This is a genomic window from Micromonospora sp. CNZ295 (assembly GCF_004217535.1).
Genome location: NZ_SHKZ01000001.1, coordinates 5194234 through 5250563 on the forward strand (window position 1 = coordinate 5194234; position 56330 = coordinate 5250563).

General features: G+C 70.7%; 56 protein-coding genes and 2 pseudogenes (2 of these 58 only partly in view). 22 read left to right on the forward strand and 36 right to left on the reverse strand.

Annotation, left to right across the window (positions count from 1 at the left end; translation table 11 throughout):
- On the forward strand, window positions 1-735 hold the 3' portion of the coding sequence (locus EV376_RS24280; RefSeq protein WP_130326888.1) for a class I SAM-dependent methyltransferase. The gene continues 21 nt to the left of window position 1, outside the view; 735 of the gene's 756 nt are visible here — the last part of the coding sequence; its start codon lies off the left edge, out of view; its stop codon occupies window positions 733-735.
- Window positions 736-999: 264 nt separating this feature from the next.
- Here the strand turns inward: EV376_RS24280 and wrbA are convergent.
- Window positions 1000-1606, reverse strand: a pseudogene (gene wrbA, locus EV376_RS24285) (NAD(P)H:quinone oxidoreductase).
- 241 nt (window positions 1607-1847) lie between these two features.
- Here wrbA and sigJ point away from each other — a divergent pair.
- Window positions 1848-2783 (forward strand): RNA polymerase sigma factor SigJ, encoded by a 936-nt coding sequence (gene sigJ / locus EV376_RS24290; RefSeq protein ID WP_130326890.1) that lies wholly within the window; start codon window positions 1848-1850, stop codon window positions 2781-2783.
- Window positions 2784-2998: 215 nt separating this feature from the next.
- Window positions 2999-3877, forward strand: a complete 879-nt coding sequence (locus tag EV376_RS24295; protein ID WP_486482782.1) for an MBL fold metallo-hydrolase — start codon at window positions 2999-3001, stop codon at window positions 3875-3877.
- A gap of 113 nt (window positions 3878-3990) precedes the next feature.
- On the opposite strand, the gene EV376_RS24300 is transcribed toward EV376_RS24295, so the two are convergent.
- Both EV376_RS24300 and EV376_RS24305 read right to left on the reverse strand, forming a co-directional pair.
- On the reverse strand, window positions 3991-4551 hold the full coding sequence (locus EV376_RS24300) for an alpha/beta hydrolase (protein ID WP_130326892.1): 561 nt from the start codon (window positions 4549-4551) through the stop codon (window positions 3991-3993).
- A 251-nt stretch (window positions 4552-4802) separates the two neighbouring features.
- Window positions 4803-5465, reverse strand: coding sequence for a hypothetical protein (locus EV376_RS24305; protein ID WP_207228377.1), 663 nt, complete (start codon window positions 5463-5465; stop codon window positions 4803-4805).
- A 312-nt stretch (window positions 5466-5777) separates the two neighbouring features.
- Here EV376_RS24305 and EV376_RS24310 point away from each other — a divergent pair, with 312 nt between their 5' ends.
- Window positions 5778-6431 carry a Type 1 glutamine amidotransferase-like domain-containing protein gene (locus tag EV376_RS24310; RefSeq protein WP_130326894.1) on the forward strand — a complete coding sequence of 218 codons (654 nt, stop codon included), beginning with the start codon at window positions 5778-5780 and terminating at the stop codon, window positions 6429-6431.
- Between the two features lie 63 nt (window positions 6432-6494).
- On the opposite strand, the gene EV376_RS24315 is transcribed toward EV376_RS24310, so the two are convergent.
- The 3 genes and pseudogenes from EV376_RS24315 to EV376_RS24325 form a co-directional block, all read right to left on the reverse strand.
- On the reverse strand, window positions 6495-6740 hold the full coding sequence (locus tag EV376_RS24315; protein WP_486482783.1) for a response regulator transcription factor: 246 nt from the start codon (window positions 6738-6740) through the stop codon (window positions 6495-6497).
- Window positions 6741-6868: 128 nt separating this feature from the next.
- Window positions 6869-7386 (reverse strand): annotated as a pseudogene (locus EV376_RS24320) (ATP-binding cassette domain-containing protein); the annotation flags it as partial.
- Between the two features lie 206 nt (window positions 7387-7592).
- Complete coding sequence (locus tag EV376_RS24325; RefSeq protein WP_130326898.1) at window positions 7593-7838, reverse strand: hypothetical protein; 246 nt, start codon at window positions 7836-7838, stop codon at window positions 7593-7595.
- Window positions 7839-8021: 183 nt separating this feature from the next.
- Here EV376_RS24325 and EV376_RS24330 point away from each other — a divergent pair, with 183 nt between their 5' ends.
- The gene (locus tag EV376_RS24330) at window positions 8022-9611 is read left to right on the forward strand and encodes an erythromycin esterase family protein (RefSeq protein WP_130326900.1); all 1590 of its coding nucleotides are present in this window, start codon (window positions 8022-8024) and stop codon (window positions 9609-9611) included.
- Window positions 9612-9796: 185 nt separating this feature from the next.
- Here EV376_RS24330 and EV376_RS24335 read toward each other — a convergent pair whose 3' ends face one another.
- The 3 genes from EV376_RS24335 to EV376_RS24345 form a co-directional block, all read right to left on the reverse strand.
- Window positions 9797-10258: a DUF1203 domain-containing protein gene (locus tag EV376_RS24335; protein ID WP_130326902.1), complete on the reverse strand. Its 462-nt coding sequence runs from the start codon at window positions 10256-10258 to the stop codon at window positions 9797-9799.
- 186 nt (window positions 10259-10444) lie between these two features.
- Window positions 10445-10975: an SAM-dependent methyltransferase gene (locus EV376_RS24340; protein WP_486482784.1), complete on the reverse strand. Its 531-nt coding sequence runs from the start codon at window positions 10973-10975 to the stop codon at window positions 10445-10447.
- 130 nt (window positions 10976-11105) lie between these two features.
- A complete protein-coding gene (locus tag EV376_RS24345) occupies window positions 11106-12008 on the reverse strand; it encodes an NADP-dependent oxidoreductase (RefSeq protein WP_130326904.1) in 903 nt (300 codons plus the stop codon).
- A gap of 105 nt (window positions 12009-12113) precedes the next feature.
- Here EV376_RS24345 and EV376_RS24350 point away from each other — a divergent pair, with 105 nt between their 5' ends.
- Complete coding sequence (locus tag EV376_RS24350; RefSeq protein ID WP_130326906.1) at window positions 12114-12512, forward strand: winged helix-turn-helix transcriptional regulator; 399 nt, start codon at window positions 12114-12116, stop codon at window positions 12510-12512.
- Window positions 12513-12631: 119 nt separating this feature from the next.
- Here the strand turns inward: EV376_RS24350 and EV376_RS24355 are convergent, their stop codons facing one another.
- Window positions 12632-13231 carry a dihydrofolate reductase family protein gene (locus EV376_RS24355; protein ID WP_130326908.1) on the reverse strand — a complete coding sequence of 200 codons (600 nt, stop codon included), beginning with the start codon at window positions 13229-13231 and terminating at the stop codon, window positions 12632-12634.
- A gap of 95 nt (window positions 13232-13326) precedes the next feature.
- On the opposite strand from EV376_RS24355, the gene EV376_RS24360 reads away from it, so the two are divergent.
- The 3 genes from EV376_RS24360 to EV376_RS24370 all read left to right on the forward strand — a co-directional run bounded on the left by EV376_RS24360 (window position 13327) and on the right by EV376_RS24370 (window position 16115).
- Window positions 13327-14199, forward strand: a complete 873-nt coding sequence (locus tag EV376_RS24360) for a LysR family transcriptional regulator (protein ID WP_130326910.1) — start codon at window positions 13327-13329, stop codon at window positions 14197-14199.
- A 437-nt stretch (window positions 14200-14636) separates the two neighbouring features.
- Window positions 14637-15467 carry a helix-turn-helix domain-containing protein gene (locus EV376_RS24365; protein ID WP_486482785.1) on the forward strand — a complete coding sequence of 277 codons (831 nt, stop codon included), beginning with the start codon at window positions 14637-14639 and terminating at the stop codon, window positions 15465-15467.
- A 66-nt stretch (window positions 15468-15533) separates the two neighbouring features.
- Window positions 15534-16115 carry a dihydrofolate reductase family protein gene (locus EV376_RS24370; RefSeq protein ID WP_130326912.1) on the forward strand — a complete coding sequence of 194 codons (582 nt, stop codon included), beginning with the start codon at window positions 15534-15536 and terminating at the stop codon, window positions 16113-16115.
- Window positions 16116-16239: 124 nt separating this feature from the next.
- Here EV376_RS24370 and EV376_RS24375 read toward each other — a convergent pair whose 3' ends face one another.
- The gene (locus EV376_RS24375) at window positions 16240-16971 is read right to left on the reverse strand and encodes a phosphotransferase (protein ID WP_130326914.1); all 732 of its coding nucleotides are present in this window, start codon (window positions 16969-16971) and stop codon (window positions 16240-16242) included.
- A 653-nt stretch (window positions 16972-17624) separates the two neighbouring features.
- Entirely contained in the window at window positions 17625-18254 is a 630-nt protein-coding gene (locus EV376_RS24380; protein WP_130326916.1) for a TetR/AcrR family transcriptional regulator, read from the reverse strand.
- Window positions 18255-18290: 36 nt separating this feature from the next.
- Here EV376_RS24380 and EV376_RS24385 point away from each other — a divergent pair, with 36 nt between their 5' ends.
- Window positions 18291-18851: a hypothetical protein gene (locus tag EV376_RS24385; protein ID WP_130326918.1), complete on the forward strand. Its 561-nt coding sequence runs from the start codon at window positions 18291-18293 to the stop codon at window positions 18849-18851.
- 258 nt (window positions 18852-19109) lie between these two features.
- Here EV376_RS24385 and EV376_RS24390 read toward each other — a convergent pair whose 3' ends face one another.
- The gene (locus EV376_RS24390) at window positions 19110-20537 is read right to left on the reverse strand and encodes an amidase (RefSeq protein WP_130326920.1); all 1428 of its coding nucleotides are present in this window, start codon (window positions 20535-20537) and stop codon (window positions 19110-19112) included.
- Between the two features lie 127 nt (window positions 20538-20664).
- Between EV376_RS24390 and EV376_RS24395 the strand changes: the two genes are divergently transcribed.
- Entirely contained in the window at window positions 20665-21138 is a 474-nt protein-coding gene (locus EV376_RS24395) for a hypothetical protein (RefSeq protein WP_130326922.1), read from the forward strand.
- Here the strand turns inward: EV376_RS24395 and EV376_RS24400 are convergent.
- From EV376_RS24400 to EV376_RS24445, 10 genes are all read right to left on the reverse strand, one after another.
- On the reverse strand, window positions 21122-22207 hold the full coding sequence (locus EV376_RS24400; RefSeq protein ID WP_130326924.1) for a carbon-nitrogen hydrolase family protein: 1086 nt from the start codon (window positions 22205-22207) through the stop codon (window positions 21122-21124). The two genes, EV376_RS24395 and EV376_RS24400, sit on opposite strands and share 17 nt — an antisense overlap.
- Window positions 22208-22539: 332 nt before the next feature.
- Window positions 22540-23307 (reverse strand): SRPBCC family protein, encoded by a 768-nt coding sequence (locus EV376_RS24405; protein WP_130326926.1) that lies wholly within the window; start codon window positions 23305-23307, stop codon window positions 22540-22542.
- An 18-nt stretch (window positions 23308-23325) separates the two neighbouring features.
- Entirely contained in the window at window positions 23326-25695 is a 2370-nt protein-coding gene (locus EV376_RS24410) for a xanthine dehydrogenase family protein molybdopterin-binding subunit (protein ID WP_207228381.1), read from the reverse strand.
- Entirely contained in the window at window positions 25692-26222 is a 531-nt protein-coding gene (locus tag EV376_RS24415; RefSeq protein WP_130326928.1) for a (2Fe-2S)-binding protein, read from the reverse strand. The genes EV376_RS24410 and EV376_RS24415 overlap by 4 nt, the downstream gene beginning before the upstream one ends.
- Window positions 26215-27087 (reverse strand): FAD binding domain-containing protein, encoded by an 873-nt coding sequence (locus EV376_RS24420; protein ID WP_130326930.1) that lies wholly within the window; start codon window positions 27085-27087, stop codon window positions 26215-26217. The genes EV376_RS24415 and EV376_RS24420 overlap by 8 nt, the downstream gene beginning before the upstream one ends.
- Entirely contained in the window at window positions 27084-27950 is an 867-nt protein-coding gene (locus EV376_RS24425) for an alpha/beta fold hydrolase (protein WP_207228383.1), read from the reverse strand. The genes EV376_RS24420 and EV376_RS24425 overlap by 4 nt, the downstream gene beginning before the upstream one ends.
- Window position 27951: 1 nt before the next feature.
- Window positions 27952-28965, reverse strand: coding sequence for an amidohydrolase family protein (locus EV376_RS24430; protein ID WP_165438098.1), 1014 nt, complete (start codon window positions 28963-28965; stop codon window positions 27952-27954).
- A 154-nt stretch (window positions 28966-29119) separates the two neighbouring features.
- Window positions 29120-29878, reverse strand: a complete 759-nt coding sequence (locus EV376_RS24435; protein ID WP_130326934.1) for a GntR family transcriptional regulator — start codon at window positions 29876-29878, stop codon at window positions 29120-29122.
- Window position 29879: 1 nt separating this feature from the next.
- Complete coding sequence (locus tag EV376_RS24440) at window positions 29880-31340, reverse strand: UbiD family decarboxylase (RefSeq protein ID WP_130326936.1); 1461 nt, start codon at window positions 31338-31340, stop codon at window positions 29880-29882.
- A gap of 303 nt (window positions 31341-31643) precedes the next feature.
- On the reverse strand, window positions 31644-32651 hold the full coding sequence (locus EV376_RS24445; RefSeq protein ID WP_130326938.1) for an ABC transporter substrate-binding protein: 1008 nt from the start codon (window positions 32649-32651) through the stop codon (window positions 31644-31646).
- Between the two features lie 287 nt (window positions 32652-32938).
- On the opposite strand from EV376_RS24445, the gene EV376_RS24450 reads away from it, so the two are divergent.
- On the forward strand, window positions 32939-33502 hold the full coding sequence (locus EV376_RS24450) for a UbiX family flavin prenyltransferase (protein ID WP_486482786.1): 564 nt from the start codon (window positions 32939-32941) through the stop codon (window positions 33500-33502).
- An 86-nt stretch (window positions 33503-33588) separates the two neighbouring features.
- On the opposite strand, the gene EV376_RS24455 is transcribed toward EV376_RS24450, so the two are convergent.
- The 9 genes from EV376_RS24455 to EV376_RS24495 form a co-directional block, all read right to left on the reverse strand.
- Window positions 33589-34350, reverse strand: coding sequence for an SDR family oxidoreductase (locus EV376_RS24455; RefSeq protein ID WP_130326942.1), 762 nt, complete (start codon window positions 34348-34350; stop codon window positions 33589-33591).
- A complete protein-coding gene (locus EV376_RS24460) occupies window positions 34347-35837 on the reverse strand; it encodes an aldehyde dehydrogenase family protein (protein WP_130326944.1) in 1491 nt (496 codons plus the stop codon). Before EV376_RS24460 ends, EV376_RS24455 begins: the two co-directional genes overlap by 4 nt.
- A gap of 181 nt (window positions 35838-36018) precedes the next feature.
- Entirely contained in the window at window positions 36019-37080 is a 1062-nt protein-coding gene (locus tag EV376_RS24465) for a YqiA/YcfP family alpha/beta fold hydrolase (RefSeq protein ID WP_165438099.1), read from the reverse strand.
- The gene (locus EV376_RS24470) at window positions 37077-37859 is read right to left on the reverse strand and encodes a (2Fe-2S)-binding protein (RefSeq protein ID WP_130326948.1); all 783 of its coding nucleotides are present in this window, start codon (window positions 37857-37859) and stop codon (window positions 37077-37079) included. Before EV376_RS24470 ends, EV376_RS24465 begins: the two co-directional genes overlap by 4 nt.
- Window positions 37849-38736 (reverse strand): FAD binding domain-containing protein, encoded by an 888-nt coding sequence (locus tag EV376_RS24475; RefSeq protein ID WP_130326950.1) that lies wholly within the window; start codon window positions 38734-38736, stop codon window positions 37849-37851. Before EV376_RS24475 ends, EV376_RS24470 begins: the two co-directional genes overlap by 11 nt.
- Window positions 38733-41084 carry a xanthine dehydrogenase family protein molybdopterin-binding subunit gene (locus EV376_RS24480; RefSeq protein WP_130326952.1) on the reverse strand — a complete coding sequence of 784 codons (2352 nt, stop codon included), beginning with the start codon at window positions 41082-41084 and terminating at the stop codon, window positions 38733-38735. Before EV376_RS24480 ends, EV376_RS24475 begins: the two co-directional genes overlap by 4 nt.
- Window positions 41077-41772: a GntR family transcriptional regulator gene (locus EV376_RS24485; RefSeq protein ID WP_130326954.1), complete on the reverse strand. Its 696-nt coding sequence runs from the start codon at window positions 41770-41772 to the stop codon at window positions 41077-41079. Before EV376_RS24485 ends, EV376_RS24480 begins: the two co-directional genes overlap by 8 nt.
- Before the next feature lie 114 nt (window positions 41773-41886).
- Window positions 41887-42726 carry an ABC transporter permease gene (locus EV376_RS24490; RefSeq protein ID WP_130326956.1) on the reverse strand — a complete coding sequence of 280 codons (840 nt, stop codon included), beginning with the start codon at window positions 42724-42726 and terminating at the stop codon, window positions 41887-41889.
- Window positions 42723-43520 carry an ABC transporter ATP-binding protein gene (locus EV376_RS24495; protein WP_130326958.1) on the reverse strand — a complete coding sequence of 266 codons (798 nt, stop codon included), beginning with the start codon at window positions 43518-43520 and terminating at the stop codon, window positions 42723-42725. The genes EV376_RS24490 and EV376_RS24495 overlap by 4 nt, the downstream gene beginning before the upstream one ends.
- Window positions 43521-44219: 699 nt before the next feature.
- Here EV376_RS24495 and EV376_RS24500 point away from each other — a divergent pair.
- Both EV376_RS24500 and EV376_RS24505 read left to right on the forward strand, forming a co-directional pair.
- Window positions 44220-44843 carry a nucleotidyltransferase family protein gene (locus EV376_RS24500; RefSeq protein WP_130326960.1) on the forward strand — a complete coding sequence of 208 codons (624 nt, stop codon included), beginning with the start codon at window positions 44220-44222 and terminating at the stop codon, window positions 44841-44843.
- A gap of 26 nt (window positions 44844-44869) precedes the next feature.
- Window positions 44870-45982 carry an XdhC family protein gene (locus tag EV376_RS24505; RefSeq protein ID WP_130326962.1) on the forward strand — a complete coding sequence of 371 codons (1113 nt, stop codon included), beginning with the start codon at window positions 44870-44872 and terminating at the stop codon, window positions 45980-45982.
- Between the two features lie 90 nt (window positions 45983-46072).
- Here EV376_RS24505 and EV376_RS24510 read toward each other — a convergent pair whose 3' ends face one another.
- Entirely contained in the window at window positions 46073-46735 is a 663-nt protein-coding gene (locus tag EV376_RS24510; protein ID WP_486482787.1) for a LysR family substrate-binding domain-containing protein, read from the reverse strand.
- Window positions 46732-47046: a LysR family transcriptional regulator gene (locus tag EV376_RS30560; RefSeq protein WP_207228387.1), complete on the reverse strand. Its 315-nt coding sequence runs from the start codon at window positions 47044-47046 to the stop codon at window positions 46732-46734. The genes EV376_RS24510 and EV376_RS30560 overlap by 4 nt, the downstream gene beginning before the upstream one ends.
- Window positions 47047-47069: 23 nt before the next feature.
- Between EV376_RS30560 and EV376_RS31060 the strand changes: the two genes are divergently transcribed.
- The 4 genes from EV376_RS31060 to EV376_RS24525 all read left to right on the forward strand — a co-directional run bounded on the left by EV376_RS31060 (window position 47070) and on the right by EV376_RS24525 (window position 49464).
- Complete coding sequence (locus EV376_RS31060; protein WP_486482788.1) at window positions 47070-47648, forward strand: serine hydrolase; 579 nt, start codon at window positions 47070-47072, stop codon at window positions 47646-47648.
- Complete coding sequence (locus EV376_RS31065) at window positions 47579-47947, forward strand: serine hydrolase (RefSeq protein ID WP_486482789.1); 369 nt, start codon at window positions 47579-47581, stop codon at window positions 47945-47947. The genes EV376_RS31060 and EV376_RS31065 overlap by 70 nt, the downstream gene beginning before the upstream one ends.
- 121 nt (window positions 47948-48068) lie before the next feature.
- Window positions 48069-49031 (forward strand): MBL fold metallo-hydrolase, encoded by a 963-nt coding sequence (locus EV376_RS24520; RefSeq protein WP_130326964.1) that lies wholly within the window; start codon window positions 48069-48071, stop codon window positions 49029-49031.
- Window positions 49032-49041: 10 nt separating this feature from the next.
- Window positions 49042-49464, forward strand: coding sequence for a hypothetical protein (locus EV376_RS24525; protein WP_130326966.1), 423 nt, complete (start codon window positions 49042-49044; stop codon window positions 49462-49464).
- A gap of 149 nt (window positions 49465-49613) precedes the next feature.
- Here EV376_RS24525 and EV376_RS24530 read toward each other — a convergent pair whose 3' ends face one another.
- Window positions 49614-50258: a TetR/AcrR family transcriptional regulator gene (locus EV376_RS24530; RefSeq protein ID WP_486482926.1), complete on the reverse strand. Its 645-nt coding sequence runs from the start codon at window positions 50256-50258 to the stop codon at window positions 49614-49616.
- Between EV376_RS24530 and EV376_RS24535 the strand changes: the two genes are divergently transcribed.
- Window positions 50206-50370: a hypothetical protein gene (locus EV376_RS24535; RefSeq protein WP_207228635.1), complete on the forward strand. Its 165-nt coding sequence runs from the start codon at window positions 50206-50208 to the stop codon at window positions 50368-50370. The two genes, EV376_RS24530 and EV376_RS24535, sit on opposite strands and share 53 nt — an antisense overlap.
- Window positions 50371-50635: 265 nt before the next feature.
- Here the strand turns inward: EV376_RS24535 and EV376_RS24540 are convergent, their stop codons facing one another.
- A complete protein-coding gene (locus tag EV376_RS24540; protein WP_130326968.1) occupies window positions 50636-52423 on the reverse strand; it encodes a glycoside hydrolase family 15 protein in 1788 nt (595 codons plus the stop codon).
- Window positions 52424-52539: 116 nt separating this feature from the next.
- On the opposite strand from EV376_RS24540, the gene EV376_RS24545 reads away from it, so the two are divergent.
- The 3 genes from EV376_RS24545 to EV376_RS30335 form a co-directional block, all read left to right on the forward strand.
- Window positions 52540-53118: a TetR-like C-terminal domain-containing protein gene (locus EV376_RS24545; RefSeq protein ID WP_130326970.1), complete on the forward strand. Its 579-nt coding sequence runs from the start codon at window positions 52540-52542 to the stop codon at window positions 53116-53118.
- Entirely contained in the window at window positions 53118-54257 is a 1140-nt protein-coding gene (locus EV376_RS24550) for a GDSL-type esterase/lipase family protein (RefSeq protein WP_130326972.1), read from the forward strand. Before EV376_RS24545 ends, EV376_RS24550 begins: the two co-directional genes overlap by 1 nt.
- A gap of 210 nt (window positions 54258-54467) precedes the next feature.
- A protein-coding gene (locus tag EV376_RS30335; RefSeq protein ID WP_165438100.1) for a SpvB/TcaC N-terminal domain-containing protein crosses the window boundary here: on the forward strand, window positions 54468-56330 show its beginning. The gene runs 5391 nt beyond the window's last position; only the first 1863 of its 7254 coding nucleotides appear in the window; it begins with the start codon at window positions 54468-54470; the stop codon falls past the right edge of the window.

The window sequence follows — 56330 nt, forward strand, 5'->3', positions numbered from 1 at the left end:
CGCATCCTCGACCAGCGAGCCCCGCACGATCGGGACCGCCCGTTCCTGCCCGGCGCGGGAAAGCCCTGGCTGCTCCCGTTCTACGACGCCTTCTCCCGGGTGGCCGGCGTGCGCGCACTACACGACCGTGCGGTCGAACTCGCCGACATCACGCCCGGCCAGACGGTCGTCGACGTCGGTTGCGGCACCGGCAACCTGACCTTCGCCGTGCTCGCAGCACAGCCGAGCGCGCGGGTGACCGGCCTCGACCCCGACGCAGACGCCCTGCACAGAGCAGCACGCAAGGCGCGCCGCCGCAACGTCGCTCTCACCCTCGTCCAGGGATATGCCGACCGGATCCCCGCCGACGACGCCTCGCTCGACCACGTGGTCTCGTCGCTAGCTCTGCACCACATCGACGACGACGGTCGAATCGCCTTCGCGCGCGACGCGCTGCGCGCTCTCCGGCCGGGCGGAAAGGTCACCATCGTCGACTTCGGCGGCCCGGCATCCAGCGCCGAGACCGACGATCGCCCACCACACCGCCATGACCACAGCCCGGTCCACGCCCTGCGGCACCTGACCCGCCTCCTGCGTTCCCGGGTGGCGCACAACCCGGTCCTGGCCCGCAACCACGGCAACGGCATCGTCACACTCCTGACCGACGCCGGGTTCGGCGACGCCCGGGAGGTCGCGCACGCCGACCACAGGTTCGGCCGGGTCACCTTCGTGCAGGCGACGCACCCCTCGAGTTGAACCCGATGGCGTGTCGACAGCCCCACCACCACCCGACGGCAACGGTTCGATGCCGCGGTCCGGTACCGCCACCAGCGTCCGCTCATCGGCTACTTGCTACTGATCCACGCCCGGCCGGGGCTCTGGTCGGTTGTGCGGGAACCTGTGTGGTGACCTGGCCGGTCGGCGGCGTCTGGCGGAGCCGACGCACGCTGCCGCAGCGGCGTCCCGGTCACACATGCCGGGGCCGCCGCTACGCAGGGGTCCTGCCGCGGCTGGCCTGGGTTAGGAGGCGCGGCCGGCCTTGAGTGCCGCCGCGGTGTCGACGACGCGTCGGGCCTGGTAACGGGCCGCTTCCAGAACCACATCGCCGGGCGGTCCATCGGCGGTCACGTGGGAGGTGCCGTAAGGATTGCCGGTCCGGAACTGGACAGGGTCTGTGTAGCCGGGGGGCACGATGACGCCGCCCCAGTGGTAGAAGACGTTCCCCAGCGCCAGGATGGTGGACTCCTGTCCGCCGTGAGCAGTGTTGGACGCCGTGAACGCCGAGTACACCTTGTCGGCGAGTCTGCCCTGGTACCACAGGACGCCTGTGGTGTCGATGAACGCCTTGAGTTGGCTGGCTACGTTGCCGAAGCGCGTTGGGGTGCCGAACAGTACCGCGTCGGCCCAGGCCAGATCTTCGGGGCTGGCCTCGGAGACGTCGGCAGTGTCCTGGATGCGCTGGGCCCACTCCGGCCTGGCGTTGATCGCGTCCGGTGCCGCCAGTTCGGCGACCTTGCGCAGTCGCACCTGCGCGCCGGCCTTCTCCGCGCCGTCGGCGGCGGCTCGCGCCAGGGCGTGCACGGCCGGTGGCGCTGTAGTAGATGACTGCGACCTTCACAGGTTCCATGGTCGGTCTTCTTCCTTCGCGGCTTCTGGTGATGCCCCCGGGGGCCGCGGCGGGGCTGTGTGCTGTCTGCTCACAATTGCCGGCAGGATGGCCAGCGCGGTGGCCCGCTGGATGGGGTGTTCGTCTGAGTAGTACGACGACCTGACCCGTCGGAATGTGAGGTGGCGCGCCGAGCTCACAGTTCGGCGCGATGTTTCGTCGAACTGTGAGGGCACATGCGACCAAGGGAGTCGGCGACACCATGAGCACCCGATCCGAGCCAGGAGACGGCCGGTTCGATCTGAGCTTGAGCGCGGTCATGAGCGAGCGACGTAGGCTGATCAGTCTCGCGTACCGGCTCCTCGGCTCTCTGGCCGACGCCGAGGATGTCGTCCAAGAGACCTACGTCCGCTGGTGCGCCATGTCCCCACAGCAGCAGGGAGCCATCGACTCCCCCGGCGGCTGGCTCACGACTGTCGCCACTCGCATCTGCCTCGACCTGCTGGACTCGGCGCGGGCCCGCCGGGAGCGCTACGTGGGCGAATGGATCCCGGAGCCGTTGCCCGAACGCACGGATTGGATCAACGGGGGGTCGGGCGGCGCCGCCGTCGACCCGGCCGACCGGGTCAGCCTCGATGAGTCGATCAACATGGCCTTCCTCGTCGTGCTCGAATCGATGACCCCGGCCGAGCGCGTCGCATTCATCCTGCACGACGTCTTCCGCTACTCCTTCGCCGAGGTGGCAGAGATCGTCGGCCGTACCCCTGCGGCATGTCGCCAGCTCGCCTCGTCGGCCCGCCGTCGCCTTCGCTCGTCGCAGGCCCCGCCGACCCCGGCGGCACAGCGCGCCGGCATCGTCAGGGACTTCAAACGGGCATGGGAAGCCAAGGACATCGCCGCCCTCATCGGCCTCCTCGACCCCAATGTCACCGCGATCGGCGACGGCGGCGGCCTCGTCAGCGCCGAGCTCCGCCCAATCGAAGGCGGCGAGCAGGTCGCACGCGTCTTTGTCGATGTCGCCAGCAGGGCACCACACCTGACGATCCTTGAGCGGACGGTCAACGGCCAGCCCGGCCTGGTGGCTCAGCAGGATGGCGTCACGGTGACGGTGATCGCGTTCGACATGGCAGGCGACCGGATCACGCACATCTGGGCAGTCCGCAACCCGGAGAAGCTTCGGCCGTGGACGACGGGCTGATGCCGCATCGGGTGTGGTCAGTCGGCTGACCGGAGGCGACAACTGCCAGTTCCCTGTGCCGTGTGAACGCCGATCAGGGGTTCCTGGCCTGCCGCACAACTTCGGCGTTGTCGCGTCAACCGGATCATCGGGGACGAGGAAGCCCTGGCGGGTTCGTGAGGGCTGATCCAAGCAGGTCTACGAGCGCCTGCCTGCCGGGTGGAGCGCAATGCAGTGTGACCGCGGCCGTCGGCTGCCCGACAGCCACCGAAATCCGGGCCGCAGCTGCGCCCCTCAGGGCCACGTACAGCGCGCCGTGCTCGGCCCTGCATGCTCTGCCAATGCGACAACTCACAGTTCTGGGAGGTTGCGGCGCCTACCCGGAGCCGGGTCGGGCCTGCAGCGGCTTCCTGCTCGAATGGGACGGTTTCCGCTTGGTGCTCGACCTCGGCTACGCGACCCTGCCGCGTCTGCTCACCCACTGCCCGGACGCCGACGTGGACGCGGTGGTCATCACACACGAGCACCCCGACCACTACATCGACCTGCACGGGCTGTTCCGGATCTACCTCTACGGCCCGACACGTGGTCGCCGACTTCCGCTGTACTGCCCTCCCGGCGTGCCGTCCCGGCTTGCCGCCCTGGAACCCGAGGTGAACCTGGATCGAGTGTTCGACATCCACCACCTGCCCGGAACCCATCAGGTCGGCCCGTTCACCGTGAACGGCATGCTGCTACCGCACTATGTGCCAAATGTCGGCATCCGGTTGCAGACCACCGGCTTCGCGCTCGCCTACACCGGCGACACCGGCCCGCACGAACGCCTGACCGAGCTCGGCAAAGACACCGACCTTTTCATCGTCGAGGCCACCGACCGCGCCGGGGAGACCCAGCAATCCCAGCGCAACCTCCTCACCTCCGGCGAAGCCGGCCAATGGGCAGCCCGAGCGGGCGCACGCCGCCTGATGCTCACCCACTTCTGGCCGGGCAACAACAGGAGGGCCGCCGTCGAGTCGGCCCGCGTCGGCTTCGACGGCGAGGTGCTCACCGCGGAGGAGGACCTGGTCATCCCGCTCGACACCAGTCCGCCGGCCCGATCCGCCCGGACGCCCTGAGCGGACATCAGGCGTGCCTGCGGCCGACCTGCTCATCTCGCCTGGGCAGGTCACGTCCGCGGTGCAGACCGGGTGCGTGAGGCTCGGTGCGTTGTCCAGTTTCCGGTTCGTTGTCAGTCAACCTGAGGCTGTACGGGCTGGGTCAAAGCCCGGACGAGGCGCTGGCCGTCAGGCCACGCGCCGAACCCGGTTTTGGAGTCCAGGTGCCCGACCGCGCCCGCGTCGAACAGCTCCGAGGCCCAGTCCCGCGCGTACGCTTCGAACTGCTCAAACGTGGCATGCGGGTCGTTGTGACTGGCGACCAGGATCGAGCGGAAGGGCAGTGGCTCACGTGGCACGTGACCGATGAAGACATCGACGGTCTCGCCAGGACCGGGAGTCCAGCCCGGATCCAGGTACGGTGGCGTGACCAGCAGGGCGCCACAGACGGGACCGACGTGTTGGCTGGCCCAGACGGCGACGGTCAGGCAGCCCGCGCTGTGCGCCACAAGGACCGCCGGCTCACTGTCGGCGCTTATCGCAGCATGCAGCGCCGCGACCCGTTCGGTCGCGACGTACGGTGGCCCGGGTGGTTCGGGCGCCCATCGGTACTCCGGGCGGTCCCTGACCCAGCTACGCGACCAGTGGTCGGCAAGCGGCACTCCTCGACCGGGCACGACCAGGTAACGCGTCATGCTCGGGAGAGTAGCGCGACCCTGCCCCGGCCTTGTGCAGCGCCAACGGCCATGGCTCACGTTTGACGACCGTCATGACGAATCCGAGCACGCTGAACGCCACGACGACCATTCTGCGGCCGAATGGCAGATCAGGTGCACGCTCACTGCCGCCGACCGTGCCGGCTGGAAGTCATGTGCGGTCCTCACCGACCAACGGGCGGCGATCGCGTGGAACCCGCAGCACGGCGAGCTGTTCATCGGGCCCGCGCTCAGTCCACGTCGGCCGGGATCGGGTCGAACGACGTTCCGTCCGCCGGGCCTACCTCGTGCAACCGCGCGTCCCGCACCAGGTACACGAAATTGTGCCGAATCCGAGCGGCGAAGTCGGCCCGCTGCTCGTCGGTCCAGTCGTCGCGGTGGGTGCGGGGATACCCGGCATGATCCGGCTCGGTCAGCAGCCGGACCACGTAGACGGCGTTGGCGCGCACCTCGATACGCCAGCGGTCGTCGGGCCACTCGCCCTCGGCCTCGATGACGCCGTCGACGACGTGGTCGAAGGTGAACCTGTCCAGCGCGGGCGGATACACCCGGCCGGGCACCGGGTCGACCCGCTCGCGCGCGACGGTGGCGTCCTGCTTCAGGAACGTGTGCACCAGGTACCCCATCCAGAGTTCGGCACGGTAGAACTTCTCGCGCTCGTTCCAGGCGATCGCGGTGCCGTCAGCGGTCGGCGCCCACTTGCACCAGTACCCAGGCTTGCTGGGGTCTGGATCCCTGGCGTCCTCGATCTCGTCGCCGTAGCCGAGGGCGTAGGGGCCGGTGGACCGGGGTTCGTGTCTGGTCTCGGCGAACGCCAGCAGGTAGTCGATTTCGTGCTGGTTCAGCGGAGGAGCGATCGTCACCTGGCCGGTGAACTTGGTCTCGTAACCCACGGCGGTTTCCTTCCACAAAGCGTCCGGATCCTCGGTTTCGAGGCTGAGGCCTTGCCTGTCGGCGGCGTGGCAGCGCAGGAGCCGATCGCAAGATCTGAAATCGGCGAAGGTATCCGCTTCTGCCGCGAAGAACTCGTCACGGACGCGTACCGGATCGCGGGCGCCTGCATCCGGACGTAGCCGATGTGCGTGCGGGGGGCTTGAGGGGCTGCAACGGCGATGAGTTTCGTGCTGCCGTCCCGTCTGTACTCCGTGCACCCGACCTCCCGACTCACCGGGAAGTGTCATGACCGCTACGTACAGGAGGCAAGCGTGAAACTTCTTCTCACGTCCGCAGGCGTCCAGAACCCGAGCATCCGCGATGCGCTGGTCGACCTGCTGGGCAAGCCGATCGCCGACTCCAGTGCCCTCTGCATCCCTACGGCGGCCCACGCCATGGGCGGGCCTGCCTCGGCCTGGCGCTTCATCACCGGGCAGACGCCGCTACCCATGTGCGACCTGGGCTGGAAGTCGCTGGGCGTCCTCGAGCTGACAGCGCTGCCCAGCATCGGCGAGCAGCGGTGGATCCCCTGGGTTCGGGAGGCTGACGTCCTGCTCGTGGCCGGCGGCGATGCGACATACCTGTGCCACTGGATGCGGCAGTCCGGGCTGGCGGACCTCCTGCCGTCGCTGCGGGACACCGTCTGGGTGGGGTTGAGTGCGGGGAGCATGGTGCTGACCCCCCGGATCGGTGCGGAATTCGTCGAGTGGCAGCCCGCCCCCGACGACCGCACATTGGGGGTCGTCGACTTCTCGATCTTCCCGCACCTAGGTCTCGAGCCGGACAACACCATGGCTGGTGCCGAGAAGTGGGCGGCCGAGATCACCGGTCCGGCGTACGCAATCGACGACCAGACGGCCATCAAGGTGACCGACGGCACCGTCGAGGTCGTCTCCGAGGGACACTGGAGACTGTTCCCCGCGTAGCCGCGGCCAACAGTGATCGGCGTGGCGAAGCGCCCGCTCATGCCGCGATCAGGGCGGTGGCCGTCAGGCGTCGAGATACAGGAGGATCGCCAGCACCCGGCGGTTGTAGTCGGAGTCGTGCGGCAGGTCCAGCTTGTCGGAGATGCTGTTGATGTGCTTTTCGACTGTGCTGAGCGAGACGTGCAGGCGTCTCGCGATGGCCTGGTTGGCGTAGCCGTGGGCGAGGTACTCAAGGACCTGGTGTTCGCGAGGACTCAACCGGGCCAGCGCGTCGACGTGTGTGGTGCGGGCGAGCAGTTGCCGAACCACCTCGGGATCGAAGGCGCTCCCGCCTGAGCCGACTCGCTGCATTACGTCGAGGAACTCGGCGACCTCGGAGACCCGATCCTTAAGCAGGTAGCCCAGGCCTCCGCTGGCACTGGCGAGCAGCTTTGCGGCAGCACCCGGGTGAGCTGACGGAACCAGCGCACCCCGTCGGGGTCGAGCCCATTGACCGGCTCGTCGAACATCAGGATCTCGGGATCGCCGAGCAGCGCCGCAGCGATCCCGAGCCGCTGACTCATACCGAGCGAGAGCGTGCCGGCCCGTCTGCCGGCCACGGATTCGAGGCCAACCAGCCCGATGACCTCGACCACCCGCCGCTTCGGAAGACCGTTGCTGCGAGCCTGCGCCCACAGATGCGCACGGACCCTCCGCCGGGATGAACGGCCCGGGCGTCAAGCAGCGCGCCGATGACCCGCAGCCGGTCCTTGAGGTCGGCGTAGCGCACCCCGTGCACCAACGCCGCCCCCGCGGTCGGATGGTCGAGACCCAGGACCATCCGCATCGTCGTCGACTTCCCGGCACCGTTCGGCCCAAGGAAACCGGTCACGGCTCCGGGTCTGATCGACAGCGTCAGGTCATCGACCGCGACCTTCGCGCCGTAACGCTTGGTCAGACCGTTCAGAGTGATCATGCCTGTCGACGCTAAGCTCGCTGGACGCCCGCAACCACCGGGACGGCCGTAGACCCTCATGGCGGAAACCCGTAACTGCGAGGCAACCGCACCGCGGCCGGCACGTCGATCTGACCGCGGCTGCCTAGGGGGCCCGCTCGTCGCCTACCCGCCTCGGCAGGGCAGTTGAGGGCGCCGCTCGCCTCGCGAGCCACCCGAGTGCGCGATCAAGCATGCGGATGTGGCGATCCAAGCTGCCGCAGTTTCCGGATCGTCAGCAGACCGCCCTGGTGAGTCAACACGCCGACGCCGGTGTTGGCCATGGCGAGCCCAGACGCGACGAGCAACCCCGGCTCGACACTCATCACATCGCTTGCGACCAGCAGGACTGGCCATCCCACAGCAGCGGCGATGAGAGACAACCGCCACCAGCGTCCAAACAGAAGGCCGAACACGATCAGTGCCGGGATCACGACGACCTCCTCCCCCGCTGTTCCACCCTACGCTCACCGAAACGGATGGCGGCGGGTCTGCATCCACCCATCGACCAGGTCGCCGCGACACAGGCGTACCCCAGGGTAGAGGGTTTTCTGGCCCATCACCGTGCTCCATCGCCCACAAGTCTCAACGGGCGATTCAACGATACGGTTGATGCAATGACGTCCTTTCTCGATCTGCTTGCCGCACCGCCGAGCCTGCTTGCGCTCGGTGAGCCGACCCATGGCGAGTCCGCGTTCCTCCAGATCCGCAACGAGGTCTTCATGTCGCTGGCCGAGCATGGCTACCGGTCGATCGCGCTGGAGAGCGACCGGGCCGCAGGGCTGACCGCCGACGAGTTCGTCCACGGCTCCGCCGCCGTGACGCTCGAGGGTGCGCTCGCCGAAGGGTTCAGCCACGGGTTCGGCGCCGCCCCGGCCAACCGCGACCTCCTGCTGCGGATGCGCGAGTGGAACGCCGGGCGACCGGCTTCCGAGCACCTGACGTTCCACGGCTTCGACGCACCGCTGGAAATCGATCACGCCCCAAGCCCACGGCGCCACCTCACCCGGGTCTGTGACTTCCTCGGCCTCGACCGATCAGCGGAGATCGACGACCTGATCGGGGACGAGGCTCGGTGGAGCGACACAACCGCGATCTGGGAGCCCGGCAGGTCGATCGGGCGCTCAGCGGACGCCCAGCGCCTGCGGGCAATCGCCGACGACCTGCTGACCGAGCTCTATCTGCAGGCACCCCGCCGGACCGAGGGCTGGCAGGCGGCGTTCGTCCACGCCACGTCCGCGGTCGCCGTGCTGCGCTACCACGCCGCGGCCGCCGCGCCACTGCCGCGGGAGGAACGCCTCGCCCGCCTGGCCGGGGTCCGGGACGCGCTGATGGCCGAGAACCTGCTCGCGATCCGCTCGGCCGAGGCACACCGTGGGCCCACGCTGGTCTTCGCGCACAACACCCACCTGCAGCGCCACCACAGCACGATGACGATGGCCGGAACAGACCTGTCGTGGGCCGGCGCCGGCGCGATCATCGCATCGCTGCTCGGCGACCGGTACGCCGTGATCGTCGGCAGCCTCGGCGCGAGTCCCACGCTCGGCATCGACGCGCCCGCCCCGTCGACCTACGAAGGCAGACTCCAACAAGAAGCCGGCCTTCCCCGGTACATCCGCGCATCCGAGATCGAACCGGCCGAACGCAGAACGCACGACTACCGCTACGTCCCGCTGGACCAGGCCACCATCGACAACGCCGACGCGGTGCTACACATCCCGACCGGCGTCAACGCGGCCACGCTCGCCGATCGGATCCGCACGCTGCCCGGCGTCGAGCAGCTCGTGGCGAGCAAGGAAAACGGATCACCCGAGGGATCCTGGGGCGACCGGTTCTTCTACGTCGGCCCGGACCGCCGCCAGCCGTTCGCCACCATCGTCGAACACGACGTACCCGGCTTCGACGAGGCCTCCCAACTCGACCGCCCCGGCGTCTTCCGCCTCAACCTCGACCTGGGCCGCACCGAGTTCGAGAGGCTGTTCGGCTTCCCACCCAAGGCCTTCGAGGACCACCGGCACGACTTCGACTTCGCCCGGCTGGACACCCTCGTACCGCACCCCGGCTACGCCCTGTACGGCTTCGGCAGCATCGTCATGCCCGGCCCACAGATGCTGCCCGAGATCGACCGGCTCCTCGCGATCGCTCACGCCCGAGCAGTCGACCGCGACGAGCGCGCAGCGCGCCGGGCGGCCGACCAGCAGGACTGAGACCAGCGCCGTAACGAGGGGCGAGTCCCGGCCCATCTCGGCCGCATCACCGCCCCTCGGGTCGGCTCGGCGCGTGCGCACATGTGCTCTCATCGGGCGGCCTCGGCGCCGCAAGCGGCTGCTCAGTGTGCCGCCCGGTCCGCGGCATGGGCGGATGCGGGTCAGCGCAGGACCTTCGCCCGGCGTCACTGGCGGCCGATCGCGAACATGTAACAGCCGTGGAGCACGTTGCGGCTGTGGACGGTAGCCACGCGCGGGGAGGCGAGCAGGTGCTCGATGCCAGCCTCTGCCTGGGCGCCCTCGACCAAGAGCGCCTCGGCAATACGGCCCGCCTCGTCGTACGCGCGGAAGACCTGGCGGCGGTGCCGGAATTCGGCCGGATAGGTGTCCCGCTCGGCATAGCCCTCGCACGGTTCGGCGTGCACGAACACCGGTCCGACCTCGCGGTAGGCGCCAGCGGTGCCCTCGGGACGGTATGCGATGAGGGCCAGCCACTCACCGGCGCGAGCATCGCGCAGGCAACACCGCAGCGGGGCACCGCTCTCTTCGGCGACGAACGGCTCGAAGCGGCCACCCGCATCGTCGACACCGTCGCGACGCAGGGCCACCAGCCGCTCGGCTGAAATCGGGGAGATGACGAAGCTCATGACCGTACGGTCCGGCACGCGGACGGCAAAGTCTCGCGGAAATCGGCCGCGGCGCTCGACGGGCACCGGCTGCTCTCCTCGGCCAATGGCCCGAGCGCACTTCGATCACCGCTGCGCGGCGGCCTCGGGATGTGTGGATACGAGCGGTCGAGGCGCTCGGAGTCGACTCCACCGTCAAGCCCTCGCTCACGGCTGGAAGTACTCCGACATCAGGTCACTGACCCATTCCGGCTGCTGCACGTCCACTGGCAGGAACTCGGTCATCGTCGGCTTCAGGTCGATGACGGGCGTGCCCGAGACCGCGTCGAGGCCGACCACCGTCAGTTCGCGGCCGCGCACGGATATGATCCGGCAGCACGTCACGCCGATGCGGTTGGGTCGGCGGGGACCGCGGCTGGCGAAGACGCCGACGGGCGGTAGGTCGGTGCGGCCGCGGTTCGGGCGGGGCTGGCGGTAGTCGTCGCGCTCCGGGAACTGGTCGAAGATGAACAGCACGTCGACGTGGGAGAAACCCTCCAACCCTTGCAGGCACGCGTCGCCGAAGCGCGCGTCGATGGTGATCGTGCTGCGGACCGCACCCCAGTGGTCGGTGTGCTGGACCTCCGTTCTGTCGTTTCGGACCGTGCCGATCGGGTTGATCTCGAAGCTGAGCATGGAAAACGACTGTTCCCTTCCGTGGATGCGATCGTCGTCGGAAGCGGCGCGACCCGTGCTCACGCGACGCGCAGGAGCGCCCCTGGTCGCCACCATCATCGCGGTGGCCCCCTGGATGCTGTACAGGGCCGCCGCGGCCTACTCACCCGTGGGGGCGCGCCGGTTGATCGTGACGGCGGAGGTTGGCTGAAGGTCAGGGGACGATCACCACGCCGCCGCGGACGCCGCCTTGGGCCAGCCGGTCGTGAGCCGCCGCGGCGTCGGCGAAGGGGTACACGCCGGCGACCCGGAGCGGGATGTCGCCGCTGGTAACGAGTGTGACCAGGTCACCCAGCCGTGATCCGTCCGGACGCACCTCCAGCGCGAAGGTCCGGATTCCCCGCACTGGTTCCGGGCGAAGCGGAGGCGACGCGGCCACGTAGCCGCCACCGTCGCGGACGAGGCCCAGCAGCGAAGGGCCGATCACCGCCAGATCGATGACCGCGTCGAACGTCCCCGTCGGGTCGTCGGAGCGCGACAGGAATGCCGCGCCCATCGACTCCACGAACGCACGGTCGCCGGCTCCGGCCAGTCCCGTGGCGTGCAGGCCGCCCGCGCGGGCCAGCGCCAGGACGAACCCGCCGACCTGCCCGGCGGCGCCGGTGACGAGCACGGTCGAACCCGCCGGGAGCGCGAGCAGGTCGAGGGCCTGGGCGGCGGCGAGACCGTTGGTCGGCAGGGTCGCCGCCTCGGTGGCGGGGGCGCCGGCGGGCGCGGGGGTCAGCCATGCGGCGTCGAGCACCACGTACTCCGCGTGGGCACCGACCGTGGTGTGCAGCCAGGGCGAGAAGCCGATGACCTCGTCGCCGATCGTGAACTGCTCGACTGCCGGGTCGAGCGCGTCGACGGTGCCGGCCACATCCCAGCCGGGCGTGTACGGCAGACCCGTCGGCAGCGGAGCCGGGAACCGACCGGAGCGGATCATCAGGTCGACCGGGTGGACGACGGACGCGGCGACCCTCACCCGTACCTGCCCCGGCCCCGGCTCGGGCACCGGCACGTCGACCACGTGCAGGACCTCCGGCCCGCCGAACTGTGCATAGCTGACTGCGCGCATCGCTGTCTCCTTGGTGGCTCTCGTGATCACCAAGACGGTAGGAATCAGCGGGCACTGTGAGAAAGTAGGTACCGCAAAGTGCCTAGGGCACCGATGGAGGGCAGGATGGCGACGACGACCGCGGCACAGCGCCGCGAACAGGCCAAACGCGACTACGACGCGTTCCTGGCACGGTGCCCGACCCGCGAGCTGCTAAGCAGACTCACCGACAAGTGGGTCGCACTGGTGATCCCAGCCCTCGCCGACGGCCCGCAGCGGCACAGCGAACTCGCCGGCCGCATCGCCGGCGTCAGCCAGAAGATGCTCACCCAGACCCTGCGCACGCTGGAGCGCGACGGCCTGGTCACCCGCACGGTCACGGCCTCGGTACCGGTCCGCGTGGACTACGAACTCACTCCGCTCGGTCATGAACTGCTTCCGGTCATGACCGCGATCAAGGACTGGGCGGAGACGCATATGGACCGAATCTTCGAAGCCCGCGCCCAATTCGACGCACGCCCCTAAACCTCCGCAGAGACGGCGTGACATGTCCCTCATCCGCAGATCCGGGCGTCGGCCGTACCACGTGCCGGAGAATCCCTGATCTGCTGGCACCGCCTGCACACCGTGATCGCACCGCCGGTTCAGGACAGCACACGGTAGGTCACGTGCGTGACCCCGGTCGCCGCTCGGGACGACACCTGCTCGAGCTTCAGCGGCGGCACCCCGTCGAACAACCGCGTGCCGGCACCGAGCGTGAGCGGCACGTAGTGCAGCCGCATCTCGGTGATCAGGCCGGCCGCGAGGTACTGGTTGACCGTGGTCGCGCCACCGTGGACGGAGATGGTGGCATCGTCGCCTACCGCCGTGCGGGCCTGCCGGAACGCCGACTCGATGCCGTCGGTGACGAAGTAGAACGTCGTGCCGCCGTCCATCGGCTGCGGGTCGCGCGGGTGGTGGGTGAGCACGAAGACTGGGCCGTGGTACGGCGGATTGTCGCCCCACCAGCCGGTCCACGGCCGGTCCCACTCACCGCGCACCGGGCAGAACATGTTACGACCCATGATGAACGCCTTCGCCTCAGCCATCCGGGCGATCTCGGCCCGGTTCTCCTCCTTGTTCTCGTACCACGCGTGCAACTCGCTGCCCCAGCCGTCACCGCCGTCGTCGCCGAACGGACGCTGTTCGCTCTGGTTGTGCCCCGCCGCGTACCCGTCGAGGGAGATCGTCAGGTCACAGCTCACCGTGCCGGTTCGTGTCCTATGGCGTCAGCATCGGACAGCCCGATGCATGCCGTCCAATGCCAAACCGACGCCGGAACCATAGATATCGTTGATAAGTGCTGAACCTGGTTCACCTCAAGGTCCTGGCCGCCGTCGCCCGGCACGGGTCGGTGACCGAGGCGGCGCGAGAGCTGCACTACTCCCAACCATCAGTGAGTCACCACCTGTCCCGCCTGGAGGCCGCCACCGGCGCCAAGCTCGTGCAGCGAATCGGCCGCGGAATCCGGCTGACGCCGGAAGGACTGCTGCTGGCCCACCGGGCTGCTGAGATCGTGGGCCGCGTCGACGCGGCCACCAGCGAGCTCGCCGCCCGGGTCGGCCTGCACGCAGGGCGGGTCCGGCTGGCCAACAACGCGTCCACGCTGAGCACGATCGTGCCCGCGGCGGCCGCCGCGCTCGCCCAGGCGCACCCGGGCATCGAACTGAGCCCCATCGAGCGGCACCCGGTCGAGGCGCTGCAGATGCTGCGGCACGGCCACGTCGACGTGGCGCTGGTGTTCCGGTATGCCGACGCTCCCGTCGAGGAGGAGGACATCCGCCTGCTGCACATCGGCGACGACTCGCTCAACCTGCTCAGCCGGCAACCCGACGACCGGCTCGCGAACCATCGCGACTCCGCCTGGATCGGCGGGTGCGACCGGTGCGAGGCGGAGCTGCGCGCCGCGTGCCAGCGCGAGGGCTTCACCCCGCGCATCACCGCGCACAGCGACGACATCGTCGTCGTGCAGTCCCTCGTCGCCGCCGGCATCGGTGTGGCCACCCAACCCGGCCTCGCGCTCCGCGCCCACCACCGGCCGCACGTGTACGCCACAGAGATCCCCGGCTGCCGCCGCCGCATCCACGCCGCGACATACGGCGACCCGCCCGACCCACCAGCGGTCGCCGCCGTCCTCGCAGCGCTCGCCGAAGCCGGGGCGCCACCGCCGTGATCTGTGCTCGCCCGCGCGAATGACGGCCTGCTGCCGGGCTCACCTCCGCCAGAGGGGAGCCAGGTGTGGACGCGCCCGCGGACCCCGAAGGCGTAAGCCCTCCCGACTATTCAGATCATCGTTATAGACGTGCAACACGCAAAGCCAGCGGAAAACAACAGCAGCGACCGCGCAAGTCACCACCGAAGACAACGGCGGCACCCGGCACCGCCTTGAAGGCGCATAGCCGTTGGACACCCCGGCCTTGTCGGTGGCCGCGGTCACCGGGCGACCCCTGGAGGGCCGAGAATCCTCCATGCAGTACGCGTAGCCCGCGCACATGTCCGCAGGCCGGGCGCTCGTGCGGGACCGCCGGCTCGATGCCGGCGGCAGTGCGGCTGGACCGTCCCGGCGCGCGACGCCGGCGGGGCGTCGGCGATGCTGTGGAGGTGGAGTACGTGTCCAGAGTGCCGCGACCGCCGCTGGACGGGCTGATCGACGACCTCTACTACCTCGAGGGTGCGCCTCCGTACGCCCGGCTGATGCTGCCGCCGATGCCCGCGGCGTTGCTCATCATCAACCTCGGGGCGCCGTTCCGCATCCCCGCCGGCACCGACATCGAGACGGCCGACTACGCCGACGGCTGCGTGGTCACCATGCCGACCCGCGCGGTGGAGTTCGGCTACCCACTCCGCACCCGGTCCGTCGGCGTGCACTTCAAACCGTGGGGGCTGGCGCCGTTCCTGCCGATGCCCGCAGCCGAACTACGTGATCGGCCGGTGACGGTAGAGCAGGTTTGGGGCCGGTCCGCCAGTGCCGAGCTGCGAGACCGGCTGGCCACGGCGGACGGACCGCACGAGATGCTGACGCTGCTCGAGGAGGAGCTGACGCGACGGCTGTGCGAGACCGCCGGCCTGGGGCTGGTCCGGCATGCGAGCAGCGTCATCGCGGCGACCAGCGGGGCGGTGGCGATCGGCGACCTGAGCGTGGCAGCCGGTGTCAGCAGCACCCATCTCGCACAGCGGTTCAAGGAGCTCATCGGCGTCACGCCGAAGCGGCTGGCCCGCACCTACCGCTTCGCCGCCACCGTGTTCGCGATCGACCCCGCCGGACCGATCGACTGGGGCGACCTCGCCGGTGGCGCCGGCTACTTCGACCAGGCCCACTTCGGCCATGAGTTCCGGGCGTTCACCGGGCTCACGCCGACCCGGTACGTCGAAGTCCGGCGGCGGTTCCTGCGCGAACATCCCGGCCACGTGCTGGACAGCTGGCCGCTGCCGGCCGATTGATTTCGTACAAGAGCGACCGCTCAGGACACGCTACTTTCGGGGCAACCCCAAGCAGAGGAGAGCCCCGTGGGCACGGTGGTCATGTACAGCTCGGTGTCGGTGGACGGCTTCGTCGCGGACGAGAATGACCAGCCCGGACCGCTGTTCGACTGGTTGTCCAACGGCGACGTCCCGTTGGACGAGAGCGGCGAGCTGACGGTGTCGCAGACGTCCTACGACTACACCCGGGCGTACTGGGACCAGATCGGGGCGACAATCGTCGGCCGCCACGTCTTCGACATGACGGACGGCTGGGACGGGAAGCCTCCCGGCGGAGTCGACCATGTGGTCGTCGTGACGCACCGGCCGGAACCCGAGGGCTGGGACCCCGAGGCGCCGTTTCACTTCGTCGACGGTGTCGAGGCAGCCGTGGCCAAGGCGCAGGAGCTTGCGGGTGACCGCATGGTCGAGGTCGCCGCTGGCGACGTCGGTGGCCAGGCGCTTGCCGCGGGCCTGGTTGACGAGGTGCGCATGGACGTCGTACCCGTCGTGTTCGGGTCCGGCAAGCGCTACTTCGGGTCGGTCGACGCGCAGCACCTATTGGAGGATCCTGATGTGGCGATTCAGGGCAACCGGGTGCTTCACCTGCGCTATCGGGTACGCCGTTGACTGGCTAGCGCCTCGGTCCAGCGGCTCAGGCGATGACCAACGCGACGGGCATCCTTCTGGGCCGCAGTGATCTACAGCGGTTCCAGCTTGTCGAAATCCGCCGGGATGCCGACGTCAGGCAATCTCAGACCGCTCGGACTTCGGCGAGCCGCTTGACGGCATACTCGTCGTCCCAGCAGACAGCGGCCTCCCACGCGGCGGACGCTTGCGCGGCAATGTCGAGCGCGCCGTCGTCGAGTGCCGCGGCGTTGCCGGGCAGCACCAAGTCGAGGTCAGGCACGTCGACGTGCGCCTCGTCCCAGTCGATCATGGCGACCTGATTCGCGGTCATGCGGACGTTGCCAGGGTTCGGGTCGCCGTGCACGACGCAGGTCCGACGTCCGGCGAGCCGCGCCCACGCAGCCCGGCATCGAGCAACGCCCTCACGGGGCATCGCGCCGAGGTCGATCTTCGTTCCTGTCTCGGCGTGCAGGAGGTCGGTCGACGATCGCCAACCCGGACGCTGCGGCCACCCCTGCGTCAGCCGATGCAGCTCGCGGAGCGTGCCGGCCACGCGGCGCCAGTCGGCCTGCGTTTCGGGCGGTCCGCCCTCCAGGTAGGTCATCACCACCAGACCATCGGCGAACAGCCGGCCGTCCGTCGTCGGGATCGGGACCGGCACGGTCAGACCTTTACGGTCGAGGTAGTGCAGGAGCGCGGTCTCCCAGGCCAGATCAGCGTCGCTCCTGCTGCCGAGACGACCGACCGCGAGGCGTCCGTTGACGCGCACGCTCCACACGTCGTTGGCCACTCCGCCAGCGAGCGGTTCGATGCGAGCGACGTCGTCACCCCATTGCCCGAGTGCCTCCCATCCCACTGGCCGTACCTTACGGGGTTCCGAACATCACTGTTCTCGGCTAGCGGACGCGGAACGGCCAGCGCTCTCTCGGCCCGCGTGCCGCTGAGATCGGCAGCGCGCCACTGGTGGTCGCTCCTCGTGGATGAGAGGTCGAGTGCGTCTGCTGCGGCCACCGGTGGGCCGTGTACGGATGTGGTCGCTCGTTCGAGTGTCAGTCGGTGCGGCGCCTGCAGTGCAGCCGTTCAGCGTCGTTCCACGTCACCCGGGCTGCGGCGACAGGCTCGAAGCGGATGCACTCATTGCTCTGCAGCAGGCGCATCAGGCGCCGACCGGCGAGGAGGCAGCGCCGGGGGCCCGGCCGCGACGCCGGGCCGAGGGCGCGATGCATCAGCAGCGTGCGGACGGCCGGACGGCTCAGCAGCAGCTCGGCCGGCGAAACCGGCCGGACGGCTCCACAACCCGACGTACCCTCCAGGGCCTCCTGCGGGTGCAACCCACCAGGGGCTCAAGGGCGTCGGCGACCGGCATGTCGTGCCGCTGCGGCAGGAGCTGCCGGGCCGGCACCTCCTGGTTCAGGGTGCGGCGGTCGAGCACGCTCATGACGGACGCCATCGGGGATTGAGTCAGTCCGAGGCTGGGATAGCGAAGCCGACAACAACACGTTGACCCGCTCATCGAGCTTGCCGTCCCTCGCGGCCGGTCTGCGGCCGCAGAAGTGAACCGATGTGCATACGGAGGGTCGTGAGAGCGACATCCGGGGCCAGTTCCGGTGGAAAGACCACTGCGAGGGCGAGTCCGTCGAGCACCGCTGCGGTCCGCTCCGTCTCCAGGTTCAGGTCCTCGATTTCGAGCAGCCCACGCCGCTCGGCACCGGCGAGCACCCGACCGACCACGGTGCGAATCCCGGCGCCGACCGAGGCCGCGACCTCAGCGAGGGCAGGCCGGGTGCGCGACGCCGCGACGAAACTCAGCCAGACTTCGGTCTCGACGCGCCGGTCCTCGTCAAGCGGCAGCAGTTCGGCGAGCATCGCCTCCACATGCGCGGGGGTGACATCGCCGTGGGCGACCCGCTCGAGGTGAGCGCTGAACCTGGCACTGACCCTGTTCCCCAGCTCCGTCATCGCGAACAACAAGATCGCGTCGTGATTCGGGAAATAGTGGCGGACAGAGCCGATCGCCAGTCCCGCCTCGTCGGCGATCGCGCTCAACGAGGCCTCCGCAACGCCGACCCGCCGCACTACCCGCCAGACCGCCTCACCGACCTCGCGTCGGCGCGCAGTCGGGTCAACCAGCTTCGGCACGTCCTCATTACAGCAGATTGCTGATACGGTTTTAGCATGGCCTTGCTAAATAATCCGCTGGTCGTCACCGCCGTCGTCTGCGCCGCGCTTGGCTACGTCATCGTCCGGCGCTCCGTCGGGGAGCCGCTACACCTGCGTGATCTCGCGGTCCCACCGCTCATCCTGCTCGCGCTCGGCGTCCGCGAGGTCATGGCCGGCGACACCCTGAGCACCGGTCAGACCGCGGCACTGGTGGCCGTCGGCGCGATTGCCGTGATCCTCGGTGGCCTCCGAGCGGCCACAACCCGCCTCTACCTGCGTAACGGCGAACTCTGGTACCGCTACCGACCGGTCACGTTCCTTGCCTGGGGCATCACCGCCGTCGTCGGCGCTCTCGTCCGACTCGGTGTCCACGCCGGCGCCGCCCTTCCCGACACCGCCCGGTCCATCTACCTCTCCGTCGGCCTCACCCTCGCGGGCGAAAGCGTCATCCTTGCAGCCCGTGGCTGGGGCACCGGCGAACGTTTCGCCGCTGCCGGACGCGACTCCGACGTCACCAAGAAGATCATCCACGAGGAAGTGAGGAACAAGCTCCGCGGCCGGAGTTCGATGAGATGAGTGACGGCATGACCCGCGGACAGCAGCCGCAGTGCAGGATTCTGGTCGCCATCCGCGCACGAGCAGCCGCGGGCAGGGCACGGCACGAAACCGTCAACGCCTTCACCAGCGCACACCGTCGAGCCGCCCGACGTCGCGAGGAGCGACCGCAGCAGCGCGCAGCCGCTGCCCGAAGGCCCAGCTGGCGTATCGGCTGCCGTGATCGGAGTACACGGTCTGCCCCTCGACCCGACGGCTGGTCTGGTATCAGGCAGGACCTCAGTCGGCGACCCCGGCGGACGGGGCCGGCCGTGGACCTGTTGCCGACTCCGCCCCGGCGACGGCGGCCAGCAGCCACCGAGCCGTACCGAAGACGGCGGCGTCCCGGTGGCGTGCGCCCATCACCTGCAGGCCCAGCGGGAGGCCCGCGTCGCGCAGCACCGGAAGGGTCAGGGCCGGCGCGCCGAGCACCGAGCTGGGAACCACCGGGGAAGCGTTGCCTGTCGAGGTGAGGCCGACCGGGGCCGCACCGGTGGCGGCGAGGGTGATGACCACGTCGGCGCGATCCATCACGGCGGCGAAGGTGCGCCGCGCCGACCGCCGCCAGTCGAGCAACTCCTGGTACGCCTCGGCCGACACCTGGTCGGCGGCGGCCAGCCGCGCCGCGAGGGTGTCACTGAACGAACCCGGCGCGATCCGCTGCACGGCACGCAGGGGCCAGCGGGACTCGACGTCGATGATGCTGCGCGCCTTCGCCAACGCTCCGGCCAAAACCTCCTCGAGCTCGGCCACCTCCGCATCGTGGTGCCGCCGGCGTACCTGCACACCGGCGCGTTCCAGCCGGTGCAGGACAGCCTCGACCTGCTCGCGGGCTTCCTCGGTCGCCAGCGGCCAGCCGTCGGTCTCGAGGTGGACGACGACCGACGGCCGCGATGGGGGTGCGAGCTCCAGGGCGCCCACGAGCCCTCGCCTGCCGGGGTCGCCGCCGACCCGGCAGACGATCTCCCACGCGGTGTGCCACAGGTCCGGCAGGCTCGCGCCGATCACGCCGATCGCGCTGTGGCTCTGGGTGTCGTGGCTGCCGCCGCGGTTGATGGCGCCGCTCGTCGGCTTGTAGCCGAAGGCGCCGCAGTAGCTCGCCGGCCGCAGCACCGATCCGACCGCCTGCGTGCCCAGTGCCGCCGGCAGGATGCCCGCACCCACCGCGGCGGCGGAGCCGGAACTGGAGCCTCCAGGGGTGCGTTGCAGGTCGTGCGGATTGCGCGTGACAGCCGGGTGCGTCATCGCGAACTCGGTCGTCGCCGTCTTCCCGAGTACGACGGCGCCTGCCTCGCGCAGGCCCAGAACCGCGGCCGCGTCGACGAGCGGACGGCGTCCGGCGAAGGCCACGAGCCCCAGTTCCGTGGGCAGGTCGGCGGTGTCGATGACGTCCTTGACGCCGACCGGCATCCCATCGATGCTCGACCACGGCCGACCGGCACGCCACCTCTGGGTCGAGGCGTCCGCCGCCCGGCGCGCCTCCTCGATGCCGACGGCAGCGAACGCGTGCAGCTGGCGCTCCCAGATCTCCAGCCGGTCAATGACCCGCTCCAGGTAGTCGCGCGGCGTGTCGCGTCCGCTACGGAAGTCGGCGACCGCCTGCTGGAACGGCAGCAGCTCCGGCGCCGGCAGCCCCTCGGACACGCGCTCGTCGGTCAGTCGATCCATTGGTCCACCTCGAATCTGGTTACGCCGGCCCGGCGAGCTCGACGGCGGGCGGGAGCGTCGAGAACGTGATCCTGCGTGCGACGGCCCAGCCCAGGGCGGGCGCAGACCGCCCGCCTACAGTGGTCCCGTGCCAACTGCCGAGCAGTACCTCAGCGTCCCGGACGTGGTCGCCGAACTGGTGGCCGGCCGGCCGGGACTCGACCAGACAGAGCAGGCCTTCCCGTTCCTGACCACGGATCCGGCGGGCTTCCCACACGTGGCCCTGCTGTCGCGCACCGAGGTGGACGTGACGGCGGACCGGCGCCGCCTGGTGGCCGCGCTCGCCAGCACTCGGACGTCGCAGAACGTCCTGCGCACCGGCCGCGCGACGCTGGTCACCGTCGGCGGCACCACTGCCCACTACGTCAAGCTGGCGCTGGTCGGCCATCACGAGGCTCCCGGGCTGCTCGGCTGCGAGCTCGCGGTCGTGAACGCGGTCGCCGACAGCATCGGGATCGAGCTGTCCCCGATCCTGTTCCAGACCAGCGCCGACCTGGCCCGCAGCGAGCACTGGGACCGGACGTCGGCGCTGCTCTCGGCGCTGCTCACCCGTTCGTCCTGACGAGTACGGCGTCGCCGTCCACGCGCGGACGGCCCGAACCCGGCGGCGGGGAGGATGGAGTCTCGACCGGCCCAGCATCGACCGGCCCGGCATCGACGGGCCGCTCCGGACCCGTCAGGCGGTCGATCAGCGGCGCGGACCGGTTGTCGACCGTCAGCCGGTAGACGTCGGAGCGGTTGTAGTGGCCAGCCACGTCGTGCAGCATCCGGGCCCGGATGCAGGCGTCGGTGTCGACCTCGGCGTACAGGATCCCCTCCTGGTCCCCCGGCATCGGGCCGGCGATCACCTGGGCCTGCGGGTCGATGATGCAGGTGCCGCCCGTCCAGGACGGGTCGCGCAGGAACCGCTCGTCGGCCTCGGTCGCCGCGCAGTCGGCGATCATGGCGTCGTCGTTGATGCCGGTCGAGCAGATGACGAAGGCCTTCGTCATGTAGGCGACGTTGCGGCTGGCGAGCATGCTGGCCGCCGGCATTCCCAAGCCGCCCGGCACGAAGTGGTTGGGCCAGCTGGCCACATGGACGAGCGGGTGGGCGGCGGCGATCGCGGCGACGGCGAGCGGGTTTGAGTTCTCGCCGCAGGCCAGCGCGCTGACCGCCCCCAGCTCTGTCTCGAACGGCACCTGGGTCTCGCGGCTGCCACAGCCGTGCACCAGCCGCTCGCCGACGGTCGGCAGCAGCTTCTGGTGCTTCCCGGCCACCCTGCCGCGCGAGTCGATCAGCAGCTGGGTGTTGTACAGCGTGCCGGTGCTGCCGGGTGCCCGCTCGGTGAGCCCCATGACAACATTGACGCCGGCCCGCGCGGCCGCCCGTCCCAGCGCCGCCACGTCCGGGCCGGGTACCTCCACCGACTCCTTGAACAGCCGGGTGGCCAGCCGCATGCTGTGCGGGGTCGTGGCGGGGTGGTAGTAGTACCAGTTCGGATGTCCCGGGATGAAGTTCTCCGGGAACCCGACGAGGTCCGCACCGGCGCGGCCGGCCTCCTCGATCAGGGCGCAGGCCTTGTCGACGGTAGCGGCGCGGTCGAGCCACACCGACGCCGCCTGGACCGCGGCGAGAGTGAGAGTGGCCATGCTGGTGCCTTCCTGTTTCGTCGGTTCAGGGACGTCCTATCGGGCCGGGCTCGACGGCGCTCGCGACGGTGAACCCCTGGCCGAGCCGGTCGGGAGCGACCCCGCGGAAGCGGGTGCCGGCAGGCCCAGCTGGGGCATCCGATCCGCGGCGCCGATCGGTGAGGAGAAGGCGTGGAGCAGCAGGAGGCTCGGGGCGTACTCCGTCGGCGCCTTCTCCAGGCAGGAGGTCCACACACCGTTCACGTCGATGTGTCGCCGGACGATCCCCCTGCCGGCCGGCCCGCCACTCCTGCCTGCCGGGTTCGCGCCCGTCGTCGCGCCGGGCACGGTGGTCACGGGCGCACGTTATGCGGGCAGGTGGCCAGGTACGCCACGGCGGCGGGCCGCCGGCTGGAGGTTCGCTTGCTGAGCCGACCGAGGAGCAGACCCAGGACAAGCCCGACCGCGACAGGCGGCAGGAGCCGGCGCGCGGGCTCCTGGAGCAGAGACATGACGTTGAGGCTCTGCTCGGCCAGGTCGTCGTCCGGTGACCGGACGGTCGACGGAGCAGGCGAGGAGGTGGACAGGCCGGTGGACGACGAGGCGACGGCCGGGGAAACCGCGGACGGCGCGCCGGCGGACACCTGCGTACCGGCGTCGGGGGCCCGGGCAGGGGCCTCCGACTCCAGCTGCCGGGCCAGGTTGCGGGCGAACTGGCCGGCCAGCTGCTTGCTGACGTCGGCCATCACGCCGCGCCCGAACTGGGCCGGCTTGCCGGTCACGTCGAGGTCGGTGGCCACCGTCACCTCGGTGCTCTCCCCCGAGCCGGTGAGGTGGGCGGTGATCGTGGCGCTCACCGTGCCGCCGCCGCGGGTCTCCTGCGCCTTCGCGATCATCACGGCGCGGTGGGCCTGCTCGTCCTTCTCACTGAAGGTCATCACGCCCTTGTAGCGCATGGTGATCGGCCCGAGCTTGACCCGCACACTGCCGTGGATGTCATCGCCGTCGATCTTGTCGACGCTGGCACCCGGCACACACGGCGCGACGCGCTCCACGTCCAGCAGCGCGGCCCAGACCGTGTCGACGGGCTTCGGGACGGCGAAGGTGTTGGTCAGTTGCATCACGTGACATCAGACCTTTCAGCGGTGGTTGAGGGCCGTCATCGCGGCGAAGACCTTCGCGGGCGTGACCGGCAGGCTGGTGATCCGCGCGCCGAACGGGCGCAGGGCGTCCTCGACCGCGTTGGCGATGGTGGCCGGTACCGGGATGGTGCCGCCCTCACCGGCGCCCTTGACGCCGAGCGGGTTGAGCGGGCTCGGCGTGAACTGGTGGACGAGCTCCACCTTCGGCACCTCGATGGCCGAGGGCAGCGAGTAGTCGAGGTAACTGGCCGACTGCGGCTGGCCGGCGTCGTCGTAGAACGACTCCTCGTAGAGCGCGTTGCCGATGCCGTGGGCGAAGCCACCGAGCACCTGGCCGTCCACGAGCAGCGGGTTGATCACGTTGCCGCAGTCGTGGCCGATGACGTAGCGCAGGATCTTGATCTGACCCGTGTCGGGGTCGACCTCCACCGTGGCCGCGTGGATGCCGCTGGCGTACGACGCCCGCTCCGGCGAGAAGTACGACGTCACCTCGATGCCGGCCGCCACTCCCCTGGGCATGGTGATCCCGTGCCGGCCGATGTTCGCCACCTGGGCGATGTCCCGCAGGCCCACGAAGCGGCTCGGGTCCTCGCCCACACAGACCCGATCACCCTGGAAACACAGGTCCTCCGCCGGGGCGTTGAGCAGCACCGCGGCGACCTCGAAGATCCTCTCGCGCAGCTCTCGTCCCGCCTGGAGGGTGGCCGACCCTGCGGTGACCGTCGTCCGCGACGCGAAGCTGCCCTGGCCGAAGGGGATCCGGCTGGTGTCACCGGTGGCGACCTGGATGTGCTCCATGTCCAGCCCCATCGCGTCGGACGCGATCTGGGCGTAGATCGTCTCGTAGCCCTGCCCGAGCGGCGTCGCGGCGAGCGTCACCAGCACGGTTCCGTCGTTGGTGAGACGCAGCCGGGCGCCCTCGTAGGGACCGAGACCGCAGCCCTCGACATATGCGCCCAGACCGATGCCGACCAGCCGGCCCGCCGAGCGCGCCAACGCCTGGCGCTCCCGCTCGCCGTCGTAATCGAACCGCTCCAGGACTGCCTTGGCGAGCGAGGGGAAGTCGCCGCTGTCATAGGTCAGCGGCGAGCCGTCGCGGAAGGTCAGGCCGACCTTGTAGGGGAACTCGTCGGCCTGGACCATGTTGCGCAGCCGCACCTCGGCCGGGTCGAGCCCGAGGTGCTCGGCGATCCGGTCCATCATCCGCTCCATCGCGACCACGGCCTGGGGCCGGCCCGCGCCGCGCACCGAACTGGTCGGCACCATGTTCGTGTAGCAGCTGATGAGCTCGGTGTGGATGTTGGGGATGCGGTACTGCCCGGGCAACGTGCTGAGCGTGATCATCGGGACCTGCAGTCCCGCGCAGTAGGCGCCCTGGTCGTGCTCGAAGACGTTCTTGACGACGATCAGCTTGCCGTCGTCGTCGAAGCCGACCTCCACGTGGTGCACCTGGTTGCGCTCCATCATCGTGGCCACGAAGTTCTCGCTGCGGTCCTCGATCCACTTCACGGGATGCCGCAGCAGCTTGGCGACGTACGGGATGACGGCGTCCTCGCCGTGGAACTGGGCCTTCGGCCCGAACCCGCCCCCACTGTCGCGGGGCACGACGACCCGTACGTCGTCCTCGTCCATGCCGTAGAAGTAGGCCAGCATGTTGCGGGTGTAGTGCGGCGACTGGGTCGCCGGCCACACCATGAGCTGGCCGGTGCCGGCGTCGTACCGGGCCGCGACGCCGCGGCACTCCATCGAGTGGCCGCCGCCGCGCGCGACGACGAACCGCTCGCTGAGCCGGTGCGGAGCGGTGCGCAGCGCCTCCTCGGGATCACCGGCCACCTGGGTCACGTGAATCGCCACGTTGTCGTCGAGCTCGTCGTGCACCCGGGGGGCGTCCGGCGCGAGCGCCGCCGCCGTCGACGAGACCGCCGGCAACACCTCGTAGTCGACCTGGATCAACTCGACGGCGTCCTCGGCGACATAGCGGGACTCGGCCACCACGACCGCCACCGGCTCACCGACGAAGTGGACGCGCTCGGGGGGCAGCGGGTAGCGCGGCACGTCCTTCAGCAGCGGGTTGGACACCTTCGGCGGGATCGGCTTGACGAGTTCGGGAAGGTCCGCACCGGTCCAGATCCCGATCACTCCCGGCAGCTGCGCGGCCGCCGTGGTGTCGATGGACCGGATCCGCGCCGACGCGTGCGGGCTGCGCACGAACGCCGCCTCATACGCGCCGGGAAGCTCGAGGTCGTCGAGGTAGCGGCCCTGACCGGTGAGCAGCCGGCGGTCCTCGCGCCGGCGCACCGAGGAGCCGATCATCGGCTGCCTGCCGGGGGCGGCCTGTTCGGGCCGCACGAGGGCTTCGGCGGTCATGCGTCCTCTCCCTTCGCCGTCGGGTACGACGTCTGCGACGCCTCCAGCACGGCCTCGACCATGCCGGCGTAGCCCGTGCAGCGGCAGATGTTGCCGCCCAGCACCTCGCGGGCGGCCTCCTCGGTCTCGATCGGTCCCTCCTCGAGCGCCTCGGCGACGCTCATCAGGAAGCCGCTGGTGCAGAAGCCGCACTGCAACGCGTGGTGCTTGCTGAACGCCTCTTGGATCGGCGCCAGCTCGCCGTCTGGGCCGGCCAGTCCCTCGACCGTGTCGATGCGGCGCCCGTTCGCCTGGACGGCGAGCATCAGGCAGGAGCGGACGGCGGCACCATCGACGTGGACGGTGCACGCCCCGCAGACGCCGTGCTCGCAGCCGACGTGGGTGCCGGTGAGTCGAAGCTCGTGGCGCAGGAAGTCGGCGAGCGTGAGCCGGGTCGCGACCTCGGCCTCCCGCTCGACGCCGTTGACGGTGGTCCGCACAACCCGGGTCTCGTGCCCCGTGCGGGTCCCGAACGCAGACTCAGACATGGTCGCCCTCCTCGGCGATCGTGGTCAGGACCCGGCGGGCGAGCACGCCCACCAGGTGGCGGCGATAGTCCGCCGACGCATGGATGTCGCCGGTCGGGTCCACCTCTCCGCGGGCCGCCCGCTCGGCGGCGCCGACGACATCCGGGGTGGGCTGCTGGCCGAGGAGCACCTCCTCGGCGGCGGTCAGCCGCTGCGGCCGCGCTGCCACACCGGACGCGACCAGGCGGACCGCACCGACGGTGCCGTCGGACGAGCGGGTCACCACACCCGCCACCGCGGCGAGGGCGAAGTCCCCGTGCCGCGGCGCGAACTCGGCGAACCCGGTGGACGTCCCAGATGGCAGGTCGTCGACCGTGACGCCCACCAGGAGCTCGTCGTCCTCCAGCGACGTCGTGAAGTGGAACTGGAAGAACTCCTCCGCCGGCACCTCACGCTCACCCCGCACCGAGGCGACCCGCATGGTGGCGCCGAGAGCGGTCATCACGGTGGGCAACTCGGCGGCCGGGTCGGCGTGGGCCAGGCTGCCGCAGACCGTGCCCCGGTTACGGATCTGGGGGTGGGCCACCTGCTCGAGCGCCACGGGGAGCAGCGGGAAGGCGGCGCGCAGCTGGGGCGAACGCTCGACGGCCCGCTGCCGCACAAGCGCCGGGATGTGCCACGCACCGTCGACCCGGCGGATCCGGTCGAGGCCGGCGACGTCGTTGATGTCGATGAGGTACTCCGGCGAGGCCATCCGGAGGTTCAGCAACGGCGCCAGGCTCTGGCCACCGGCCAGCACCTTGGCGTCGAAACTGTGCTCGGCCAGCGCCTCCAACGCCTCCTCGACCGAGGTGGGCGCGAGGTAGGTGAACGTGCGCGGCTTCATCGGGCGAACTCCTTCGACTCGGTGGCGACGGCACAGCCGCACGAGGACGCCGGCGCGTCGGGCAGCTCGCGGCCCTCGAGGTGGGCCGCCACGAGCCCGTCGAGCTCGGGGCGCTCGATCAGGGACAGGTGCCGCAGCCCGGCCAGGGTCAGGGCACGACCGTCGGCGACATGCTCGGCGGCGTACTCGCCCATGCTCGGCGGCGTCGCGTAGTCCTCCTCGCCGGCGATGGCGAGGGTGGGCGCGACGATGCGCGGCAGCAACTCGCGGCTGTCCATGGCACCCATGGCGCGGCAGGCCTGAGCGTGCGCGGCGGAGTTCGTGGCGAGGAAGACGGCGACGACGTGCTGCACCCGCTCGGGGTGGGTCCGGCGGAACCCGTCGGTGAACCACCGGTCGACCTGGAACGGGATCTGGTTGGCGCGGGTGCTCGCGAGCACCCGCTCGGCGCGCTCGTTCCACGTCGCCACCGCCTTCTCGCCGTACCACGCGGTGGTGTCGGCGAGCACCAGCCGGTCGACCCGGCCGGGGTGGCGGGCGGCGAGGCTGATGGCCACGCTGCCGCCCATCGACATGCCCACGACGTGGGCGCGCTCGAAACCCAGCCCGTCGAGGAGGGCCACCACGTCGTCGGCCATGTCGTCGATCGAGAACGGCGTGCCGTCCCACTCGCTGGCGCCGTGGCCCCGAGCATCCGGGGTCACCACGTCGTACCGGTCGGCGAGGCGCTCGGCGAGGCCGTCCCACACCTGCCCCGCGAGGGCCAGCGGGTGCAGCAGCACCACCGGCGCTCCCGCACCACGACGGCCGTAGGCGATGCGGCCCGCCGAGCCGACCACGAACTGCATGGACACGTCGGTCATGTCAGGCCCTTTCCAGGAGGTCCAGCACGTTGCGGCCGAGGACGCGCGCCGCGTCGTCGGCCTCGAGGTGCAAAGAGTTGACGGCGCCGACGGGATCGGGGTCGCCGAGAGCGAAAGGGAAGTCGGTGCCGAGGAGAACGTGGTCCGCACCGAAGGCGTCGACCAGGAACCGGATCGCCGACGGGCTCATCGCGACCGTGTCGTAGTAGAGGTCCGCCAGGTAGTCGGAGGGCTTCTCCCGCTCGATGGGGTACGACGACAGCGCGTCGGCCCGGTGCCCGCCGTCAAGCCGGCCACTCTGGAACGGGAGCATGCCACCGCCGTGCACCGTCACCAGCCGCAGCGCGGGGTGCCGGTCGAGGACTCCGGCCAGGAGCAGCTTCGCGACCGCGAAGGAGGTGTCGACGAGCCGGCAGTACACGTTGGCGAAGGGGGCGCTCCCCGGCAGGACGCGCGACGGCCCGTCCGCGGACGGGTGCAGCATCACCGGCACCCGCAGCGCCTCCGCCGCTGACCACACCGGCTCCAGCCGCGGGTCGGCGAGGGACTCGCAGTGCACCGGGTCGGTGCTCAGCACCAGGCCGCGCATGCCGACCTCGACCGCCCGCGCCAGGTCGTCGGCGGCCGTCGCCGGGTCGTCGACCGCGACGCTGGCCCAGCACCCCACGACCGAGCCCACCTCCTCCTGGCTGGCCAGCAGGGCCTCGTTGAGTCGGCGGGCCCAGCTGCGGGCCCGAGCGCTCGGCATCGCGGCGGTGGGCTGCACGTCGAGCCACGGGGCGAGCACGTGACCGTCGATTCCCATCGCTGCCAGCGTCTCGTCCCGCACCGCAGCACCCGACATGCGGGGGCGGACCAGCCGCTCGGGAGCCCCGGGCATGGTGACGGCGTACCCCTCGGGCGTACGCCGCACCTCCACGCCGTCGGGGTCGGGCCGGTCGGCGACTTCCTCCAGCAGCGCCTCGGGCACCGCGTGGACGTGGCAGTCGACCACCTGGGGCTGATCCTGCGTCACGTGCTTCCTCCTGCCGTGCGAGCCCGGCCGTTGATCGACTCGAGGGCGCGCTCGACCACGGCGGCGTCGCCGCCGTGGTCGGGTGGGCCTCGCTGTCCGGGCTCCGTCTCGTATGTGCTGTGTTTGTGGGTGGGCCGCAGTGGCGCCGCGGGCCTCAGGAGTCGATGCCGACCCAGCCCGAGCCTTCGATGGTCCTGAGACCCCGCATGACCAGTGATGCGGAGAACGCCGCCGCGAGCGTCGCGTCGCGGTCGCGGTAGGCGCGGATCAGCCGCTCGTGGTCCTCGACCGACGTCGCCAGCCGACCGGGCAGCGACAGGCTCAGGTGCCGCAACCGGAGCATCCGCAGCCCGAGCGAGTCGAGGACCCGGACCAGCGTCGTGTTCCGCGCGAGTCCGGCCTCGGTGTTGCGGAACTCCACGTTGGTCCAGAAGTAGCGGTCGACGTCGTCGGAGTCGGCCGCCCGCTGGAGGCGGGACTGGACCTCGTCGAGCCGGTCGAGGTCCTCGTCGCTCGCCGCCGCGACGACGCAGTGGCTGACCATCTCGTAGAGGTGGGCCCGCACCCGGTACATGTCCTGCACCTCGCGGAGGGACAGCCCGGCGACCCGCGGCCGGCGGTGCGCCTCAATCTCGACGAAGCCCTCCCGCTGCAGCGTGAGCAGCGCCTCGCGCACCGGTGTCCGGCTGGTCTTGAACAGCTTGGACAGCTCCACCGAGTTCAGGTCGTCGCCCGGCTTCAGGCGACCCTCGATGATGTCGGTCCCGACCTTGATGATGATCTCGTCGACCAGGCTGGTGCCGGACTCGGGGCGGTTCAGCGCCCGCAGCAGCTCGGCGCGGCTCAGCGCCTCGATGTCGGGCGCGGCGGACTGCTCGGCCACCGCCACGTCGCTGTTCGTCAGGTCCGTCATCTCAGCGCCCACCCAGGATCTCTGGCCACTTCGCCACGACCTTCGCACGCAGATCCTGGCTCGCCTCCGCAACGCGCGGGAACGTGCCGAGCAGCTCGTAGGGCCGGCAGGCGTCGATCACCGCGCGGGTGTTGAACGCCGGGCCGGTGCCGGGGCCGAGCGGATCCACCCGGCTGCCCCACGTCTGGCGGAGCACCTCGATGTCCTTGCTCGGCTCGGTCCGGGTGCACACCGCCCACATCACCTCGCTGAGGCTGCGGGTGTCCACGTCACCGTCGACCACGATGACGAACTTGTTCATGTACGCCGCAGCCGGGATCTGGGAGGCGAGCAGCCCCGCCTGACGGGCGTGGCCGGCGTACTTCTGGTCGATGGCCACGGCGAGGAGCTGGCGACCGCCGCCCTCCTCGTGCGCCCAGACGCTGCGCACCTGGGGCAGCCCGGTGGCGACCAGCGCGTCGAGGATCATGCTCGACTTCATCACGCTGCGCATGTACGAGTAGTCGTGCGGGGGTTTGCCCGGCGGTGTGCCGAGCAGGATCGGGTCGGGGCGCCGGTAGATCCGCTCGATCTGGAGCTCGAGCACCTCGTCGCGGCCGCCGCCGCCGCTGTAGTAGCCGGTCCACTCCCCGAACGGACCCTCGTGCGAGGTGCGGTCGGGGTAGAGCCAACCCTCCACCACGACCTCGGCCCGCGCCGGCACCGGCAGCCCGGTGACCTCGCCCCGCACCACGTCGACCGGCCGGCCCTGGATGGCGCCGATGTACTCGAGCTCCGAGACGCCCGCCGGCACCTCCGTGCCGGCCGCGATGACCAAAAGGGGGTCGCCCCCGAGGGCCGCCGTGATCGGTGCGCGGCCCTCCTTCTCGAACCACTCGCGGACGTGCAGCGCGCCGTGCTTCCCCGCCTCCATGTTGATCGTGGCCGCGCGCGGCCCCTGGATCTGCATCCGGTAGGCGCCGGCGTTCACGCTTCCCGTGTGCGGGTCGGTCGTGAACACCGCGCAGCCGGTCCCGATGTACCGGCCGCCGTCCTCCTCGTGCCAGAACGGGGCGGGGAACGCGCCGAGGTCGATGTCGTCGCCGGACTCGACGATCTCCGTCACCGGACCCGACGAGACCTCGTTGACGGTGTACTTCGGGGCCTGGGCCACCCACTCGCTCGGCTTGCCGCGAAGCGCCTGCACGAGGGCGTGGTCGTCGAGATCCATGCCGAGTCGGAGAGTGACGCCGAGCCTGCGGGCATTGGACATGCTGCCCGTGAGCACCCGCATCCCGGTCGGGTAACCCTCGATGTCGTCGAACAGGAGGGCGGCCGGGTTGGACAGCCGGTAGTTCACCTCCGACGCCGCGCCGATCTCGAGGTTCCAGTGCGCCCCGGTGACGTCGCGGACGTCCCCTAGGTCACGGACGACGTCCAGCCACGAGCGCAGGTCGTCGATCTGGTCCAGGGGCCTCGGCATGCTCTCTTCCTCCCTCTCCATCAGCGGGTCGACGCCATGATCGCGGATGCCTGACGCCCCGGGAATCTGGAAAGTGTCGACATATCATTCTCTCAGGGGTCTGGCCGAATGTCCAGCCGGTCCGCGCGCTCGGGCGCGCGGACCGGCTGTCATTGAGCGACTTTGGCTTGCTTTTGAGCGTGAATTGGGTTTCCGACGACGGTCTGGAGCGCCGGACGGGCGTCCTCGCCGAGCCGATGGCCAAGCCGCCCGAGGTTGACCCGCGACACCTTCACTCGGCCAAAGTGTCGACTCTTTGCGGGACTAGCCCGCCGCGGGCGACGCAGAGGCACCGCCGCCCGCGTTCGCGATCGCGTCCTGAACGAAGCTGTTGTCGATGGAGTCGGCCGGGTCCGGGACGTTTCCACCCTTGGCGGCCTCCTCGAGGGCGGTGCGCCACAGCGCCTCATCGACGACCGGCTCGTGGGACCAGATCTTGACGAAGAAGTCGAAGGCGTACGCCGCGAGCTCACGGTCCGCGGTCTTGGTGTACTTCGCGATCGCGTCGATGCTGGCATCACGGTTCGCCGGGTCCTTGAGGAAGTTCAGACACTCCACATCGGCCGCGACGAAGTTGGCGACCACGTCCTTGTTCTGCTTGGCGTACGCCCCCGAGACCGTGTAGACGCTGGCGGCCGTCTTGTACTCCGTCATGTCGGTGATCTTGTGCCAGCCGTGCTTCTCCGTCGCCGCACCCTGCGGCGGGGCCGTCACCAGGGCGTCGACCGCGCCGTTGCGGCCGGCGGCCAGCAGCGCCGAGAGGTCGGACAGGTTCACCACGTTCACGCCGTCGATGAGGCCCTTGTCCTTGAGCATCACCCTCGTGGCGGTGTCGGTGACCGAGCCCGGGGCCGTCACGCCGACCTTCTTGCCGGTCAGGTCCGCGACGGACTGGATCTCCGGCTTACCCCACATCTCGGTGAAGTAGGTCGGAAGTTTCAGCTCGATCAGCTTCAGATCGGTGCCCTTCACGGCGCCCGAGGCGATCGCCTTGCCGTCACCACCGGCCACCTGCACCGAGCCGCTCGTGAGCGCTGCGAGCAGCTGGGAGCTCGTCTTCAGCAGGGTCAGCTCCACCTCGAGCCCGTGCTTCTTGAAGATGCCCTCCTCCTGGCACACGTACAGGTCGCCGTAGGAGGCCGTGTCAGACGGATAGCCCACCTTGATCTTCGTGAGCCCGCCTGCCGTCGTGCCGCCATCGTCGCCACCACAACCCGCGAGCGCCGCGGTCGACATCACCATGGCCGCCGCGATCCCCACGATCTTCCGCATATACCGCACCTCTTCTCGGCTGAGATTTGTCGGGCCGCGGGCGTTCGACCTCCGGTGCCGGCCGGGCCCGCGTGAGCGATGTCACACAAGTGTCGACACCTTAATTGTCGACACCCTTGGTCGTCAAGGGCTTGCCAGCTCAGGAACTCTCCGCACAGACTTGGCCAAGTTGCCGTGACTGGCGACCGAAAGTGTCGACGGTTTGCTCGGATCCTGAGCGCCGTCGTTAACCGCCGCCCCGCCGCACACACCGGGGCGGACGACGGAGAGGAGCCGTAGTGAGGCGCGTGGTGGTGGCGATGACAGGTGCCAGTGGCGCGCCGTACGGGGTGCGCGCGCTCGAGCTCCTCGGCAAGCTGACCGACGTCGAGAGCCACCTCGTGCTCTCCCGCTCCGCGGCGATGACCGTGACCCACGAGTGCGGCGGCCGCACCGTCCGAGAGGTCGAGAAGCTCGCCGACGTCGTCCACAAGCCGACGGCGATCGGGGCCACCATCGCGTCCGGGTCCTTCCACGTCGACGCGATGCTCGTGCTGCCGTGCTCGATCAAGACGCTGTCGGCCATCGCCTACAGCCACGCCAGCGACCTGATCACCCGCGCCGCGGACGTCACCCTGAAGGAGGGGCGACCCCTGCTGCTGCTGGTGCGCGAAACGCCGCTGCACCTTGGCCACCTGCGCGCCATGACGGCGGCCGCCGAGGCCGGCGCCGTCGTGATGCCCCCGGTCCCGGCGTTCTACGCCCTGCCACGCTCCGTCGAGGAGATCGTGGACCACACCGTCCGGCGCGCGTTGGCGCGCGTCGGTATGGCGGATATGGCGCCCGCCGAGTGGGACGGCACGATCGGGTGACCGCACCCTCGCAAGTGGAGCCCACCGGTCGCACCCGCAACCGCCGCGCACGACCGGTGAAAGCCCGTCAGATGTAGCAGCCGCCATTACATGTAGCCGCCACCGTTGACCGCGACGATCTGCCCGGTGATGGGGTCCGAGCCCGGTGAGGCGAAGAAGACGACCGTCTCGGCGAGATCATCGGGGAGCAAGGGATCGGTGAGCACCTGGCTGGCGATCGCCTGTTCGCGGCGCGCCGGCGACGGCTCAGGCTCGCTGAGCACGATGCCCGGCGCGATCGCGTTCACCCGGATCCCGTCCGGGCCGAGCTCGGCGGCCAGGGTGCGGGTGAACCCGAGGATCGCGGACTTGCTCGCCACGTAGTGGATCCGGTTGGGCGACCCCTTCAGTGCGGTGTCGGAGCTGACGTTGATGATCTTGCCGTACCCGGCCCTACGCATGTGGGGCACGACCGCCCGGCAGGCGAGCCAGGTGCCCCGCACGTTGACCTCCATCATCCGGTCCCACTCGGCCACCGTGATCTCGTCGAACGGCACCCGCGACATGCCCACGGTGAGGAAGATCGCCGCGTTGTTGACCAGCACGTCGAGCCGGCCGAAGCGATCCAACGCCGCGTCGCACATCGCGGCCAGCATCGCCTCGTCGCTCACGTCGACGTGCGCGGCGAGCGCGTTCCCGCCGGCCGACTCGATCTCTGCGGCAACCTCGATGGCCCCCGGGCCGTCCAGGTCCGCCACGACGACCGCCGCGCCCCGCGCGGCGAGCCGGTGGGCGTAGGCCCGGCCGAGCCCGTGTGCCGCGCCGGTGACGACCGCTACGCGCCCGGCCAGGGGCGCGTCGGCGCTCACGCCACACCCCCCGGCGCCGCCTGGAGCGAGAGATTCTTGGTCCGGGTGAAGCTGAGCAGCTCGTCCAAGCTGTTCTCGTTGCCCATCCCGCTCAGCTTGTACCCGCCGAACGGCGCACCGAGCGGACGCTGACCGGCCCCGTTCACCCAGACATAGCCGGCCTGCACCCGTTTGCCGAACACGATCGCGCGGCCGAGGTCGTTGGTCCAGATGTTCGCGGTCAACCCGACGGGCAACTCGTTGGCGATCTGCAGGACGCGCGCTTCGTCGGTCCAGCCAAGCACGCTGACGACCGGCCCGAAGATCTCGTCGCGGGCGATGGCCATGTCGGGGGTGACGTCGTCGAAGACCGTCGGCGCGACGAAGTAGCCCACGGTCCGGCCGTCTGGCCGCTCGGTCCCGCCGGTCACCAACCGGGCGCCTTCGGCCTTTCCGCGCTCGATGTACGACAGCACCCGCTCGTAGTGGGCGGCGAAGGCGAGGGGGCCCATCGCGATCCCCGAGTCGAGCGGATCGCCGATCGTGAGGGCCCGCGCCTTCTCGACGAACGCCTCGACGAACTCGGCGCGGACCGCGTCATGAACAAGCATCCGTGACGGCGAGCCGCACGACTGGGCCTGCCCGCGGTTGAAGTTCATGGCCGTCACCGCCGCAGCGGCAGCCGCGTCGATGTCGGCGTCGGGGAAAACGATCAAGGGGTTCTTGCCGCCGAGCTCGAGCGTCACCAACTTGAGGTGCTCGGCGGCACCGCGAGCGACGGCCTGGCCCGAGCACACGCTGCCGGTGAACGCGATCCGCGGCACCTGCGGGTGGGCCACCAGGGCCTCACCCGCCTCCCTGCCGCCGGTGACCACGTTGAGCACGCCGGGCGGCAGGATGCCCTCGGCGAGCTCGGCCAGGCGCAGCGCCGACACCGGCGTCGTGTCGCCCGGCTTGAGCACCACAGCGTTGCCGGCCGCCAGCGGGCCAGCGACACCAGAGCCGGCGAACTGGATCGGGTGGTTGAACGGAACGATCCGGCCCACCACTCCGAACGGCTCGCGGAGGGTCATGTTCAGGGCGGCGCCGGGCATCTCGATCGTGTGGCCCTTGAGCTCGCTGGCGAGGCCGGCGAAGTAGCGCAACGTGTTGACGGCATTCGCTACGTCCTTCGCCATCCCGTCGACGGGAATCCCGCCGTCCACGGCGTCCATCCGGCCCAGCTCGCCGGCCTGCTCGGCCACCCGGTCAGCCAGGGCGTGCAGCCGCGCGGCGCGCTCCTGCCAGCCGAGCGCGGCCCACGCGGGCGCGGCCTGCGCCGCCGCGTCGACCGCACGGCCCACGTCGGCGGCTCTGGCTACCGCCACCCGCGTCACCGGCTGCTCGGTGCTCGGGTCGATGCTCTCGCTCATGCCACCGTCCGCGGCCGGCACCCACCGGCCACCGATGTACAGCTGGTACTCGTCGCGGATGCCGGCCCGCGAACGTCGCTCCTGGGAGGTGCTCATCGTCCCTCGCCCCCCGTCGTGGTCACAGCGCCGTCTGTGGTCGACGTGGCCAACGCCGCCACGACTCCCGCGTATCTCCGCACTAGTACCTCCTCCGAAATTTCCCGGTGCGCTTGGCGCTCCGTGTGGGTGCGCGTGTCCCGGTCACTCGGCCGGACCGGGTGGCTGCCTGAGAACGTGCTCAGCGAGCCAGTCGGGCGGCGAGCCAGTCCGCCGCCGCGGGCCGGACCCGGTAGCCAAGGTTGTGCAGCACGTGGTTGCCTTCCGGCTCCAGCACGAGCTCGGCGCGGTCACCGAAGTGCCCGGCCAGGCGCTTGGCCTGCTCGGTGTCAAAGAGCCGGTCGCGCTCGCCGTGGACGACCAGGAAGGGGATCCCCGTCTCCGCCGGGGCGTGCGCGAGCGTGAACGCCTCGGCGTTCCCGCGGGCCACCTCGAGGTCTGCCGCGCGGGTGCGCACCTGGAACGCCTGCCGGCTCAGGAACGCCAGGTTCGGCCAGGACTCGGCCATGCTGTAGCAACCGCCCAGCGAGGCACCGGCGCGCAGCCCGGGCACCCGCGAGGCCGCCCGCGCCGCGTAGTAGCCGCCGAGGCTGACCCCGGCGATGCCCATCCGGTCCGCGTCGACCTCCGGCTGCTCAACGAGGACCGCCAGGACGGCGGCGGCGACGTCCTCCCAGGCCGCGGTCAGCGGCAGGTCGAACTCGGCCTCGCCCTGTCCGGGGCCGTCCACCACGAACGTCGCCATACCGCGCCGCAGGAAGACCTCGCTGAACAGGTGGAGCTCCTCCTTGGCGGCATCGAGGCCGGGAACGAGGAGCACGGTCGGGAACGGTCCGTCGCCGGCGGGGGCACGCAGGACGCCGGGCAGCGGGAAACCGTCGAACGGCACGTCGATGATGCGACCCGGCCACGGCAGGTCGGCAACGGCCTGGCGGTAGGCTCCCGCGGCCTTGGCCTCGCCGACCCGCAGCACCGCCTGGTCGTGCACGAACAGAAACTTGCCGAAGTGGTACTCCAGGGCGGCGATGAGGCGCAGCTCGGCCGCCGTGAGTCTGGCTCCGGCCTGCTCCGCGGCGGTCGCGTCACGCATCCGTGCGTCGCCGGCCCGCTCCCACGCGGCGTACCACGCCGCCCAGTCGCCCAGCTCGGACTTGATGTTCTCCAGGTCGGCCAGTGGCACCCCGTTGCTCACGAACCGGTGCGTGAGGTGGTCGGCCTGGTCGATCGCGTTCGGAAAGGTCATCGTCTTCTCTCGTTCGAGGACAGGGAGGGTGGATCGGTCGGGACGCACGCCCACAGGACGTGCGGCGAGCCAAGCGGTACGTCGCGCAACCGTCGCCGGCCGCGCCACCAGCGCCACGCGACGTAGCAAGCGACGACGGATGCGACGGCGACCCCCGGCCGGGCGAGGACACGACCGGAGTCGGTCGGTTGGCGACCGGTCGACCGGCGGGCCGTCTCGGGCGGCTCGGGCGGCTCCTGGCCCGCGACCGGCGCCGCCTGCTCGTTGACCGTCAGCGGCGGCCGGGCTCCGGCGGTGTCGGGCAGCGGTACCGCGCCGAGCTGTTCGTGGACCTCGAGCACCGCACGCACGATCCCGCCGTAGCCGGTGCATCGGCAGAGGTTGCCGGACAGGCCCTCGCGCACGCGGGTCTCGTCGAGCTCCTCCTCGGCGAGCAGCTCGAGGGACGCGACGAGGAAGCCCGGGGTGCAGAAGCCGCACTGCAGTGCGTCGTTGCGGGCGAAGGCCTCCTGCAGGGCGCGGCCGGCGGGCGAGGCGTCGGCCAGGCCCTCGACGGTGAGCACGTCGGCGCCGTCCGCCTGCCCGGCGAGCACCAGGCACGAGCGCGCCGTGGCGCCGTTGACCAGCACCGTGCAGGCCCCGCAGACGCCCTGCTCGCAGCCCAGCTTGGTGCCGGTCCTTCCGAGCCGGTCGCGCAGCACGTCGGCCAGCGTCATGCGGTCGGGTACGGCGACCTGCTCCGGCGCGCCGTTGACGCGCAGCGAGATCTCACTGTCCATGACGGCCTCTCGTCGCGGCGATCCCGGCGGCCGCACGTTGCAGGGCGCGCCGGGTGACGGCCAGGGCGAGCCGGTGCCGGTCCGCCCGGTCGGCGTCGGTCGGCGCCGGGAGCGAGGCGACGGCCGCCTGCGCGATCGACACCCAGTCGCACTCCTCGGGTCGCACGCCGATGGCGATCTCGACGTGCTCACTGACGTCGACCGGCCGGTTCGCGACCGCGAACAGCACCAGCCGGGCGGCCGCGATCCGAGAGTCGGGCCCGGGGCTCAGCATCGCCAGCGCTCCGGCGCGGGCGTAGTCGCCGTGCCGGGGCGAGAACTCGACGAACCCGTGGCCGGTGCCGGAAACGGGCCGGCGCACGTGGACGGCGGTGAGCAGCTCGTCGTCGGCCAGGGTCGTGAGGTAGGGGCCGGTGAAGAACTCCGCGGCCGGCATCAGCCGGGTCCCGGCCGACGCCGATCGGCACTCGATCTCCGCGCCGAGCAGAACCATGACCGCCGGCAGCTCTGCGGCCGGGTCGGCGTGCGCGAGGCTGCCGCCGATCGTGCCGCGGTTGCGGATCGCGGTGTGCCCGATGTGGCCGGCCGCCTCCGCGAGCACGGGCAGCAGCGAGCGCAGCGGCTCCTCGGTGAGCTGGTGGTGCCGGACCCGGGCGCCGATCCTGACGGCCTCGGGACCGACCTCGAGGTGCATGAGCTCGTCGAGACGGCCGATGTCCACCAGCACGTCGGGGTTGGCCATGCGTAGGGCGAGCAGCGGCATCAGGCTCTGACCGCCGGAGATCACCTTCACGACGGCCTCCTGCTCCGAGCGCAGCAGGCCCAGGCACTCCTCGACGGAGGCAGGCCTGCGCAGGGTGAGCGGCCCGGGCTTCATCGGCGACCCTCCTCGATGAGCTCGAGCAGGTAGTCCGATGTCATCGGCGTCCGCGTCACGTGCACTCCGAACTCGCTCAGGGCGTCGTCGACGGCGCCGGCGATGGCCGCGGCTGAGGCGATGATCCCGCTCTCCCCCACGCCCTTGATGCCCAGTGGGTTGAGCCGGCTCGGCTCGTCCAGGTGAGCGAGCCGGATCTCCGGTACATCGGAGCTCTCCGGCACCAGGTAGTCCGCGAGCGTCGCCGAGAGCGGCTGGCCCGCGCTGTCGTGCTGGACCTGCTCCAGCAGGGCGCCCCCGATGCCCTGCGCGACACCGCCACGGATCTGGCCGTCCACGACGCGCGGGTTGATCGAAGGGCCGGTCTCGTGGGCGACGCCGTAGCGCAGGACGCGCACCTGGCCGGTCTCGGTGTCGACCGCGACCGCGACCGCGTGGACGCCCATGGTCCAGGTGACCGTGGGCGGGGCGTAGGTGTGCACCTCGTCGACCACCGGATCCGCGGCCGCGCCGCCGGTTGCCAGCAGCTCCGCCGCCGCGGCCCAGGTGAGCATCCGCTCAGTGCCCGGCACCGAGAAGCCGCCCGCGACGTGCTCCACCACGTCGTTGCCGAGGGCACGGCGCAACCCGTCGAGCGCGGCCGTGACGACCTGCTCGGTGGCGTAGCGGACGGCGGAGCCCGCCACGACCGCTCCACGGGAGGCGAAGCTGCCCAGGCCCTGCGGCACGAGGTCGGTGTCACCGGTGGTGACCAGCACGTCGTCGTACGCCACGCGGGCGGTGTCGGCGGCGATCTGGGCGAAGACGGTCTTGTGTGCCTGTCCCGAGGGCCCAGTGCCGGTCGCGACCTCCAGCCGTCCGTCGTGGCGCAGGACGACCCGCGCCGACTCCGGCTCCGCCGGCCCGCGAGCCGTGGCCTCCATGTAGACGCCCACGCCGAAACCGACTCGCTCGTGCTCGGCGGCCTCGGCGCGCAACGCCGCCACCTCCCGCTCCGGGACCAGGTCAAGCGCGGTCCGGAGCACCCGGCCGTAGTCCTTGCCGTCGTAGACGATGTCGACACCGTCGCGGTACGGGACGCCCTGCGCGTGCGGCAGGTCGTCGGGACCGAGAATGTTGAGCTCCCGCAGCTTCGCCGGCTGGATGCCAAGCCGCTCGGCGGCCAGGTCGATGCTGCGCTCGAGGACGAACGACGCCTCCGGCCGCCCCGCGCCGCGGTACTGCGACGTCGGTGTCTTGTTGGAGAACACGCCGGTCCCGGTCACGCGAACGTTCGGGATTCGGTAGGCACCGAGCAGATGCATGGCGGTGTTACCCACGACGCCGACCATCCAGAGGTTGTGCACGCCGAGGTCGACGAGGTAGTCGTCCTCCCAGGACACGAAGCGGCCGTCGCGGTCGACGACGAGCCGGGTCCGGTGGATGTTGTCGCGCGCCTGGGTCGCCGTGGTCAGGTTCTCGTAACGGTCCTCGATCCAGGTGACCGGTTCACCGAGTTCGCGCGCCAGCCAGGGCACCACGATCTCCTCGGGGTAGACCGACGCCTTGGGACCGAAGCCTCCCCCGACCTCGGGGGTGCGGACCCGCACGCTCTGGGGGTCCCAGCCGGTGGCGGCGCACAGCAACTGCCGCACGATGAACGGGACCTGGGTCGAACTCCAGACCGTGATCCGCTCGCCCTCAGGTACGCCGAGCACCCCACGCCCCTCCATCGACAGCCCGGCCTGGCGGGCCACCCGGAACTCCTCCTCAATCACGACCAGGTCGTGGACGTCCTCGGGGATCTGCCCCTTGGCGAGGCGGAGGCGGACTGCGCTGTTGTCCTTGAGGTCGCGGTGCACCACGGGCGACTCGGCAGTCAGCGCGCGGGCGAGATCGGTGACGGCCTCGCGGACGTCATAGTCCACGACGACGGCTTGGGCGGCGTCCTCGGCGAGGTAGCGGTCCGTCGCGACCACCACGGCAATCGGCTCGCCGACGTACCTGACCTCGTCGACTGCCAGGCACGGCACGGAGCGCGGGTGCGAGACGAGGTCGTAGAACGCGCGGAACCGGTCCTGGCTGGTGCTGTTGGCCGGCGGCCGGATCGGCTGCACGTGCCGGGCCAGCTCGGCGCCGGTGAGGACGCGGACGACGCCGGGCATGGTGGCTGCCGCGGAGACATCGACACCTCGCAGCCACGCCGACGCCACCGAGCTGCGGACGAAAGCGGCGTGCAGACCAGCGCCGGCTCGGAGGTCGGCGACGAACGCGCCGCTCCCGTCGAGCAGCGAGGCGATGTCGTTGCGCTCCACCCCACGGCCGACATACAGCTCCGGCCCGGCGGGAGCGGACCTGTGCTCAGCCATCGACCCGCACCCGGGCCAGCCAGTACGTGGAGTCGTCGTGTTCCCTCGCGAGCCTGAGGACCCGCCGGAGGGCGTCCAGCGTGTGCTCCTCCATCGCGCGCATCGCGGCGGCCGAGTCGCCCGCCGCGACCGCGTCCGCGATCGCGCGGTGCTGCGCGGCGGAGACCGTCAACTGGCCCGGCTGGCTGAGGTTCTTGAACCGCAGCAGCCGGACCCGCCCGTCGACGACCGACAGGGTCTCGGCGGCGGGGGGTGACCCGGCCATCTCGAGGAGCAGGGCACGGCACTGCTCGAGCTGAGCGACGTACGCATCGACGTCGCCCGTGGGGGCGACGGCCTCGAGGTCGGCGATCAACCTCTGGTGGGTCTCGCGCTGGCGGGTCGTGGCGCGCTCCGCCGCCCATCCGGCCACCAGCGGCTCGATCGCCGCCTTGATCCGGTAGATGTCGGTGGCCTCCGCCGGCGTGACCTTGCGCAGGAACGCCCCGACCCGGGGGCTGACGGTGACCAGGCCCTCGCCCGCGAGCTGCCAGAGCGCGTCGCGCACCGGCGTTCGGCTGACACCCAGTTGGTCGGACAGCGTCGCGGTGGAGAGACGACCGTCCTCGTCGAACTCGCCCGCGTGAATCATCGCGCGGATGTGTCTGACCGCGAAGGCCTTGGCGGAGAGCAACTCCTCCCGCACCATCGGGACCTCCTCTTAAATGTGATACGCCAGACCGATGACTGGATATCGATCGAGCCAAAACCGGTACCCGGGCCGGCGGCCGCGCCGCCGGCCCGGCGAGGGCAGGGACGACTGTCAGCCGACGCTGGCCGACCAGAAGGTGAGCCGGTTCTCCAGCCAGGCCACACCTCGAGTGAGCACCACCGCGACCACCGCGATCACCGCGATCGCGGCCATAGAGTGGTCCAGCTGGAAGTTCGCCGTCTCGGTCTGGACGACGTAGCCGAGCCCGCTGGTGCCCATGAAGAGTTCCGCGACGATGGCGCCGACCAGCGCCCGGCCGACGGCCTGGCGCAGGCCCGCCAGGATGTACGGCATCGTGCCCGGCAACGCAACCGACCACAACGTGCGCAGCCGGCCGGCGCAGAAAACGCGCGAGACCTGCAGATAGTTGCCGTCAAGGTTGCGAGAGCCCGAGACGACGTTGATCAGCAGCGGGAACAGCGAGCTCCAGACCACGATCACGAGCCGTGCGGTGCTGTCGATGCCGAACCAGAAGATGATGATCGGCAAGAAGACCACGAACGGCACGGAGTACATGACCCCGATGAGCGGCTCGAGGAGACCGTGGAGGACGACGCTGCGCCCGATCACCAGACCGACCGGGATGCCGATCCCCATCGAGATGAGCATGCCGAGCCCCACCGACTGGAGGGTGTCCAGCGTCGGCTGCCACAACAGGCCCGAGTCGTTGAGGTACCTCAGGCCCTCGACCGCACCCAACGGCGAGCTGCTGAACTTGGGGTCGACGAACTCCGCCCACACCGACAGCTGCCAGGCCAGCAGGACCACGAAGGCGCCCAGGAGCCCCAGTAGGACAGTGCGGTTGCGAGCAAAGAAGCTCGGTCGGCGGTCGAGCGCGGTAGCCGGAAGAACCGCCTGGTCGATCTCCGGTCGCGTCTGCGTCTGGGTCATCGCCCACCTACCCTGCTGATCGCCGCCTGCTGCATCACGAGGCCGAGCACCCGGTCGTTGAGCTCCGCGAACTCCTTGGACCGCTTCAAACCGGGGTCACGCGGCCGCGGCAGGTCGATGTCGACCGTCTCGACCAGCCGGCCGGGGCTTGCGGAGAAGACGAGGACGCGGTCGGCGAGGTAGACCGCCTCCGGAACGTCGTGGGTGATGAACAGGGCGGTCTTGCCGCCGCCGGCGCTGTCGGCCTGCCAGACGCGGGTCAACTCCTCCTGCATCACCTCGCGGGTCTGGGCATCGAGCGCGGCGAACGGCTCGTCAAGGAGCAGCAGATCCGGGTCGGTCGCGAGCGCGCGGGCCAGGTTCACCCGCTGGCTCATGCCGCCGGACAGCTCGCGAGGGTACTTGCCCTCATTGCCGTTCAGGCCCACAAGCTCGATCAGATCGGACACCCGGCGCCGGCCCTGCTCGTCCAGGCGTCCCTGCGCCTCGAGGCCAAACCCGACGTTCGCGGTGACCGTGCGCCACGGGAACAACGAGTGCTGTTGGAAGACCAGCGACCGGTCGGGGCCAGGACCCTTGATCGAATGTCCGTTGAGCTCGAGTGAGCCGGACGCGATCTCGAGCAGACCGGCGACCGCCGAGAGGAACGTCGTCTTCCCACAGCCACTCGGACCGACGATCGCGATGAACTCGTTGTCCTTGATTTCGAACGAGAGGTTCTGCACGGCCGCGAAGAACCGCCCGCTACGGCGCTCCCGGTAACCGATACTCACGTCCCGGACCGCGAGCTTCACCGCCCGGTCCGCGCCACCGGGCCCGGCTGCCGCCGATCCTCCGGCTCTCGACCGGTCCAGGCCCTCGACCTGTGCTCTGGAGTCCAGCACCACGGCATCATCCCCTGACTCTCTGGGCAGTCGACCATCTGAACGTGGGAGACCTGTCGACACTTGGAGCAGTAAAGCAGGGACATGTGACCTGCGTCTAGCCCCTCACGCCTGTAGATCGACATCTGATCGACGAGCGGCGGCGGCACTTCCTCAAGGGCTTACGCTCCACAACCGAGCGAACGGCTACGCCGCTTCGTACAGACGTCCGAGGCAGTGTCGCGATTCCACGGGACCACCCACCCCCTGCCCCAATGCCCAAACTGTCGGCACTAGTACGGCTACCGCGATTGCGGTTCCGCGAAGATCGGCCTATCTTTTGGCCAGCTCACCTGGCTGACGCCAGGCCCCGCTGCCGGCTCCATGGCGAGCCCGGACTTGCCACCAGCCAGGCACCCAACCGGGCCAGGAAGGCCTGAACCTCGCTGGCGACCAACGCTGTCGCCGACAAAAGGGAGCATTTGATCGAATGTCACCCCGTCCATCTCCAGCGTTGGGGGCGATCGCCAGCAACGATCGCACCCTCCGAGGTCCCGGTCTGTGGCCGTCGGGCGCGGCCGATCTCCGCAAGCCTGCCCCTCGGCGGAGCCGCACCGGCGTCGGCTCCGCATGCTCCGGCTGGGGTGCGCGCTGAGTACCGTTGCCGGATTGGTTCTCGCGGCCGGCGGTGGCCGGCGGTATGGGCGGCCCAAGGCTCTGGTCCGGCACGATGACGGTCGGCTGTTGGTGGAACGTGCGGCGGTGACGCTGCGCGTGGGAGGCTGCGCGCCGGTCGTCGTGGTGCTCGGTGCGGGGGCCGACCAGGTGCGCGGGCAGGCGCGGCTGGGCGATGCGTTGCTGGTCGACAATCCCGACTGGAAAAGCGGTATGGGCTCGTCGTTGCGGGTCGGATTGTCCGCGCTGGCCGAGGTCGACGTGGACGCGGTGGCCGTGCTGCTCGTCGACACGCCCGGCATCGGTCCCGACGCGGTGCGCCGCCTGGTCGCCACGGTCGACGGCCGTGGCGCGCTGGTCACGGCCGCCTACGGCGGCAGACGCGGACACCCGGTGATCCTCGGACGCGACCACTGGGCCGGGGTGGCGCTACTCGCGACCGCCGACGTCGGCGCGCGCGCCTACCTGGCGGCGCGCACGCCCGAGGTGCGCGCCGTGCCGTGCGAGGACATCGCCGACGACACCGACCTGGATATCGCGCCGGCCAAGACCGGTGCCGAACCGGCGGCGGGCCCATGAGCGGCAGCCACGAGCATGGAGGTGCCATGCGTGACGTACTGAACGACCTGCTCGCCTGGTGGCGGGCCGGCCAGAAGGTCGGCCTGGCCACGGTCGTGCGGACCTGGCGCAGCGCCCCCCGCCCCGCCGGCGCGACAATGGCGGTCGGACCCGATGGCACCGTCGTGGGCAGCGTGTCCGGCGGCTGCGTCGAAGGCGCCGTCTACGACCTGTGCAACGAGGTCATCCAAACCGGCCGGCCCCGCGTGCAGCGCTACGGGGTCGGCGACGACGACGCGTTCACCGTCGGGCTCACCTGCGGCGGCACCATCGACATCCTCGTCGAGCCCGTCGATCAGCACACATTCCCCCACCTCGACGAGGTCGCACACTCGATCGAGTCCAACGAACCGGTAGCGGTGATCACCCGCGTGGACGGGCCAGAAGACCAGCTCGGTTCCCGCCTACTGGTCTGGACCGACCGCCACGCCGGCTCGCTGGGATCCGCGCGCCTGGACGCCGCCGCCGCCAACGACGCCCGAGGCCTGCTCGCCGCCGGCCGCACCGGCACCCTTCACTACGGCCCCGACGGCCAACGACAAGGCGACGCACTGACCCTGTTCGTCGCCTCGTACGCACCCCCGGCCCGGATGATCGTCTTCGGAGCCATCGACTTCGCCGCCTCCGTAGCACAGATCGGCACGTTCCTCGGCTACAACGTCACAGTCTGCGACGCCCGACCCGTATTCGCGACACCCAAACGATTCCCCAGCGCCGACCAGGTCGTCGTCGACTGGCCACACCGCTACCTACGCACCGAAATCGACGCCGGCCGCACCGACAACCGCACCGTGGTCTGCGTCCTCACCCACGACCCCAAATTCGACGTACCAGTACTACAGATAGCCCTACGCCAGAACCTCGCATACGTCGGCGCAATGGGCTCCCGCCGCACCCACAACGACCGCCTCACCCGCCTACGCGCGGCCGGCCTCACCGACCAGGAACTACAGACACTCTCCTCCCCCATCGGCCTCGACCTCGGCGCCCGCACCCCCGAAGAAACCGCCATCAGCATCGCCAGCGAAATCATCGCAGCCCGCTGGGGCGGCACCGGCGCCAGACTCACCACACTGCCCGGCCGCATCCACCACGACTGACACCCATCACGGATCGGCCGTCACGGTCGTCGCTGACCGCGGCGCAGAAGGCTGGTCTGTCATGCGTGAAGGAGCGGCGGCAGCTGTTGCCTACTCGCGGGTGCCGGCCGTGCGGGGTGCGTACACGATGCTCCAGGGGCGTGCCGCGTCCGCCGCGGGGACGGTCATCGGCGTTGGCGCCGCCTCGTCCAGCGTCTCGGCGGCGATCTCGGCGAACTGCTCGGCGGCGGGGTGCGGTGCTTGCGCCGGCCACGCCGCGGAGGTCGTCTTGTGCAGTGGGTGATCGGTGAGGGGACGCCAGACCACGCGCGGTTCGCGTCGGGCGGCGTTCTCCGGTTCGAACGCGACGCCGTGGCCGGCGAGCACCAAGCCGAGCAGGAATTCGGGGTTGCGGGCGTGCCGGACGCGGGCCGGTTTGTAGCCGTGCTGGCGGCACACGTCCAGGACGTGGTCGTACCAGCCCGGTGCGGTGGGGCGCGGGGGCAGGACGAGGTCGTGGCCGGCGAGGTCGGCGAGGGCCAGTTCGTTCGCCGCCGCCAGCGGCGAGGCGCGCGGCACGACCACGCCGAGCCGTACCCGTGCGGCTGGCCCGAACCGCAGGTCGGGGGCATCGACCGGGTGATGGATCAACCCGATGTCGAGCCGGGCGTCGGCGAGCATCCGCAGCTGCTCGCCGGTGGCCAGCTCCTGCAGGTCGACGTCGAGGCCGGGTATCTGGTCGGCGAGGCGCCGCAGTAAGGCCTGGAGCGTCACCGCGGATGTCTCCGGCGGCACGCCGGCGCGCAGGGTGCCAGCCTGCCGTCGCGCACCATCCGCATGACGGTGCGCATCCGTTCCTCGCCGACGAGCAGGGCGCGCGCCTCGTCGAGCAGCAGCCGGCCGGCGGGAGTGAGGTCGACCTGGCGGCGGGACCGGTCAATCAGCTCGACACCCAACTCCCGCTCGAGCCGCTGTATCGACTGGCTCAGCGGAGGTTGCGCGATGCCGAGCAGCTCGGCGGCCCGGCCGAAGTGCAGCTCTTCTGCCACCACCATGAAGTAGCGCAGGTGCCGGAAGAGATCCACCCCCCGACCATAGGCGTACTAGGGTGGCGGCCGTGCTGGCGGGGGAGATCTTCGACAAGGTGGGCGTCGACGCGCGCCTGCACGCGGTTGACATCGACGGCGACCGCGAGGTCGGGATGCGCGCGGACGAGCAGGTCGTGATCGCGTCCGTGTTCAAGATCCTGCTGGCGCTGGAGTTCGCGCGGCAGGCCGCGGCCGGGCAGCTCGACCCCACCGAACGGGTGCTGGTGGGCGCCGAGGACCGACTGGGTGGCTGGGGCACCGCCGGCTGCGCCGACGACGTGGAGCTGTCCCTGCGCGACCTGGCGTACTTCGCCATGTCGGTCAGTGACAACACAGCGGCCGACCTGCTCTTGCGCCGGGTCGGCCCGGACCTTCTCCCGCTGCTCGCAGATGAGTTGGGGCTCACCCGCACCCGGGTTGTCGGGGCCCCCGACAGTTGCTGGAGTCGATGTTCGCCGATGTCGGCGCGCGGGACGCGACCGAGTTCGCCCGCGCTTTCGCCGCCCTGCCAGAGGAGCGGATACGGGCCATGCGGGTCTTCGACCCCGGCCACACCACCTCCAGCACCGCACGGGAGATCACCCGGCTGCTGGCTCTGATCTGGCGGGACGAGGCCGGCCCGCCCGCCGCCTGCGCGATGGTACGTGACCTGATGGCGCGGCAACTGTTCTGGACCCGGCTGCCATCCGGCTTCCCGCCCGAGGTGCGGGTGGCCGCCAAGACCGGCACGCTACCCGGGCTGCACATCGAGGCCGGGGTGGTGGAGTATCCCGACGGCGGCCGCTATGCGGTCGCGGTCTTCGCGCAGACCCAGCGGCTGGCCACCCGCCGGATCGACGTCGACCTGGCGATGGGCGAGGCGGCCCGAGCGGCCATCGAGACGCTACGGACGATGTGATCAACATCTCGGCGGCCGCTGTGGTGAGCCACGCTCTGCTGGGTCGATATGCGGCCGCGTATCGGCGCTGGCACAGGATGGTCTTGGACGCCGCGCGTGGGGCGATGGTGGGCTGCGCGTCATGACCGAATCACCACTGAGTCGCCGCCGATTTCTGGGTACCACCGCCGGCGCCGCCCTGGGCACCGTGGCCGGCGCGACCGTGATCCCGTCCACCGCGTCCGCCGCTCCCCGCCGCCCGCTACGGGGCGTGTCGGCCACGTTCCGCTGGCTCGGCACCTCCGGGTGGCGGATCGACATCGGAGCGAAGACGCTGCTGATCGACCCGTACCTGAGCCGCTTCCGCACCGGGCTGTTCGAGGGGCAGTTCGACCCTGACACCCCGCTGACCGTCGACGTCGAGCGCATCGCCGACCATCCCGGCACCCCGCAGGCAATCCTCGTGACCCACACCCATTGGGACCACTACAACGACGTACCGCACATCGCCCAGCGGTCCGGCGCCCGCGTGTTCGGCACCCTCACCGCGTACCACCTGGGGTTGGCCGGTGGCCTGCCGCCCTCCCAGCTCAGCCCGGTCAAGGGCGGCGAGGTGCTCGACTTCGGCGACTACACCGTCGAGGTGGTCGCGGCGCTGCACAGCCGCAACGGCTCCTACTCGATGGCCTTCCCCGGTGTCCGCACAGCGGTGCCCGACAAGCCGGCCACGATCGCGGACCTCCCCGAGGGCGACACCCTCGCCTACCAGGTCGCCGTCAAGGGCGGGCCGTCCGTGTTCTTCATGGGCGCGAGCGACTTCGTCGAACGCAACCTCGTCGGCCTGAACCCCGACGTCGCCATGATCGCTCTACCGAGCACCGACGTCACCCACACCTACGTGCCGCGCCTACTCGCGGCGCTTGGCCGGCCGGCGACCCTCGTGCCGGTGCACTGGGACAACTTCGAGGTCCCGCTGACCAATCCGCCGACGGCCACGCCCGGCGACCAGAAACGGCTCGATGCGTTTCTCGCCGCCGTACGCGAAGCCGCACCGCGCACCAAGATCCTGCTGCCGCGGTACCTGACCCCGTACGCATTCGCTTAGTACCGGAACCATGTCGCTCATCGCCGGCTCCCTCGTGGCCGCCGCACCCGCCCTGCTCGTGCTGTGGCTGTGGGGCAGACCGCTGTTCACCGGCCGGTGGAAAACCCCCGGCTGGCTCCTCGGGACCGCCGGGCTGTGCGTCGTCGCCGCCGCGGTCACCTGGTTCATCGGCGCCTTCTCGGGTCCCTCCCTGGACCCGGAAGAGTCCTGCCGCGCGGCCGGCACCACCTACGACGGTGCCTACCGTTCCACCCATTGGCAGGAACCTTCGCGATTGTTCCCCCTGCACAACAAGTGCAACGCCACCTACGACCTGGTGCCGGCATGGGTCAACCCGACTCTGGTGCTCCTGCTGCTGCTCACCACCACCTGCCTGGGTGCGGCCGTCTGGCTGGGGATCGCGAACCGGCGAGCCAAGGCGGGCAGAGCGTGAACGAACCGATCGCCGGTCGGAGCGTTTCGGAAGCCCTGAAGGGGCCGGACGGTCATGGTGGAGATCGCGCCGGCCCCGAAGGCACCACCGGAAGGCGCTCGTAGTCGAGCAGGTACCGATGTCCATCGTCGGCGATCCAGCCGTGCGGCTCAGGATTGCTGGCGTGCGGCGTGAGTTCGGATGAGTCCCTCGACCCCGCGAAGGAAGGTCTCGGAGATCAGCACCGGGTCGAAGAGGCAGCCGGCCGCCATGGCGCCGTCGCGGAGCATGACGAAGTGCCGCGCCGCGGACTCGGCCTCGGTCTGCTGGATGCTCGCCAGCAGGGTGTGGATCGTGTCGAGGAACCACCGCCGGTGCGCGAGGACGGCCTGGTGCACGGGGTGGTCGGGATCGGGATACTCCGCCACGGCGTTCAGAAAGGCGCAGCCGCGGAAGCCCGCGGACTGGATGTCACGCGCAATCGACTCCGCAGCGGCCCGAAGGGTGTCGGGCGCCGGTCGGCCGGCGGCGATGGCGGTGTCGAGTTGGTCGCGGATGGCGTGATCGGCCGCCTGCAGATAAGCAACGACGAGATCTTCCTTGCCCGGGAAGTGCCGATAGAAGGTGGCGCGGGTCACCTTCGCCTCGGAGATGATCCGATCAACGCCGACCGAGTGGATTCCCTCCCCGTAGAAGATCCGGGTCGCCGTGTCGAGGAGCCGCTGTCGCGCCCGCCGTCGCAGTTTGGGCGGCCAGTGGCCAATGATCGTCAGTGGCGGTCTCTCCGTAGTCGCCGGCGGGTCGTTCGTCGCCAGCGCCCTCGCGGACCACCCGGCGCTGACCAACGCGATCGGCTACGCCATCCCCGGCGCCATCTTCTTCCTCATCGCGGCCATCCGCCTCGGCCGTGCCGCCACGGCGCACTGATCCCGGACATCGCCGGGCTGAGCGAGGCGCCGCCGCAGACCAGCCGGGAGGCAGCCGCCACGAGCGAGGGGTTCCCGGTCGACTCGCCATCATCTGCGGCGGCGGGGCGGCATCGGAGGTGGCGACCGCGCTCGCGAGCCTCGGATCCGCGGTAAGCAGACAAACGTCTCGTACAGGTTGGTATCGGATGCCCCGATGCTCACCGGAGCCGCGACCGAACGGGATCAGCCGCACGTCCGGTGCCGGGTGACGCGCACGGTCCACCTCACGGCTCGGCGCCGGACTCAACCCGATCGATAACCCAGGCGGCGTTGATGAGACCGATGTGGGACAGCGCCTGGGGGAAGTTCCCGATCAGGTTGCCGTCGCGGCGGTCGATCTCCTCCGACAGGAGACCAACATCGTTCGCCCGGGCGGTGACGGCCTCGAAGATCTGCTTGGCCGCGTCAACCCGCCCGGCCCGGGCCAGCGCCTCGACCAGCCAGTACGAGCAGATGATGAAGGCGCCCTCCTCCCCCGCCCCCGTCCACCGCTGCACCAGGCCGTCGCTGCCCAGGTCACGCCTGATGGCGTCCACGGTATCGACGACCCGGGCATCATCGCCGGGGAGAAACCCGACGATCGGCATGACAAGCACCGAGGCGTCGAGATGGTCGGATCCGAACGCGCCGGTGAACGTCCGACCGGAGTCGCTCCAGCCCTCGGTCAGGATCGCCGCGCGGATCTGCTTCATGGCCTGCGACCACCGTGGGACCTGCGCCTCAGCGTTCAGGACCCGCGCCAACTTGACGGCCCGGTCCAGGGCTACCCAGCACAACAGCTTCGAGGTCAGGTAGTGCCGCTCGCCCTCGCGTCCTTCCCACGGGCCGGCATCCGGCTCCCGCCACGTGTCGGCGGCCCGGTCGGCCAGTGACCGCAGCAGGTCCGCGGCGGCGGGCGAGAGGTCCGCGAGTTCGTCACGCAGCACCCAGGCGCACTCCAGGACCTCGCCGAGCACGTCGAGCTGCTTCTGCTGCCAGGCGTCGTTGCCGATCCGCACCGGTCGGCTGCCCTGGTAGCCCGCGAGGTGATCCAGCGTGTGTTCGGTCAGGTCCCGCTCGCCACCGGCACCGGACATGATCGGCACGTGGTCCTCCGCGGCCACCGATCCCATCGAGTCGGCCATCCAGTCGAAAAAACGGTGCGCCTCATGGGGACAGGCAGCGACCCACAGCGCCCGGAGAGTGGCGCTGCCGTCGCGGGGCCAGCCGAACCGGTAGTCCCAGTTCGCCGGACCGCCGACCTTCTCCGGCAGCGACGTGGTGGCTGCCGCGATCACCGCTCCGGTCGGCTGGTAGGTCAACGCCTGAAGAACCAGGGCACTGCGCCGGACCTCCGCACGGTAGGACCCCTGGTATTCCCGGTGGAGCCGGTCCCAGGACTGCCACGCGGCGACCGTGTCCCGCAGTGCCGCGCGTCCGTCGAGCGGCACGGTCCGCGGGTCGGCGGCCCGGCGGTGGTGCAGCGCGAACACGACGCTGTCGCCCACCGCGAGGGAGAACCGCCCGGTCACGAGGGAACCGTCAACGGCAAGATCATGATCGGCGGTCAGGAGCAAGCGCTCGGCGCCTCCGGAGATCTCTATCCCACCCGGCGCTTCGGCGACCCTGGGACTGATCAATCCGTACTCCGGCCGGGCAGCGACCTCCACCGCCACGTCCACCGCACCAGCGACGACGTCGACCTGCCGGATCAGGACGTGCGGGGACGTGAAGCCGATCCGATGACCACGTTCCCCGGCACCGAGGCCGAGGGCGTCCGTCAACCGCAGCACACCGCTGGCGGTGTGGAACTCCGTGCGCAGCACCATCGTCCCGTCGAGGTAGTGACGGGAGGTCGTGTACCGCCCGAGCGGCCGGATCGACCAGAAGCCGCCGGTCGGGCCGAGCAGACGCGCGAAGACGCTCGGCGCGTCGAACCGGGGCGGGCACCACCAGTCCACGGACCCGTCCGAGGAGACCAACGCCGCGCCGTGACCGTCGCCGAGAAGCGCGTAGTCACTGATCACACCCATGCCCGCTCGTACCCGCGGGGATGCCCGCTACGCCAGGGCCCCGTCGCCGGCGCCCCGGAGTTGTGACCTTAACCAAAAGGGCTTAGGTTTTTTGCTACGCGGATTAGGATAGGCGCATGGCACGAGCGAACCTGACCACAGCCGTCGTCATCGCGGCAGCGGCGGAGCTGGCGGACCGGGAAGGGTTCGACGCGATCACCCTGTCGGCGCTGGCCCGCCGCTTCGGGGTGCAGACCGCGAGTCTCTACTCGCATGTCCGCGATCGGTCCTCGCTGCTCGACGGCGTGCACGAGCTGGCACTCGGCGAACTCGCCGACCGGGTCGCGATCGCCATCGGCGGGCGCTCAGGACGAGACGCCCTCATCGCCCTCGCCGAGGCGCACCGTGGCTATGCCCGCCAGTTCCCTGGCCGGTGGGCCGCTCTGCAACGCCCGGCCGCGTCATCGACCGTCGGATCGGAAGCGGCCGGCCGCCTTGTCGCGCTGACGCTGGCGATGCTCCGCGGCTACCGGTTGCCCGAGACCGAACTCGTGCACGCCACCCGGCTGCTCGGCGCCACCATCAACGGCTTCCTGGCGCTTGAGGCAAGCGGCAGCCTCGGACACCGCGAACCCGCCACCGAGGTCTCCTGGCGGCGCGCGCTGGATGCGCTCGACACCGTTTTCCGCAACTGGCCCACCGAAGGAAAGCCCTGATGCACGTCCTTTCCGAACTCCTCCACGGCGTCGCCGAGGTCGAGGTCACCCCTCGCGGCCTCCGGCCACACCGGCTACCCGCCTGGGTACGCGAGCAGTTCCCGGACGGACAACTGCTCTCGATGGAGAGCCAGCCCTCCGGCGTACGCATCGTGTTCCAGACGACGGCGCGCGCGATCGACCTGGTGACCCACCCGACCCGGATCGCCTACGCCGGCGCCGAGCGACCACGTGGCCGCATCGACGTCTACGCCGACGGCGACCTCGTCGTCCGCGACGTGCTGGACGGCGGCGACCGGTTCGAGGTCGACCTCGCCAGTGGCCGGACCATCCTGCACGCCGGCGAGCCGCACACGACCACGGTCGCCGATCTGCCCGCCGGCCGCCGCCGGATCGAGGTCTGGCTGCCGCACAACGAGACCATCGAGCTGATCGAGCTGCGGGCCGACGCCCCGATCGAGCCGGACGACGCGACGATGCCGCGGTGGGTGCACTACGGCAGCTCGATCAGTCAAGGCTCGAACGCGCTGGCGCCCAGCGAGATCTGGCCGGCCGTCGCCGCCCGACGGGCCGGCGTCGAGCTGCGCAACCTCGGCCTGGGCGGCAGCGCGCTGGTCGATCCGTTCCTGGCCCGCGTGATCCGCGACGCTCCGGCCGACTACATCAGCGTCAAGCTCGGCATCAACGTCGTCAACCTCGACGCGATGCGGCTACGTGCCTTCGTCCCCGCCGTCCACGGCTTCCTCGACACGATCCGCGACGGCCACCCGGACGTCCCGCTGCTCCTGATCTCGCCCCTGTTCTGCGGTGTCCACGAGGACACTCCCGGCCCGGGCGCGATCGACCCCGCCTCGATCGGCACCGACCAGGTGCGTTTCGTCAGCACCGGAGCGCCTGGGGACGTCGCCCTGGGACGCCTGACGCTCCAGGTCATCCGGCGCGAGCTGCGCTCGCTGACCGACCGCCGCGCGGCCGACCGGAACCTGCACTACCTCGACGGCACCTCGCTGTACGGCCCAGCCGACGCCGTCGACCTTCCGCTGCCCGACGGCCTGCACCCGAGCCGCGAGGCCCACCAGCGCATCGGTACCCGGTTCGCGGCGTACGCCTTCGCCGGCGCCGGCCCCTTCGCCCGTTGACGCCAACCCGACGCCGGCACGTCTCCGGTCGCGGTCCCCCCGGATCACAGCCCGGTGCTCTCGATCCGGCGCGGTCCGCTACAAGCAGCGCACCGCCGCGGGGCGCCGCGACCGCCGGAGTCGGTTGTCGGGTTGGCAGCAGATGAGTGTGCGCGCACCTTCCGGCCACATAGCCTCCAGCCACCTGCCAGACGGCAATCGGGAGGCGCGGTGGCGACCCGGGACCGGCACGACGCCCAGCCGCCCACACCCGCGGTCCTGCCCGGCGTGACGTTGCCGACGCCGGGCGGTGCGGTCCGCGGCCTGGGTGAGAAGTTCGCCGCCAACCCGGTGACCGGCAGCGCCTCGCTCACCGTGCCGCTCGGCGCCACCGCCGGCCGCTCCGGTTTCGGCCCGGAGCTGGCGATCGGCTACGACTCGGCGGCCGGGCAGAGCGTCTTCGGGTACGGCTGGCAGCTCGACCTGCCGGCGATCAGCCGGCAGACCGAGCGAGGCGTGCCCCGCTACCGCGACGACACCGACGTCTTCGTGCTCTCCGGCACGGAGGACCTGGTCGCCGTCCCGGGTTCCGACCTGGTTCGCGACGGGTACCGGATCCGGCGGTTCCGGCCGCGGATCGAGTCCGGCGACGCGCGGATCGAACGGTGGAGCAGCGTCGCAGACCGGACCGACGTGCGGTGGCGGGTGATCACCGGCGACAACGTCACCTCCTGGTACGGCCGCGACGCCGCCAGCCGGATCTTCGACCCCGCCGACCCGGGCCGCGTCTTCAGTTGGCTGCTGTGCGAACGCCATGACGACCGGGGCAACGTGATGGTCTTCGAATACCGGGCCGAGGACTCGTCCGGAGTCGACGCCGGCACGGTCGACGAGCGGCACCGCACCGACACCGCGCGCGGCGCCAACCGGTACCTCAAGCGGGTGCGCTACGGCAACGAGACGCCGTACCACCCGGGTGACAGGACCGGGCCGGCCACCCAGTGGCACTTCGACCTGGTCCTCGACTACGGCGAGGACGGCGACGGGCCGTGGCCGGTCCGCGCGGACCCGTGGTCCAGCTACCGGGCCGGATTCGAGATCCGCACCTACCGGCTGTGCCGGCGCGCCCTGATGTACCACCGGTTCCCGTCCCTCGGCGACTCGCCACAGCTGGTCGCGTCGACCGACTTCACCCACGAGGTCCGCGACGGGTACACGTTCCTGACGGCGGTGACCCGGCGCGGGTACGACGGCACCGAAACCGGCGAACTGCCACCGCTGTCGCTGTCGTACCAGGCGGGTGTGGTGGACCCGGCGGTGCACGAGGTTGCCGGCCTGCCATACGGGTTCGACGAGGCGACCCGGTTCTGGGTCGACCTCGACGGTGAGGGCACCGCCGGCCTGCTCACCCGACAACGCGGCACCTGGTGGTATGCGCGCAACCTCAGCCCGCCGGCCGGCCGGGCACACTTCGCGCCGGCCCACCCGGCCACCACCCAGCCCAGCGAGGTACGCAATGACGTCCCCGGTCTGCTGCTCGACCTCGACGGCTCCGGCGCGCCCGACCTGGTCCGGCTGGCCGGCACCGGCTCGGTCGTGGCGCGACGCGGCGACGACGGCGGCTGGCGGGCGGCTGAGCCACCGACGGCGGCGCCGACCGCGCCCGGGGACCCCGACCGGGTGCACCTGGCCGACCTGACCGGCGACGGGCTGCCCGACCTGGTCGCCGAGAACGAGAGTGGCGCCCGGTGGCACGCGTGTCTCGGGCGGGACGGCTTCGCCGCCGCGATGGCGCTGGTGGACGGCGAAACCGGTGCGCCGCTGCCCCGCTTCACCTCGGGCGACCGCACCGAACTGGTGCAGTTCGCCGACCTGACCGGCGACGGCCTGCCCGACCTGGTGCGCATCGGCAACGGCTCGGTCCGTTACCGACCCAACCTCGGGCACGGCCGGTTCGGCACCTGGGTACGGATGGCCGACGCACCCTGGTTCGACCGGCCCGGCCAGTTCGACCCGCGGCGCCTGCTGCTCGGCGACGTCGACGGGACCGGCCCGGTCGACCTGGTGTACCTCGCCGCCGACGGGGCCCGGCTG

What these genes read in the sequence shown, in the direction of transcription:
- EV376_RS24480 (WP_130326952.1), bottom strand. Translation starts at nt 41,084, where the DNA reads ATGGCTGAGCACAGGTCCGCTCCCGCCGGGCCGGAGCTGTATGTCGGC.
- EV376_RS24525 (WP_130326966.1), top strand. Translation starts at nt 49,042, where the DNA reads ATGTCGCTCATCGCCGGCTCCCTCGTGGCCGCCGCACCCGCCCTGCTC.
- EV376_RS24465 (WP_165438099.1), bottom strand. Translation starts at nt 37,080, where the DNA reads ATGACCTTTCCGAACGCGATCGACCAGGCCGACCACCTCACGCACCGG.
- EV376_RS24505 (WP_130326962.1), top strand. Translation starts at nt 44,870, where the DNA reads ATGCGTGACGTACTGAACGACCTGCTCGCCTGGTGGCGGGCCGGCCAG.
- EV376_RS24520 (WP_130326964.1), top strand. Translation starts at nt 48,069, where the DNA reads ATGACCGAATCACCACTGAGTCGCCGCCGATTTCTGGGTACCACCGCC.
- EV376_RS24300 (WP_130326892.1), bottom strand. Translation starts at nt 4,551, where the DNA reads ATGACGCGTTACCTGGTCGTGCCCGGTCGAGGAGTGCCGCTTGCCGAC.
- EV376_RS24435 (WP_130326934.1), bottom strand. Translation starts at nt 29,878, where the DNA reads ATGACGGACCTGACGAACAGCGACGTGGCGGTGGCCGAGCAGTCCGCC.
- EV376_RS24550 (WP_130326972.1), top strand. Translation starts at nt 53,118, where the DNA reads ATGCACGTCCTTTCCGAACTCCTCCACGGCGTCGCCGAGGTCGAGGTC.
- EV376_RS24545 (WP_130326970.1), top strand. Translation starts at nt 52,540, where the DNA reads ATGGCACGAGCGAACCTGACCACAGCCGTCGTCATCGCGGCAGCGGCG.
- EV376_RS24475 (WP_130326950.1), bottom strand. Translation starts at nt 38,736, where the DNA reads ATGAAGCCCGGGCCGCTCACCCTGCGCAGGCCTGCCTCCGTCGAGGAG.
- EV376_RS24460 (WP_130326944.1), bottom strand. Translation starts at nt 35,837, where the DNA reads ATGAGCACCTCCCAGGAGCGACGTTCGCGGGCCGGCATCCGCGACGAG.
- EV376_RS24500 (WP_130326960.1), top strand. Translation starts at nt 44,220, where the DNA reads ATGCTCCGGCTGGGGTGCGCGCTGAGTACCGTTGCCGGATTGGTTCTC.
- EV376_RS24415 (WP_130326928.1), bottom strand. Translation starts at nt 26,222, where the DNA reads ATGTCTGAGTCTGCGTTCGGGACCCGCACGGGGCACGAGACCCGGGTT.
- EV376_RS24470 (WP_130326948.1), bottom strand. Translation starts at nt 37,859, where the DNA reads ATGGACAGTGAGATCTCGCTGCGCGTCAACGGCGCGCCGGAGCAGGTC.
- EV376_RS24540 (WP_130326968.1), bottom strand. Translation starts at nt 52,423, where the DNA reads ATGGGTGTGATCAGTGACTACGCGCTTCTCGGCGACGGTCACGGCGCG.
- EV376_RS24420 (WP_130326930.1), bottom strand. Translation starts at nt 27,087, where the DNA reads ATGAAGCCGCGCACGTTCACCTACCTCGCGCCCACCTCGGTCGAGGAG.
- EV376_RS24440 (WP_130326936.1), bottom strand. Translation starts at nt 31,340, where the DNA reads ATGCCGAGGCCCCTGGACCAGATCGACGACCTGCGCTCGTGGCTGGAC.
- EV376_RS24490 (WP_130326956.1), bottom strand. Translation starts at nt 42,726, where the DNA reads ATGACCCAGACGCAGACGCGACCGGAGATCGACCAGGCGGTTCTTCCG.
- EV376_RS31065 (WP_486482789.1), top strand. Translation starts at nt 47,579, where the DNA reads ATGCGGGTCTTCGACCCCGGCCACACCACCTCCAGCACCGCACGGGAG.
- EV376_RS24350 (WP_130326906.1), top strand. Translation starts at nt 12,114, where the DNA reads ATGGCGACGACGACCGCGGCACAGCGCCGCGAACAGGCCAAACGCGAC.
- EV376_RS24335 (WP_130326902.1), bottom strand. Translation starts at nt 10,258, where the DNA reads ATGAGCTTCGTCATCTCCCCGATTTCAGCCGAGCGGCTGGTGGCCCTG.
- EV376_RS24390 (WP_130326920.1), bottom strand. Translation starts at nt 20,537, where the DNA reads ATGGATCGACTGACCGACGAGCGCGTGTCCGAGGGGCTGCCGGCGCCG.
- EV376_RS24400 (WP_130326924.1), bottom strand. Translation starts at nt 22,207, where the DNA reads ATGGCCACTCTCACTCTCGCCGCGGTCCAGGCGGCGTCGGTGTGGCTC.
- EV376_RS24345 (WP_130326904.1), bottom strand. Translation starts at nt 12,008, where the DNA reads ATGCGCGCAGTCAGCTATGCACAGTTCGGCGGGCCGGAGGTCCTGCAC.
- EV376_RS24445 (WP_130326938.1), bottom strand. Translation starts at nt 32,651, where the DNA reads ATGCGGAAGATCGTGGGGATCGCGGCGGCCATGGTGATGTCGACCGCG.
- sigJ (WP_130326890.1), top strand. Translation starts at nt 1,848, where the DNA reads ATGAGCACCCGATCCGAGCCAGGAGACGGCCGGTTCGATCTGAGCTTG.
- EV376_RS24425 (WP_207228383.1), bottom strand. Translation starts at nt 27,950, where the DNA reads ATGACCGACGTGTCCATGCAGTTCGTGGTCGGCTCGGCGGGCCGCATC.
- EV376_RS24535 (WP_207228635.1), top strand. Translation starts at nt 50,206, where the DNA reads ATGATCGTCAGTGGCGGTCTCTCCGTAGTCGCCGGCGGGTCGTTCGTC.
- EV376_RS24330 (WP_130326900.1), top strand. Translation starts at nt 8,022, where the DNA reads ATGACGTCCTTTCTCGATCTGCTTGCCGCACCGCCGAGCCTGCTTGCG.
- EV376_RS24385 (WP_130326918.1), top strand. Translation starts at nt 18,291, where the DNA reads ATGGCCTTGCTAAATAATCCGCTGGTCGTCACCGCCGTCGTCTGCGCC.
- EV376_RS24410 (WP_207228381.1), bottom strand. Translation starts at nt 25,695, where the DNA reads ATGACCGCCGAAGCCCTCGTGCGGCCCGAACAGGCCGCCCCCGGCAGG.
- EV376_RS24405 (WP_130326926.1), bottom strand. Translation starts at nt 23,307, where the DNA reads ATGCAACTGACCAACACCTTCGCCGTCCCGAAGCCCGTCGACACGGTC.
- EV376_RS24485 (WP_130326954.1), bottom strand. Translation starts at nt 41,772, where the DNA reads ATGGTGCGGGAGGAGTTGCTCTCCGCCAAGGCCTTCGCGGTCAGACAC.